This is a genomic window from Saccharopolyspora thermophila (genome assembly GCF_014646075.1).
In the GTDB taxonomy this organism is placed as follows: domain Bacteria; phylum Actinomycetota; class Actinomycetes; order Mycobacteriales; family Pseudonocardiaceae; genus Saccharopolyspora; species Saccharopolyspora thermophila.
In genome coordinates this window covers 1-57671 of sequence record NZ_BMMT01000021.1, presented here as the reverse complement: position 1 = coordinate 57671, position 57671 = coordinate 1, and the positions used below count along the sequence as shown (strand labels likewise).

Sequence of the window (57671 nt, the reverse complement as noted above, 5' to 3'; positions counted from 1 at the left end):
CTGGAGCGAGGTGCCAAAGCGCCAGCCCCGCCCCGCAAACGCCCCGGTCGCTCCCTGGTACCACACTCCGCCACCCAAGGCGATGCCGATCACCGAGCGCCCCGGAGGGATGATCCTCGCAAATGTAGGCAAATCTGGAGACTCGGGCGCCAATGGGGCGGTTGTTGTGGGGCGCGCTATGGGCGGCGTCGGGGTTTTCGGTTGCCGCCCCTGCGGGGCGGGGATAGGCGTCGCCGGGCGGCACGCTCATGTGGGGTCCGGTGCCGGTTGCTGCTGGTCGTCTTGCGGGCGGTTGCCTTGCTGTTGGTTGCCTTGCGGGTGGGGGTTCCGTCGTCGGGGCGTTTGGTTCTTGCCGGGGTGGGTGGGCGGCAGCGGGTGCTGTTGACGGTGCGTCCGCGGACGATTCCGATGAACTGCTCCATCAGATCCGTGGTCTCGTCCTCCAGCCACGACAGCGCGACCCGGGACTGCGGGACGGCCGAGACCGGACGGTAGGTGAGGTCCCGGCGGTGGTGCAGGCGGGCCAGCGACTGCGGGACGATGAGCAGCCCCACCCCGGCCGCCACCAGTTCGATGGCATCGCCGGTGGTGGCCGGGCGCTCGATCGCCGGCTGTCCGGGCGGTCGTTCCCAGTCCAGGGTGTCGTCGAGCGGATGCAGCACGACCTCGTCGGCCAGGTCGTCGGGCGAGACCTCGTCGGCCGCGGTCACCACGTGGTCCTTCGGGACCACGACGACGGTCGTCTCGGTGTAGAGCGGGATCGCGTGCAGGCCCGTGCGGTCGGTCGGCAGCCGGAGGAGCACGGCGTCGGCCGCGCCATCCCGCACCACGTCGGCCGCTCCGGCGGCGGGCACCTGGACCAGGGTGAGCGGGACCTCGGGCACCCGCTCGCCCCACTTCCGCACCCACTTGTCCGGCGTCACTCCCGGCACGTACGCGAGGGTGAACGACGGATGCTCGCCCGAATCTTGCACGGGCGCCAGGCTACCGGGCGTCAGCGTGCGGTCGACGCCCTGGACGTCGCAGCACCCCTGGGGACGTCACAGGCGGGTGTAGGTGTCGATGTCCCGCTCGAAGTCCGAGATCGCCGCGGGGGTCAGGGTGGGCCTGGTCTCCGCGATCGCCTGCAGGTAGTCCTCGGTGGTCGCCGTTCGCCTGTCCGCGTCCAATAGCTCGCGTTCGAAGGCGGCCTGGGCGCCCTTGCGGGCGGCGAACTCGATGTCGGCGGGCGTGAACAGCTCGGTGCGCTCGACCAGGGCGTCGACGTCGACCGAGTCGCACGCCGGCCCGAGGTAGCGGCGCCAGATGGCGCGGCGGGCCGGCGGGTCCGGTGGGCCCACCGGGATCACGTAGTCGAAGCGGCCAGGCCGCAGGAACGCCGGATCCAGCGAGCCGACCGAGTTCGTGGCGCAGACCAGCAGCCGGTTGTCGTGCTCGCGGAAGCCCGGGATGAGCTTGAGCAGCTCGTTGGTGACGCCGTGGGCCGGGCCCGCCGCGGGCGTGGAGCGGGCCCCCGCGATCTCCTCGACCTCGTCGATGAACAGAACCAGATCGTCGAGCTCCTCCAGCTCGGCGAAGGTCGCGCGCAACGAGGCCGCGAGCCCGTCGGGGGAGGCCGCGGCCAGCCGGGACGGAAACAGCTCCACGAACGGCCACATGAGCCGGGACGCGATCGCCTTGGCGAAGCTGGTCTTGCCCGTTCCCGGAGGGCCGAACAGCACCACGGCCTTGGGCGGGCGCACCCCGTGCCGTTCCGCACGTTCCGGATGCGACAGCGGCAGCACGATGCGGCGTTCGATGATGTCCTTCTCCCGTTCCATGCCCGCCAGCACCTCCCACTGCCCGGCGGGCAGCAACCGGCCGCCGAGCTCGTCGAGGACGCTGACCTCGGCCGGGGCGAGGTGCTGCACCTTCTCGAAGTAGGTCAGGCCGGTCCGGGGCCGGTAGCCGGAGTTCTGCATCGCCCGGAAACCGGCGGCCCCTTCGGGCACGAGACTGCAGACGCGGTGGACGCCCGCGGACACCAGCTTCTTCTCCAGCTCCGCGAGCAGGGCGCTGCCGATGCCGCGGTTGCGCCAGCGCGAGTCCAGCGCGAACAGCGCGAGCCACGCGCGCTCGCCCTCCACACGCGCCACCGCCATCCCCACGACGTCGCGACCCACGGCGGCGACCAGGGCGGGGTGCCCGGACCGGGCCATGGCGATCACCTCGGCCGCCGAGAAGACCGGGTCGACGCCCTCGCGGCTCTGATCCCAGATGTGGATGGCCTGGTCAAGGTCGTCGTCGTGGAAGTCGCGAATCCGCCATGCGGGCACCGGAACCCTCCCGAGATCGAAAACTGGTCGCGGCGCACCGGGTTCGAGATGACGCGTGCCGCGGTGGAAGACGTCGAGTCGCTGTGGGCGAAGGGTGCCCGAACCACCGTTGCCCTCGCGTTGCCGCCGAGGAGGCGGTCCTTACGCCTCCTCGGCAAGGACGCGTTGCATCCGGGCCGTCACCAGGTGCCGACGCGGGTCGTGGCGGGCGAGTCGGTGTGCCAGCTGGCCGAGCACCTCGAGGTCGTCCGTGGGCTGATGCTGGAACAACGCCCACAGCGCCTCGGCGTCGCCGCGGTCCAGCGCCGCGTTGCGCAGCGAGGCGAACAGTTCTTCCCGCTCGTCGCGGATCGCGGGTGATTCGGAGGCTTCCAGCAGCGGGCCCCGGTAGGACTCGACCGCCGCCCTGAGGTTACCGGCGCGCAGCGCCTTGCGGACGGTCAGGAAGTCGGCGTCGACCTCGGCGCGGAGCCGGTAGGGTTTGGTGCCGATCACGTGCTCGCCGAGGTGCGTACGCAGCCGGTGAATCTCGGCCCGCGCCGTCACGGGGTTTCCGCGTTCCCCGTAGAGCTGGAAGGCGAGCCGATCGGCGGTCAGCCCGCCCGGGCTCATCGCCAGCAGCGTCAGGATCTCGGCGTGCCGGGTGGTCAGCGGGATCTCCCGGCCGTCCAGCACCGCGCGGGGCCCGGACGAGTTCAGGAACGACAACGACAGCACCGGCCGCGGTTGCGCCGCGGAGTTCTTCGTCGGCAGCCGGAGCAGGAAGCCCTCGGGGAGGGGTTCCAGTAGTGCCTCGCGGCCGTCGTCGAGCACCACGGGGCCGTGCCCGTCGCTCACGTCGATCCGCTCGGGCAGGCGCAGCCCCGGCCCCGGCTCGACCGCGAGCACCCGCCCGGTCGGGGTGAGCAACGCACCGCTCTCGCCGCGCAACCCCCGCAGATGCGGCATGTTCTTGGCCCGCAGCCGTTCGTCGCGGGCCGCCATCTGCGCCCGCAGGTGGCTTTCGGCCAGCTGGGCGGCGGCGCTGACCAACGCGACCATCGCCGGGTGGACGGTGCGCAGGGGGCCGCTGATGTCCACCGAACCGAGGATGTCGCCGGTGTCCGGGTCGTGGATCGGGCTCGCCGCGCACGTCCAGTCGTGGTAGGTGCGGACCAGGTGCTCGGCCGAGTAGATCTGCACCGGTCGGCCCACCGCCAGCGTGGTGCCCATCGCGTTGGTGCCGATGGCGTCCTCCGACCAGCGGGTGCCTTCGGCCAGCCGCACCCGGTCGGCGCGTCGCTCCACGTCGACGCTGCCTTCCCGCCACAGGATCAGGCCGTCCCGGTCGGTCACGATCATGACGTGCATCGCCTCGTCGGCGACGCTGAGCACGGTCTCCCGCAACACCGGGATCGCGGCGGCGAGCGGGTGCGCGGCGCGGCGGTCACGCACCTCGTCGCGCTCCCAGACCACGGGCGCCTCGCGCGCGTCGGGATCGACGTCCGCGGCGAGCGAGCGCTGCCAGGAGTCCGACACCAGCGGGCGGGGCGGCTTCGGCGCGCGGCCACCACGGAGCACCGCGTCCCACACCTGCTCCAGCAGCGACGCGTACTCCAGCGGATCCGCGAGCAACTCCGCGGTCACGCACTCGTCATTGAGGGTCACCGTGCCTCCTGGCGATGCCGTGATCTGTGCCCCGTCCGGGCCGCGGGTGGTGGCCATCATGGCCACTGCGAACAGCTCGGGCAAGACCGCAGGGCGCGCGGCGGCCGGAAACTGACCGTTGGGACAGGTCAGCGCGGATGTTAACGGTGTGCAACGTCGTTGCAACGTCGGGTCGAGCACGCTCCAGCGCCATCTTCCCCGTTTCTGCAGGAGGCAGCACATGACGAAGTACGCAGCACCGGGTGCGCCTGGCAGCGTCGTCGCGTACGAGGGTCGCTACGACCACTTCATCGGCGGTGAGTACGTCGCGCCGGCCAAGGGCGGCTACTTCGAGAACCCCACTCCGGTGACCGGCGAGACCTTCACCGAGGTCGCTCGCGGTACGGCCGAGGACGTTGAGCGCGCCCTCGACGCCGCGCACGGGGCGGCTCCGGCCTGGGGCCGGACCTCGGTCGCCGAGCGCGCGAACCTGCTGAACCGCATCGCCGACCGCATGGAGCAGAACCTCGAGGCGCTGGCGGTGGCCGAGACGTGGGAGAACGGCAAGCCGATCCGGGAGACGCTGGCCGCCGACATCCCGCTCGCCATCGACCACTTCCGCTACTTCGCCGGCGCGATCCGGGCCCAGGAGGGCGGCATCGGCGAGATCGACGACAACACCGTCGCCTACCACTTCCACGAACCGCTGGGCGTGGTCGGCCAGATCATCCCGTGGAACTTCCCGCTGCTGATGGCCGCCTGGAAGCTGGCTCCCGCGCTGGCCGCCGGCAACGCCGTGGTGCTCAAGCCCGCCGAGCAGACCCCGGCGTCCATCCACGTGCTGGTGAGCCTGATCGCCGACCTCCTCCCGCCGGGGGTGCTCAACGTGGTCAACGGCTTCGGTGTGGAGGCGGGCAAGCCCCTGGCGTCCAGCAACCGAATCGCGAAGATCGCGTTCACCGGTGAGACCACCACCGGTCGGCTGATCATGCAGTACGCCAGCGAGAACATCATCCCGGTCACGCTGGAGCTGGGTGGCAAGAGCCCGAACATCTTCTTCGCCGACGTCGCCGCCGCCCGGGACGCCTTCTACGACAAGGCGCTGGAGGGCTTCACGATGTTCGCGCTCAACCAGGGCGAGGTGTGCACCTGCCCGTCCCGCGCGCTGGTCCAGAGCAGCATCTACGACGACTTCGTGGGCGATGCCGTGGAGCGCACGAGAGCGGTCAAGCAGGGCCACCCGCTGGACACCGAGACGATGATCGGCGCGCAGGCCAGCAACGACCAGCTCCAGAAGATCCTGTCCTACATCGACATCGGCAAGGCCGAAGGCGCGAAGGTCCTCACCGGTGGGGAGAAGGCCGACCTCGGCGGGGAGCTCTCCGGCGGGTACTACGTCCAGCCGACGGTCTTCGAGGGGCACAACAAGATGCGGATCTTCCAGGAGGAGATCTTCGGCCCCGTCGTGTCGGTGACCCGCTTCGACGACTACGACGACGCGATCAAGATCGCCAACGACACGCTCTACGGCCTGGGCGCGGGCGTGTGGTCGCGTGACGGCAACGCCGCCTACCGCGCGGGCCGCGACATCCAGGCGGGCCGGGTGTGGGTGAACAACTACCACGCCTACCCCGCGCACGCCGCGTTCGGCGGGTACAAGCAGTCGGGTATCGGGCGTGAGACCCACAAGATGATGCTCGACCACTACCAGCAGACGAAGAACCTGCTGGTCAGCTACTCGCCGAACAAGCTCGGGTTCTTCTGAGGCGAGGCAGCATGAGCTGCTCACGAGTGGCGCTGACCCCGGAGGCGGCGGACCTGCTCCGCCGCCTCCGGGAGCAGCACGGTCCACTGATGTTCCACCAGTCCGGCGGCTGCTGCGACGGCAGCGCCCCGATGTGCTACCCGGCGGGCGAGTTCCGGACCGGGGATTCCGACGTCCACCTCGGCGACCTGGAGGTGGACGGGGAGCCGATCCCGGTCTGGATGTCCGCGGCGCAGTTCGAGTACTGGAAGCACACCCACCTGACCATCGACGTGGTGCGGGGCCGGGGCAGCGGCTTCTCGCTGGAGGCCCCGGAGGGCGTGCGCTTCCTGATCCGCTCGCGACTGCTCACCGACGACGAACTGGCCGCGCTCGGCCTCCTGTGAAACCACGTGCGCGACTGCGCGAAGGAGCAAGATGACCACAGATCGGACCAGGCGGGTGGAGGACCTGCTGGCCGTCCCGTCGTTCGCCCCACCCGCGGATTTCCGCGAGAAGGCCCTCGTCAACGACGAGTCGCTGTACCAGCAGGCCGCGGCGGACCGCCTCGGGTTCTGGGCGGAGCAGGCACGCACCCTGCACTGGGACCAGCCGTTCACCAGGGTGCTCGACGACTCGAACCCGCCGTTCTACCGCTGGTTCGACGACGGGCGGCTCAACGCCTCCTACAACTGCCTGGACCGGCACGTGGCAGCGGGCCTGGGTGACCGGGTCGCCTACTACTGGCACGGAGAAGAGGGCGAGGAGCGCGCCGTGACCTACGGCGGGCTCCTGGCCGACGTGCAGCGCTTCGCCAACGCGCTCAAGGACCTCGGCGTGCGCAAGGGCGACGTCGTGGGCATCTACCTGCCGATGGTTCCCGAGGTCGTGGTCGCCATGCTCGCCTGTGCCCGCATCGGTGCGGTGCACAACGTCGTGTTCGGCGGGTACGCGCCCGAGGCGGTGCGGGACCGGATGCAGGTGTCCGGGGCGAAGGTGCTGGTCACCTCCGACGGTGCGCGCCGCAAGGGACGGGTCAGCACGGTCAAGGACAACCTCGACGGCGTGCTCGGCGAGGTGGAGTCGCTGGAGAAGGTCGTCGTGGTCCGTGTGACGGGCTCGACCGTCGCGATGCGCCCGGACCGCGACGTCTGGTTCCACGAGGTCTGCGCCGCCGCGGACCCGGTGTGCCCCGCCGAGCCGGTGGAAGCCGAGCACCCGCTGTTCATCCTCTACTCGTCGGGATCGACCGGGAAGCCGAAGGGCATCCTGCACACCACGGGCGGTTACCTGACCGGTGTCTCCTACACCCACCGCCTGGTGTTCGACCTGCACCCCGAGACCGACGTGTACTGGTGCACCGCCGACGTCGGGTGGATCACCGGGCACAGCTACGTGGTCTACGGCCCGCTCGCCAACGGGACCACCAGCGTGCTGTTCGAGGGCGCCCCCGACTACCCGCACAAGGGCATCTGGTGGGAGCTCGTCGAGCGGTACCGGGTCACCACGTTCTACACCGCGCCCACCGCGATCCGCGCGTGCATGCGGTGGGGCGCCGAGCTCCCGGCGCGCCACGACCTGAGCTCGCTGCGCCTGCTCGGCAGCGTGGGCGAGCCGATCAACCCGAAGGCGTGGACCTGGTACCACGTGGTGATCGGGGGTGAGCGCTGCCCGATCGTCGACACCTGGTGGCAGACCGAGACCGGGGCGATCATGATCGCGCCGCTGCCGGGCGTCGTGAGCACCAAGCCCGGGTCGGCGACCCGTCCGCTGCCCGGTATCAGCGCCGACCTGGTGCCGGGCGACGAGGGGGACGACAGCGGGCTGCTGGTGCTGACCGAGCCGTGGCCGAGCATGCTGCGCACCCTGTACGGCGATGACGACCGGTACGTCAGGACGTACTTCTCGCGCGGCGCGCGTACCTACCTGGCCGGTGACGCGGCTCGCCGGGACGAGGACGGCTACTACTGGGTGCTGGGCCGGGTCGACGACGTCATCAACGTCTCCGGCCACCGGCTGTCCACCGCCGAGGTGGAGTCCGCTCTCGTGTCCCACCCCGAGGTCGCCGAGGCCGCCGTCGTGGCCCGGCCGGACGAGCTGACCGGGCAGGCCATCGTCGCGTTCGTGACGCTGCGCGGCGGTGCCGAACCCAGCGACGAGCTCCAGACGGACCTCCGTGACCACGTGGCCGCCCGGATCGGCAAGCTGGCCCGTCCCGCGCAGGTCGTGTGGGCCGACGAACTGCCGAAGACACGCAGCGGGAAGATCGTGCGGCGCCTGCTGCGGGACGTGGCGGAGGGCCGTGAGCTGGGCGATGTCACCACCCTCGGCGACGCCGGCGTGCTGGACCGGCTGCGTTCGCAGCTGGCGAACACGGGCGGTGCGTGACACGGTCACCCGCGCACCTGCCCGATCGGACAGGCGGGGTGGCCCGGTCGGACGGTCAAGCCGGAGAGCCGGGGCCGTAGCTTCAGCGGTGTGTTCGGTGTCACGATGAGGTGCAGCCCCCAGCGGGGAACTGGGGTGCACCGAGGTTCAGGTGCGCCCGCACGACGCGGAAATTCCCTGCGATGGTGCTTGGAGGACGCCGCCATGATCGTGCGAAGCAGTGTCCCGGGTCTCCGGGGCCGAACAGCCGAGGCCCCGCCCGGCCCGGAACTGTCGGGCCCGCAGCGGGTCGGTGAGATCGGACGGGTGGACACCACGGAACAGCTGGCCAAGTTCCATGTCCCGGAGATCGTGTTCGGTCCCGGCGCGTTGGCCGAGCTCGGGCACTGCGCCCGGCGCCTCGGTGCGCGGCGACCGTTCGTGGTCACCGACCTCGGCCTCACCGAGGCGGGGTGGGCGGCCGAGGCGACCGCCCACCTCAGGCTGGCGGGCCTGTCCGCGGTCGTGTGGGACGGGGTCACGCCGAACCCGAAGGACCACGAGGTCGAGGCCGCCTTCCAGCGGTACGCCGAGAGCGGCAGCGACGTGATCATCGGGGTCGGCGGCGGATCGGTCATCGACGCGGCCAAGGGAGTGGCGATCCTGTCCGGCAACGGTGGCCGCATCCTCGACTACGAGGGGGTGGACAAGGTCGTCCACCCCATCCCGCCGCTGGTGATGGCCCCGTCCACGTCGGGCACCGGGGCGGACGTCTCGCAGTTCGCGATCATCACCGACACCGCGGCGGCCAGCAAGATCACCATCCTCAGCCGGGCTCTGGTGCCGGACATCTCGCTGATCGACCCACGGCTGCTGATCACGATGCCGGACTGGCTGAACGCGGCAACCGGGCTGGACGCCCTGACGCACGCGATCGAGTCGTTCGTCTCCCGCGCGCACAACACGCTCACCGAGCAGCACTCGCTGCACGCGGCGCACCTGATCACCCGCAACCTCGCGCGCACCATGTTCCGCCCGACCGAGGAGGAACCACGCACCGCGATGGCGCAGGGTGCGCTGGAGGCCGGGATGGCCTTCACCAACGCCATCCTCGGCGCCACCCACGCGATGAGCCACCAGGTGGGCGGTCTGCTGGACGCGCCGCACGGCGTGATCAACGGGGTGCTGCTGCCGCACGTGATCCGGTTCAACGCCGAGGCCGGCGCCGAGCGCTACGTCCCGCTCGCGGCGGCCATCGGCATCGAGACCGCGGGGGTACCCGCGATGGAGGTGGCGCACGAGCTGGCCGACCGGGTCCGCGAGCTGGCCGACGTCGTCGGCGTGCCCAAGGGGCTGAGCTCGCTCGGGGTGACCGAGGCGGACATCCCCCTGCTGGCCCGCAACACCCTCAAGGACGCCTGCCTGACAACCAATCCGCGGGACGCCTCGGTGGAGGACATCGAGCGGCTGTTCCGGGCGGCGTTGTGAGCCTCGGTCAGCACCAACAGGACCGCGGGGGTGCGGTGATGACGGGGGAACCGGGCAACGGCGGGCGGACTGATCTCGACGCGCTCACCGGGCTGCGTTCGGGCAAGCGGTCGTTCTACCCGGAGTACGTCCGCTCCGCGGAGCGGCTGGAGTACACGGTGCAGGCGCTCGACCGGATCTCCCGGGCACTGGTGCGGACGGTGGAAGGCCCCCGGTCCCTGGTCGAGGCGGTGGTCCGGGCCGCCGCGGAACACCTGCAGGCCAGCTGGCTGCTGCTGGCGATCGCCGACGGCGCGCTGCGCGCGGCGCGACCGCGGTTCCTGCTGCTGTGCGACGGGGAGCTGATCGACGACGAGGCGGCGCTGCCCGCCGAGGTCGCCGAGCACCTCGACACGGTGCGGCTGCGCCCGTGGGAGGTCGAGATGGTGTCCGGTGGCCCGGGCTGGGTGCGGGTGCCGATGACGTTGGACGGCGAGCCGGTCGGCGGGATCGTGGGCCGTCCTGGCGGCGAGGTGTCCGTCGCCGACACCGACCTGGCCATCCTGCGCGTCCTGGCCAACCAGGCGGCGGTCGCGCTGCACAACTCCTTCCTCTTCCACGCCGCCATGCAGTTGCGCGGTCGCACCGAGCAGCTGTCCGAGGCCGCCGCCAGGCAGGCGCGCGACCTGGCGGCCCGCAACGCGGAACTGCAGGAAACCCAGCGGCGCCTGGTCGAGGCGATGCAGCGCCAGGCGCTCGACGACGAGCGGCACCGCATCGCCCGGGAACTGCACGACACGGTCACCCAGTACGTGCTCAGCGCCGGGATGACCATTGAGGTGTGCCGGTCCGAGCTGGCGGCCATGGGAGCGGATGCGGCCCGCGTCGCGGAACGGCTGGCACCCGCGAAGGTGCTCACCCAGCAGGCCGTCGAGCGGCTTCGCGCGGCGATCTACGCGCTGCACCACGCCGCCGAGGAACCCCCTGGTTCGCTGCCCGTTTTGTTGAAGCAGCTGTCCACGGTGCACCTGCCCAGCGATCTGAAGGTCGAGGTGCGGGTGGAGGGCACGCCCGCGCCGCTGCCGCCCGAAGCCGAGAACTCGATCCTGCGGCTGACCGGCGAGGCGCTGTTCAACACGGTCGCGCACGCGCGGGCCACCCGGTCCCTGGTGCACCTGGTCTACAAGAGCGACCACCTGCGGCTGACCGTGTCCGACGACGGCATCGGCGATCCCGCGCAACTGCGGCGCTCGCTGCGGCTGTCCTCGGCGGCGGATCTGGCCGGACGGCACCGGGGACTGGCCAACATGGCCGCGCGGGCCGGGGAACTCGGCGGCACGATGACGATCCGGCGGTCGCGGATGGGCGGTATCGCGTTGCAGCTGAAGGTTCCGTTGCCGTCGGCCGAGGCCGCGGAGGTGGCGAGGTGACCTTGAGCGAGAAGGACATCCCGGTGCAGCAGCACGACGACGCGCCCGGCCCGTCCGCGCACGTGCGGATCGTGCTGGTCGACGACCACGCGATCGTCCGGCACGGGCTGCGGTCGGTGCTGGAACGGGAGGACGACCTGGAGGTGGTGGGGGAGGCGGCCACCGCGGCCGAGGCGCTCGCGGTCGTCGAGCGCACCGAGCCGCACATCGTGCTGCTGGACCTCAAGCTCTCGACGGGCGACAACACCGAGGGGCTGCAGCTGTGCGGACAGCTCACCGAGCAGCACCCGGACCTCGGGGTGCTGGTGCTCACCACGTTCCTGGACGGCGGGTTGGTCGTCGACGCGATCCGCCGCGGCGCCCGCGGGTATGTCGTGAAGGACGTGGACACCACGGAGCTGGTCCGCTCGATCCGGGCGGTGGCCCGCCGGGAGAGCTCGTTCGACTCGCGGTCCGCGGCGGCGATGGTGCAGTCCATGAACGCCTCGGCCCAGGAACCGTCGCTGACCGAACGGGAGCTCAACGTGCTCCGGCAGCTCGCGCACGGCCTGAGCAACCGCGACATCGGGGCCAGGCTGTTCATCTCCGAAACCACGGTGAAGTTCCACGTGCGCAACATCATGCGCAAGCTGGGCGCCGCCACCAGGGCGGAGGCGGTGTACGAGGCGAGCAAGAGCGGCCTGATCTAGCGGCTGTCCCCGCGCGAGCACACCCACCCACCGCGGTGGTGGCCGAAAGTCGGAAACCGACGCGCCCGCGTGTGTCGGGGTGGGGCCTGTCGCCGGGGGTTGTTTCATCAGCGGGGGTGCACGACCAGCCAGCCGCCGTGGTGTTCGCTCACCTCGTAGCGGCACTGCGTGGCGCGGCCGAGCTCGTCGAGGTCCGCGCGGGTGAAGGTGCGCACGTGGCCGTAGGCCGCCGTGGGTTCGTCCTCGAAGGGCACGGCGACCACGATGCGCCGGCGCGCCAGCCGCAGTGCCTCGGCCAGCACCGCGTCGCCCTGTTCGGCGTCCATGTGCTCCAGCAGGTGCACCGCGGTGACCGTGTCCACCGAGCGGTCCGGCAACGGCACGCGGGTCGCGTCGCACACCAGGGTGCGCAAGCGCTGGCCCCGCGCTCCGGCGACCGCCTCGAGCAGGCGCATGCTGCCTGGGGCGAGGTCGGATGCGATGACCGTGTTCCGGCCGCGTTCGGCCAGCAGGATCGGCAGGAAACCGAAGCACGAGCCGAGGTCGAGCACCCGGCCCGGTGTGACCAGGCGCAGGGCTCGCCGGTAGACCGGGGCGAAACCGCCGATGGAGGACGGGGAGGACTCCACGGCCGTCCGTGCCCAGCACTTCCTGATGCGGTTCAGGGTGTTGTCGTAGAACGCCATCCACGCCAGGAGGGGATCGTCGGCCATCGAGCGGACCACCTCGGTGAAGACCTGCTCGAAGGTCTCGGCACCGCTGAGCCAGCCCGGGGCGAACAGCTCCTCGGCGAGGATTCCGGCGAGGTCGTTGTCCAGCTGCTCGGGCCGGAGCCAGTGGGTGATCTCCACGCGGTGGTCCCGTCGGTGCAGGCAGAAGTGCCGGGTGCGGGTCACCTGCCCGCAGCCCTCGTCCGGCGGAGCGCTGCGCCGGACGACCTCGACCAGCCGATCGGCGCTCCGGTCGGCGGACACCGGCGCGAGCGGGTCGATGACCTGCACCTCCGTTGCGGGATCGGGCACGCTCACCGTCCGGTCACCTCCGTTGCGATCGCCGCCGCAGCGCGCTCCAGGCCCGACAGGTCGCGGACGACGCGCACCCGGTCGCAGTGCTCGGCGTACTTGGGCAGGTCGCATCCCCCGAGCGACCACGAGTAGCGGGGTTCGGGCGTGAGCCAGATGGTCTCCCTGGCCCGGCGGGCGATCTCGGCGAAGGCATCGAGGTTCGGGTCGTTGCCGTTGCCACGCCCGTCGCCGAGGACCAGCACCGTGGTGCGCCGGTTGAGCGCGGAGCCGTACTCCTCAAGGAAGGTGCCGAAGGTGCTGCCGTAGTTGGAGTTGCCGTCGACGTCGAGGATTCCGCCCTGCGGCAGGCCGTCGAAGACGAGCCCGAGCGCCCGCTCCAGCGGGTGGTCGGCGAACAGCTCGGTGATCTCGATCGGATCGTCGACGAACGCGAACGTGCGGACCTGGCTGAACATCGACTGCAGGCCGTGCACCAGGTGCAGCGTGAACCGGGCCGTCGCCCGGACCGAGAGGGAGACGTCGGCCAGCACGAGGAGTCTCGGCTTGTCCTCGGCGCGGGTGACGGTCACCGGGCGGAACGGAACGCCGTCGTAGCGCATGTTCCGCCGCATGGTCCGGGCGGCGTGCACGCGGCCGCGGGGTGTGGCCCGGCGTTTGCTGGTCAACGCCCCGCGCAGGCTGCGGGCGAGCCGGCGCAGCGACTCCTCGAGCTGCTGCCGTTCCCCCTCGTCCACGTGGTCGAGCCGACCGCTGATGGCCTCGCGGGACTCGTGCGCGAGGTCCTCCAGTTCGGCGAGCTTGGCGAGGTGCCGCTTGAGAAGTTCGGGCAGGTCCTCGAGCACGCCGACCAGCCCGCCCCAGTCCAGGGTGCGCTCGTCCTCGCGTTCGTCCGCCTCCGCCAGCCATTCGTACAGCGCGCGTTCCTCGGCGATGGTCAGCTGGGTGTCCAGCCGGTGGCCCGAGTTCTCCGCCAGCTTCCCGGGAACCCCGGCGTTGTGCAGCCGTTCGGTCTCCACCTGCACCGAAGGTGCCGAACCGGTACCCGCCCCCGCGTCGCTGGACAGGACGATCTCGTCGGTCATCGAGGCGAGGTCGATCTTGTTGCTCTCCTGGTGCAGGTTGTACTGCTGGGCGAGGTCCTCCGGATCGAAGTAGTCGCGGATGTCCGCGGGCTTGGCGTGGGTGTGCCCCTGCTGGGGAGTTTCCGACGGTTCCTCGGACACGGTGAACGACCGGAGGTCGCCGGTGTCGGTGAGGTCGTCGTGCTCGTGTGAGTGCTCGTGGTCGTGCTCGTCGGGAACGACCGCGCGGAGCCTGAAGAAGGCGTCGAAAACCTCATCGAAGACCGCTTCGCCACGCCGGTCCTTCACGAGGGCCACCCTGAGGGCTTCGCGCAGCGTCTCGCGGTCGTTGAGCATGCCCGGCTGGGCGGCACAGCGCATCGCGTCGGCGGCTTCGGACACCGACGCGGGCAGGCCGAACAGGCGGAGCAGGCGGACGAACCGGTGCAGAGCGGACTCCATGGTGAGCCTTTCTGGTCGCACAGCCCGCACGGGCCTGCGCCGACCGGGGTGGCGCGGAGCTAGGGGCGGCGGCGGGTCGCGGCGGCGAAGGCACGGTGGCCCTGGCCGCCGGCCCGCTGCGGCGACGGAGGCCGGGTGCTGGAGCCAGGAGCGCCGTAGTAGTTCTCGTCGAAACGTCCCGGCCGGTCCTTGGCGGCTCGCACCGCGCGCCCGTCGACGTCGTCATCGTCGTGGTGCGCATGGTGCCCGTGGCCATGACCGTGGCCGTGGCCGTGGCCATGACCGTGGCCGTGGGCGGGCAGGTGCTCGGGGACCTCGCGGTTCGGGTCCACCAGCTGGGGCAGGACCTCGAGCGCGTGCCGCATGTCGCGCTCGTACTTCAGCACCACGTTCGCGGTCTCGGACAGCAGTTCGGCGTCGAGTTCCTGGGCACCGAGAACGGCCAACGTGCGGGCCCAGTCGATGGTCTCGGAGATGCTGGGTGCCTTGCGCAGCTTGAGGGAGCGCAACTCGCGGACCACGCCGAGCAGTTGCCGGGCCAGGTTCTCCGGCAGTCCGGTGCGCTTGGACCGCAGGATCTCCAGCTCGCGTTCGTGGTCCGGGTAGTCCAGGAACAGGTGCAGGCAGCGCCGTTTGAGCGCGGCGGACAAATCGCGGGTGTTGTTGGACGTCAGCACGACGTAGGGTGGCACCGCGGCCTGGTAGGTGCCGACCTCCGGCACGGACACCTGGAACTCGGCCAGGCACTCCAGCAACACCGCTTCCAGCGCCTCGTCGGCGCGATCGACCTCGTCGACGAGCAGGACGGCCGGCTGCTCGCCGCGGATGGCGTCCAGCAGCGGTCGCGCGGCGAGGAAGCGGTCGGAGAAGAACACACTGTCCTGGCTGCTGATGCGGTCCACCGCGGTGGCCAGGTCCGGGGCGTCGGCGGTGATCTCGCCGATCTTGTCGCGCAGCATCTGCGTGTAGAGCAGTTGCTTGCCGTAGTCCCACTCGTAGAGCGCCTTGCTCTCGTCCTGCCCCTCGTAGCACTGCAGCCGCAGCAGTCGGCGCCCGGTGACCTCGGCCAGCTTCTTGGCCAGCTCGGTCTTGCCGACCCCGGCCGGCCCCTCCAGCAGCAGTGGCTTGTCCAGGCGGGACTGCAGGAAGACGGTGGTCGCCAGCCGGCGGTCCGCGATGTACCCGCGTTCGGCGAACCGCTCCACCACCTCCGCGACCGAGTCGAAGGGGCGCGTCGCGGGGGAGTGATCCGGGTTGCTGTCGGGCACGGTTACCTCCGGGAGTGGGTGTGCGGGGGATGGTGGGGCCGTGGGGGGGCCGGGTCCGGCGGCCCCACGGCTGGTCCGGCGGGTCAGCTGAGCAGGTCGTCCAGGTCGCCGGTCATGCAGTGTTCGACCACCGGACGCACCGTGTCGAACGTGCACTCCTTGGCGTTGCCCGGCGTGCAGGCGTCACCGAGCACGTGGTTGGTGATGCGGTCGACGTCGGCGGCGTCGCCCTTGATCACATCGGACCGTTCGTAGAACTTGGTCGGGCCCTTGCCCAACCGGTTCTTCGAGTAGGTGTCGGCGTGCACGTCGACGAACCGCTCCGGGATGCCGACGTCGCGCAGCAACCGGATGGCCGCGGCCAGCGCGGCGTCGGCCGCCTGGACGTCGGTCATGCCGTGGGTGTCCACACCCATCGCCTGGGCGATGTCGGCGAACCGCTTGTAGGCCACCGGCATGTTGAACGCCCACACCCGCGGCAGCGCGATCGCGTTGTTCAGCCCGTGGTGGGTGTCGTAGAAGGCACTGACCGCGTGCGAGATCGAGTGGATGATGCCCAACCCACCGGAGTTGAACGCCTGCGCGGCGATGTACTGGGCGTACATCATGCCTTCGCGACCGGGGAGGTCCTGGCCGTTCCACACCGCCTGACGCAGGTTCTCCGCGGTCAGCTTGATCGCGTGCAGCGCGTTACCCAGCGAAGGCTGGAAGTTCAGCCGCGAGACGTACGGCTCGGAGGCGTGGGCGAGCACGTCGAACCCGCACTGCGCGGTGAAGTCGATCGGGCAGTCGTAGTACAGCACCGGGTCGTCGATCGCCAGGGTGGCCACCGAGGCGTCGTCGAAGGCGACGTACTTGTGCGGGTTGTCCGGGTCGGTGGTGGTGTCGGTGATGACGTATGCCCAGGAGGTCTCCGAGCCCGTTCCCGCGGTCGTGGACACCGCGATGTGCGGGGGGTTCTTCGGGTTCTCGGACTTGTTGAAGCCCTCGAACTCGTTGACGTTACGCCCGTCGTGCGCCACCGAGATCCGCGCGCCCTTGCAGGCGTCGTGCGACGATCCGCCACCGATGGAGACGAACGAGTCGCACGAGTTCTCCTGGTAGAGCTTCACGGCGTCCATGACGTTGTAGTCCTTGGGGTTGGACTCAACCTGGTCGTACACGACGACCTCGAGACCGTGGTACTTCATGGACTCCACGATCTTGTGCACGATGTCGGTGCCGCGAAGACCGGAGGTCATCACGAGCGTCCGCCGGAATCCCAGCTTCTTGGCCTCAGGCCCGATCATCTCGTGCGCGCCCGGGCCCATCAGGGCGCGGGGGAACGGGTGGAACTCCTTGATCGGGAATGGCTTCAGCAGTTCGTCGACCTGCATGTCGCAGTCCTCTCCACGCGCGGCGTTGCGCTGCTTCCGGCTCCAGATGCTCCGGGCGGAACCGCTGTCCCGTCCGGATTGAACCGCGAAACTAGTGCGCCGCGTCACCCCGGAGAAGCCTCCGCGGGCCAGAACCCGCCGTCCGGAACCGCCAGTCCGGACGATCGGGGAGGGCGGTGCCCGTTCGATCGGACAGGTGCGCCGTCGGATCCGCACCCGACCGCGCGCGACGACCCGTTCGATCGGACAGGGTCACAACGACCGGTCGCACGGCGAGCCGCGCGGCGGCGTCTCCTTAGCGTTTCCTCACCGCAAGCGTTGGCGATGCGGAATCCGTTTTCCCCTACTCCACAGAGGTGAGAAGCCATGGAGCAGCAGATCTCGACCGAGGCCGCCCAGGCCGCGGAGTTCCCCGCGTCCGGCGCCGCGGCGGGTGACGTCGTCGAGGAGATGCTCGTCGAGGACGTGTCCATCGACGGCATGTGCGGCGTCTACTGAGGACGGTGATGAGCATGGGTAGCTCGGCCTTCCGGCCCGACCTCCCGTACCGCCGCAACCCACAGGTCGCGCTGCGGCCGGAGCCGTTCGGCGCGCTCGCCTACCACTTCGGCACGCGGCGGCTGTCGTTTCTGAAGACCCGCCAGCTCGTCGAGGTCGTCGAGCGACTCGTCGAACACGGTTCGGTGCACGAGGCGCTCGGCGCCTGCCGGGTGGCCGACCGGGAACGGCCGAGCTACCTGCGCGCCCTGGCCTCCCTCGCGGAGGCCGAGATGATCGTTCGTCGGCCACCACACCCCTGACCGCGCAAGGAGTGCCATGACCACCGCCGAGCCACGAGCGCACCGACCGTCGCCGGTGCCGTCCCTGACCGAGCAGTTCAAGCACGGCCTGGCCGCGCCGATCTGCCTGACCTGGGAGTGGACCTACGCCTGCAACCTTGCCTGTGAGCACTGCCTGTCCTCGTCGGGCCGCCGTGACCCCGACGAGCTGACCACCGACGAGATCAAGGCGGTGATCGACGAACTGGAGCGGATGCAGGTCTTCTACGTCAACGTGGGCGGTGGGGAACCCACGGTTCGCCCCGACTTCTGGGAACTGCTCGACTACGCGGTGTCCCACCACGTCGGCGTCAAGTTCTCCACCAACGGCGTCCGGCTCACCGAGCAGCGGGCCCGGCAGCTCGCGGCCACCGACTACGTCGACGTCCAGATCTCGCTGGACGGCGCGACCCGCGAGATCAACGACGCGGTGCGCGGCCCCGGTTCCTACGACATGGCGCGGCGGGCCATGGAGAACCTGGCGGCCGCCGGCATGCGCGGGTTCAAGATCTCGGTGGTGATGACCCGCCAGAACGTCGACCAGCTCGACGAGTTCAAGGCCATCGCGGACTCCTACGACGCGCAGCTGCGGATCACCAGGCTGCGCCCGTCCGGGCGCGGCGCGGACGTGTGGGACGACCTGCACCCGACCGCCGAGCAGCAGATGCAGATCTACCGCTGGTTGCTCGACCACGGCGAGGACGTGCTGACCGGCGACTCCTTCTTCCACCTCAACGCGCTGGGCAGCGCACCCCTGCCGGGGCTCAACCTGTGCGGCGCGGGCCGGGTGGTGTGCCTGATCGATCCGGTGGGTGACGTCTACGCCTGCCCGTTCGCGATCCACGACGCGTTCAAGGCGGGCAACGTGCGCACCGCCGGGTTCGGTGAGGTCTGGCGCAACTCGAACCTGTTCACCCAGCTGCGCACCACGCAGACCGGCGGCACATGCACCTCCTGCCCGGCGTTCGACGCCTGCCAGGGCGGGTGCATGGCGGCGAAGTTCTTCACCGGACTCCCCCTCGACGGGCCGGATCCGGAGTGCGTCAAGGGCCACGGCGCGCGGCTTCTGGACGAGGTGGACCACAGCGCCGTGCCCCGCGCGACACAGGACCACTCCAGGCGGAGCGGGCGACGAGCGGTTGCGCTCGGCATGCCTGGGGTGCGAGCCACCCAGCGGCCGTGCAACGAGAGCCCGCTTGCCGACCTCCCGGCCGCTGCCGCGCCATGGTCCTCGGGAGGCGGGTCATGACCGAACGCCTCGCCGACCGGACGTGGACCGAGCTGGAGTCGCGCAAACCGGTGGTGCTGGTTCCGCTCGGCTCCTGCGAGCAGCACGGCCCGCACCTCCCGCTGGACACCGATGCGGCCGTGGCGACAGCGGTGGCCGAACGAGCGGCTGCCCGGCTGCACGGGGACGTCGACGTGGTGCTCGCCCCCACCCAGCACTACGGGGCCAGCGGCGAGCACGAAGGCTTCCCCGGGACCGTCTCCATCGGCCACGTGGCACTGCACCTGCTGATCGTCGAACTCGGGCGTTCGATGCTGCGGTGGGCAGGTCGGCTCGTCCTGGTCAACGGGCACGGCGGAAACCTGAACAGCCTGGTCGGCGCGGTACGCCGGTTGCGCAGCGAAGGACGGGACGTGGCGTGGTGGCCCTGCGCCAGCGGGGAACCGCACACGCATGCGGCCCGCGCCGAAACGTCGATGATGTCCGCGTTGCGCCCCACCTCGGTCCGGTTCGGACGGCTCGCCCCCGGCCCGCCCGAACCCGCCGGTCGCCTGCTGGACCGGATGGTGTCCGAGGGAGTGCGGGCGGTGAGCCCGAACGGGGTCATCGGGCAACCGTCGGGCGCGAACGCCTCCGAAGGCGACGCGTTGCTGGCGGAGATGGCCACGGGTCTCGTCGACGCCGTGCGCTCCTGGCACGTCGACCGCGTCGGCCGGCTGCGCAACGCGGTCCGGCAGGAGGCGTCGTGACCCGCGTGGCAGTCGTGACCGGCGCCGCCCGCGGCATCGGCGCGGCGGTGGTGCGCCGCCTCGTGGCCGCAGGCTGGTCGGTCGTGGCCGTCGACCGCTGCGCGGACGACCCGGCCGTGGACTACCCGCTGGCGCGACCGGACGAACTGACCGCCCTGGCGCAGGACACCCCGCGCGTGCAGACGCTGGTCGGGGACGTCCGGGAACCGAGCACACTGGTGGCGGCGTGCGATCTGGCGCTGCGCCACTACGGCAGGCTGGACGCCGCTGTCGCGTGCGCGGCGGTGATCGCCGGCGGCGAGCCGGTGTGGGAGATCCCGGAGCGCAGCTGGCAGACCCTGCTCGACGTCGACGTCACCGGTGTGCTCAACCTGGCGCGCGCCGCGGTGCCCCGACTACTGGCGGCCCCCGAACCGCGCAGCGGACGGTTCGTCGCGCTCGCCTCGGCCGCCGCGCACCAGGGGCTGTGGCGGCTGGGCGGTTACTGCGCGGCCAAGCACGCGGTGCTGGGGCTTGTCCGGGGACTGGCGTGCGACCTGCGCGGAACCGGGGTGAGCGCCGTCGCGGTCTCCCCCGGATCGACCCACACCGACATGCTCCGGGCCACGGCGACGATCTACGGGCTCGCCGATCCTGCCGCCCTGGGTGAACACCAACTGGTGCAACGCCTGCTGTCCCCCGACGAGGTCGCCGCGGCCGTGGCCTGGGTGTGCTCCCCGGAGTCGGCCGCGGTGACCGGCTCAGTGGTGCACGCGGACGGGGGGTTCGGCAGTTGACCACGACGCATCCCGCAGTGGGCCGAGTGGCCCTCACCCCGACCAAAACCACGCTGCCCGACGGTTTCGCGGTGGAGCTCGCCGCGGACGTGCACCGGTCCCGCAACGGCAGGCTCCTGTTCGGCGGATCGCCGCCCCGGCTCGTGCGGTTGTCGGAGCGCGCGGCGCGACTGCTGGCCAGCGGCGGGTTCGCGGTGTCCGGGCCGGCGAGCCAGGCGCTGGCCCGCAGGCTCCTCGACGCCGGGATCGTCAACCCGCGCCCACCCGAGGTGCGGGTGGGCGAGGTGAGTGTGGTGATCCCGGTCCGGGATCGCGTCGAGATGCTCGAGCGTCTGCTGACCGCACTGCGGCAGGATCCGCAGACGGCCGACCTGCCGGTCGTGGTGGTCGACGACGGCTCCCGCGACCCCGCACGGCTCGCCGCCGCGGCCCGCAGGCACGGCGCGCGGGTGTTCCGCCACGAGCGCAGCCTTGGGCCCGCGGCGGCCCGCAACACCGGTTTGTCGCGCTCCAGCACCCGTTTCGTGGCGTTCATCGACTCCGACGTCGTCCCGCAGCCGGGGTGGCTCTCCCCGCTGGTGGCGCAGTTCCTCGATCCGGCGGTCGCCCTGGCCGCGCCGCGTGTCGTGCCCCTGCGCTCCGACGACCGGGGCTGTCTGGACGCCTTCGAACGAACCTGCTCCCCGCTGGACATGGGGCCACGGGAGGGGCTCGTCGCACCGCTGACCAGGTTGTCGTACGTGCCGACGACGACGGTCGTGGTGCGCAGGGAGGCCGTTGCGGGATTCGCGGCCGACATGCGCGTCGGCGAGGACGTGGACCTCTGCCTGCGGTTGCACGAGGCGGGGTGGCGACTGCGCTACGTGCCCGCTGCGCGCGTCGCGCACGAGCACCGGACCGATCTGCGGCGGTGGCTCGCCCAGCGCGCCTTCTACGGGACCAGCGCCGCACCGCTGGCGCTCCGGCACCCGCGGCAGATCCCGCCCGTGCAGGCCCCGTGGTGGTCCCTGGTGGCCGCTGGCCTGCTGACCGACCGCCGGCTGGTTCCGCTGGCCGGGGGCCTGGTCGCGGTCATCGCCGCCCGGATGACGCGTCGCCTGCCGGACGCCGACGCGCCCGTGCGTGCCGGCGTCCTGCTGGCGCTCGGCACCCTGTATGCCACTGTGCGCCAGCTCGCCCGTGCCGCGACCCGGCACTACTGGCCGATCAGCGTCGCGGTGGCGCTGGTGAGCCGCCGGGCACGCCGCGGCCTCGTCGCGGCCGCAGTGGTGGACGGCCTGCTGGATCGCAGGAGCAGCGGAAGCACCCTGCGTCCGGTGCCGTACGTGCTCGTGCGGCTGTTGGACGACCTCGCCTACGGGGCCGGTCTGTGGTGGGGAGTGATTCGCGCCCGCACGATCGCCCCCTTGGTGCCCCGCATCAGCCGGGGTTCCCGATCGCGGACATGACGAACAGGAGGATCAGACATGTCCCAGTGGTTCGAGACGGTTGCCGAGGCCCATCGCCGCGCGAAGAAGCGGCTGCCGGTATCCGTCTACAAGGCTCTCGTCGCCGGCAGCGAGAAGGGCCGGACCCTCAACGACAACATCAGCGCCTTCGCCGAACTCGGCTTCGCCCCGCACGTCGCCGACCTGCCGGGGAAGCGGGACCTGTCGACCACCGTGCTCGGCCAGGAGGTCTCCCTGCCGGTGATCGTCTCGCCGACCGGTGTGCAGGCGGTGCACCCGGATGGTGAGGTCGCCATGGCGAAGGGCGCGGCAGCCGCCGGCACCGCCGTGGGCCTCAGCTCCTTCGCCAGCAGGCCGATCGAGGAGGTCGTGGCGGCCAACCCGAAGACCTTCTTCCAGGTGTACTGGTCCGGCGACCGTGACCGCATCCTCGCGCGCCTGGAGCGCGCCCGCAAAGCTGGGGCCAAGGGGCTGATCCTCACCCTGGACTGGTCCTTCTCCAGCGGTCGCGACTGGGGCAGTCCGGTGATTCCGGAACGGATGGACCTGCGGGCCATGCTGCGCTTCGCGCCGCAGGGCCTGTCCCGCCCGCGGTGGCTGCTGAGCTTCCTGCGCCACGGCCTGCCCGACCTGACGACGCCGAACGTCGTCCCGCCAGGCGAGCCCGCACCGACGTTCTTCGGCGCGTACGGCGAGTGGATGCAGACGCCGTTGCCGACGTGGGCGGACGTGGCCTGGCTGCGTGAGCAGTGGGGCGGGCCGTTCGCCATCAAGGGGATCACCCGGCCCGACGACGCCCGGCGGGCGGTCGACGCCGGGGCCACCGCCATTTCGGTGTCGAACCACGGCGGGAACAACCTGGACTCCACACCCGCCGCCATCCGCCTGCTGCCCGCGGTCGCCAACGCGGTCGGAGACCAGATCGAGGTGCTGTTCGACGGTGGGATCCGGCGCGGTAGCGACGTGGTCAAGGCCCTCGCGCTGGGCGCCCGGGCCGTGATGATCGGCCGTGCCTCCCTGTGGGGCCTGGCCGCCGGCGGGCCGACGGGGGTGCAGAACGTCTTCGACATCCTGCGCAGCGGCATCGACTCGGCGCTGCTGGGCCTCGGCCGGTCCTCGGTCCATGAGCTGGTGCCCGAGGACCTCATCATCCCGGAGGGATTCTTCCGCCAGGTCCCCGCCTGACCCGCACCCGCGTGCCTCGACGTGTCGTCGTGCCCGAGATTCCCGGAACGAGGGGCCAAGCGCGACGAAGCCGCCGTTGTGTACCACAGCGGCGGCTTCGTGCTGACCTGGTTCGGAGTCGCTGCTAAATCCTGACCCACAGCTCCCACTGGCCATCCGTGCGGTGCTTGAAATAGCAGTCGGTCATGTCGACCCAGCGCTCGTCCGCAACGCCGTCCCTGCATGCCTGTACGACTGCTTCGTCGTTGGGGTAGACCCCGGCGAACGTGTCGTAGCCGGAGGCCGCCATGGCCGGAGTGCTGAAGGCCAGTGTGCCGGCGAGGAGTGCCACGCCAACCAGCATCGTGCGGATCATGCTGTTTCTCCGTTGGTCTGCTGCGATTGCACAGGTGTTCCTGCGCGAGCAGATCCTATGGTGGCGCCGGGAGAATTCTCGATGTCTCATGATCACACATGCCCGAAAGGGCAAGGCATTATCCTGATGATGCCTTCGTCAGTGTAACTCGGCGGTGTCCGAACGTCCACAATGGCCACGTCTGGCCGGTCCACAGGGTGTTGGCGCGACGTCCTGCGTGCCCGCGCCAGGTGTGCCGTCCGCCGTGGTCCGGTACGCCCTGGTGAGGGGATTCCCGCGAACGTCCGCCGTAACCCGGTTCTTTCGTATTCGAGCCTGGACACTCCAGATGTGTGGTTCGCGGGTTGTCCCGTGCATGACGCGGTGGGGCTCGAGCGGCTCCCGGGCGTCGCGTCAACCAACCTGCTCAGAAGGCATGTCGGAGGAAGAGCGCGATGATGACCAAGGTCGGATCGGCACATTCGGTGGGCGCGGCTGAGCGGCAGCCGGGCGAGCGGATTCGAGTCGCGGTATGGGCGTCGGATCCTATCACCCGGACCGGGTTGACCGAGTTGCTTCTGGGTCGTGCCGAGGTATTCGTCGCGACGGACAGGTTCCCCTCCGATGTCGACGTGCTCGTCTTCGCTGCGGACGGGGTGACCCCGGAGGTCATGGCCAACATGCGCAAGGCAGCCGCGGAGTCGGCCGCACCGGCGGTCCTGGTGGCCAGGCAGCTGGAGCGCTCCGCGCTGATGAGGGCCGTCGAGTGCCGCGTGGTCGCGGTGCTGCACCGCAACACGGCCACGGGGGAGCGGCTGATGGAAGCCATCCGCATCGCGGCTGACGGCGGCGGGGCGCTGCCCACGAACCTGCTGGGTGAGCTGCTGCGGCAGGTGGAGAACCTGCACCGCGAGGTCCTGGAGCCGCGCGGCCTGAACTCGGCCGGTTTCACCGCGCGGGAGATCGACGTCCTCCGGCTGCTGGCGGAAGGGTGGGACACCGAGGAGATCGGCAAGAAGCTCTGCTACTCGGAACGCACCGTGAAGAACATCATCTACGCGATGACGAGCCGCCTGAACCTGCGCAACCGGCCGCAACTGGTCGCCTACGGCCTGCGCGTCGGCGTCATCTGATCACCTCGCCGTAGCGCTCCGATGCGTAACCGCCGATTACTCGACGCTACCTCCGCCGCTGATTCGACAAGCGCGCATGCATTGGTTCGGCGTGCCGCGATGAAATGCTCATTTGAGCAGTTCTGACACGAGAATGAAACAATCCCCAGCCCGGTCCTTCCGGTAGTGGCGCACGTCTTTCGAGGCCCCTGACGAATTCGCTCGTCAAGAGCGGTTCAGTGAAACGCATCCGCTTGCACGTGGCACTGTGATTCCCATTAGTGTGAGAGGAGATCATCGGCGAGAAGCGGGTTCGAAGGATGGCACAGGTTGATCGAGGTGCGGACCGGCGGGCAGCGGGACCGCGGATCCTCGTCGTTGAGGACGATCCGACGGTGGCCCAGGTGGTGTCCGGCTACCTGCAGCGATCCGGCTACACTCCGGTGCTCGCGCCGGACGGTGCGACGGGGCTGGAGCTGGCCCGGCGGATGGCGCCGGACCTCGTCGTGCTCGACGTGATGCTGCCCGGCCTCGACGGCATCCAGATCTGCCGGGAGCTGCGCGCCGCCAGCCAGGTGCCCATCATCATGGTGACCTCCCTGGGCCAGGAGGAGGACCGGGTGCGCGGCCTGGAGGTCGGCGCCGACGACTACCTCACCAAGCCGTTCAGCCCGCGCGAGCTGGTGCTGCGTGTCCGCTCCGTGCTCCGCCGCACCAACGCCATGCCGCCCGTCCGCTCCGATGGCATGCTGCGCGCCGGCGACCTCGTGGTGGACCGGTCGGCGCGGGTGGTCAGCAAGGCCGGGCGGGAGCTGGCCATGACGGTCAAGGAGTTCGAGCTGCTGGTCTACCTGATCCGCAACGCGGGTCGGGTGGTGCGGCGGGACGAGCTGATGCGCGAGGTGTGGTCGCACGACTTCGGCGACGCCTCCACGGTCACCGTGCACGTCCGGCGGGTGCGGGAGAAGATCGAGGACAATCCGTCCCGCCCCATGCTGCTCAAAACCGTATGGGGCGTCGGTTACCGGTTCGACCTGCCTGAGGCAGGAGCCCACGGCTGATGACTCCGCTGCTGGTCGCGTTGATCGCGGTGTGTGAATCGGTGGGAGTGGGGCTCATCGGCGTGGTGGTCCTGCGGCTGCTCCGCCACTACCCGGTGGGGTACTCGCTGGTGGCGGTGGTCGTCATCACCGTGTGCGCGATCAACACGAGTACCATCACCATGGTGCTCGCGGCCGGATCGCGAGAACTGACGGCCGGGGTCACCCTCGGGGTCAACCTCATCGCCGGCGTGGTGGCCACGTGCATCGGGTTACTACTCGGCCGGTCGGTGATGCGGGGCAGTCGGCAGCTTGCCGAGGCCACCCGCCTGTTCGGGCAGCAGCGCCGGTTCCAGCAGCCGGAGGACCCGCCGAGCGCCGAGTTCGCGGAGCTCGCGCAGGAACTACGGATCACCAGCGACAAGCTTGCCGAGTCGCGGCGGCGAGAGCAGGCGCTCGACGCGTCCCGGCGGCGACTGGTCGCCTGGATCTCCCACGACCTGCGCAGCCCGCTGGCGCGGCTGCGGGCCGTGGCGGAGTCCATCGAGGACGGCGTGGTGGACGACCTGAAGGAGTACTGCGAGAAGATCCGCGCCGACACGGACGTGCTGTCGCAGATGGTGGACGACCTCTTCGAGCTCTCCCGGATCCAGTCCGGCTCGCTGCGCCTGAAGAAGACGGAAGTGGCGCTGGACGACCTCGTCAGCGACGAGGTGGCCGGGCTGGGCGTGCTGGCCGACAGCCGCGGGATCAGGCTGCGGGCGCGGACCGTCGAGCCGGTGGCGGTCACCGTGGACCACCGCGCCATCACGAGAGTGGTCAACAACCTGCTGGTGAACGCCATCCGCTACAGCCGCGAAGACTCGGCGGTCACGGTGGATGTCCGCGCGACCGGCGGCTGGGCCCTCGTGTCGGTGAGCGACGAGTGCGGCGGCATCCCCGTGCAGGACCTCGGTTCGGTCTTCGACATGGGATGGCGCGGAAGGAACGAGGACACCGTAGGAGGGGCGCGCAGCGGTGGTCTCGGGCTCGCTATCGTGCAGGGACTCGTGCAGGCACACAACGGAACCGTCTCGGTGCACAACGTTCCGGGAGGATGTTGCTTCGAGGTCCGGCTTCCGCTCCATGCCGCCTGAGGCGCTTCGACGAATGCGAAGGTCGCGGGTGACTCAGCGGACAGACGCGGACCTCCGGGCGATCGGGTACCGGAGGCGTGTCCTGACGCTCGACAGCAACGACATATCATGGCGTGGGGGTGGAAATTGCCTCTGTTCTCGACTGGTGATCGATCGCGCCGCTCCACCGACCAGCATGGGCACACGCAGAATCTCGGCGACGACTACCCGACGATGCCGATGAGCGCAGTCCCCCGACGCCACAACGACCAGAAACTGCTGGTCCTTGTGGGAATCGGCGGCATCCTGCTGACCGTGGTGCCGTTCCTCGTGCTCAGCCGGATACCCGACTCGCGCCCGGCGGGAACGCCGGCGGGAATGCCGACGGGAACAGCCTCGATGGCGCAGCCGGTGCAGATCACGCCGCAGCCCGCGACGTCGGTACGGTTGGCCGGCGACCGCGTGGTCGTGTTCGCCAAGGGCGGGGACGGTGCGGTGCTGCGCAACGTCGACAACCTGACGGCGGAGAAGCCACCGTCCGGGTGGGTCGACCTGGGCGGCCGGGCAGCCGGGCAGCCGGTGGTGGTGAATGATGCCCGAGGCAGGATGGGCGCGTTCATCGTGGGCGTCGACGGTGCCGTGTGGCGCAATCCCGACGTTGACCCGACCACCGCGACATCGACGTGGCGCGACCTGGGCGGACGGCAGTTCGTGGGGACACCCGCAGCGGCCCAGGACGCGCGAGGGCGTCTGGTCGTCGTCGCCCGGAGCTCCGACGGACGACTGTGGGAAAGCCACCAGAAGGAAGTCGCTACTGAGACCTGGACCGACTGGCGGGCCCTGCCGATCGGCGCGGCGAGCGATCCGGCGATCTACCGTGACTCGCACGGGAAGATACGGATTCTGGCGGTCGGCTCGAACGGGCGGATGGCGGTCCTGTCACAGACCGCACCTGCGGCCGAGGACTGGAGCGCACCCGTTGACCTCGGTGGCCAGCTGACGACGGCTCCGGCGGCGGTGTTGGACTCCAAGGGCCGGATGCACGTCTTCGCGCGCGGTGTGGATGGTTCGTGTCAGCACAACGGCGAGACGAACCCCGGCACCGGACAATGGCTCGGTTGGAACAGCTGCGGCGGCCAGCTGGTGGGTTCGCCGCTCGCGGTCCTGGATGGCAAGAACACGGTGGTCGTGTTCGCGATCTCGCCCAGCGGTTCGGTGTCGCACACCTGGCGCAAGAGCGACATCCAGAACACCTGGATGCCGTGGAAGGACATCGGCGGCAACATCGCCGACCTGGTGGGCGTGGCCCTGGACCACCGGGGCAGGCTCATCGTGTACGGCGTGGGCAAGCGGGGCGGTATGGAGCAGACGCACCAGGCGGGCCGCGCCGCGGGGCCGTGGAGCAGCTGGTCGACAGAACTCGGCGGCGTGTTCCCACCGGACTGAGTGGTCCGCGCACCGCAACAAGCGGGAGAGCGGGTTCGCGGTGCCGTGGCGCACTGCGGAGTGCCCGGGGCCCGGCAACCGGGCCACCGCACGCACTGTGCTTTCTTTAGTAGCCGAAGTTCTGCGTCCACCAGGGGCCCGTGGCGTCGACGTACAGTCCCACGCCGATGAACCGGAACTCGGCGTGCAGGATGTTCGCGCGGTGCGGGATGCTCTGCATCCACGCGTGCACCACCGCAGCGGGTGATTCCTGGCCGACCGCGATGTTCTCGCCGCCCGGGTGCTCAAAGCCCGCGGCCAGCATCCGTTCGAACGGAGAGGGACCGCGCGTCGCCTGGTGTGCGAAGAAGCCACGCCGCGCCATGTCGGCGCTGTGTCCGCGTGCCGCGCGGCGCAACCGCTCGTCGATGTGCAACGGGGGGAGCCGGCGCTTGGTCCGCTGTACGTTCACCAGCTGGACCACCTTGTCCTCGGTCCGGGTTCGCACCAATTCGCGGCTGGAACCGTAAACCATCCTTCTCCTGCCTCCTGACCATCGCCAGCCCGCCTCAGCATCGCTGCCGGCGCGCACGCGGACGAGACCACCGACCAGCGAAGTCGGTGAACAGGCAGAGTGACGCGACTTTCGGGCAGTGTCCCGGCCGGATCGTTGCCGGTGGGCACTGCCAGGTAGGGAGACTGACTTGCGCCCGTGGCCACATGCTGCGGGTGGTGCGGGAAATCCGATTCGATGAGGAGCATCTCGATGGCTCAGCAGGTCCAGACTTCCACCCCGGGAATGCAGCACGCGGCGCAAAGGTTCGCCGAGACCGTCTCTGATTTCAACCAGCAGTTGCAGAAGGTCAACACCACGATGTCTTCCTTGCAGGCTTCCTGGACCGGGGATGCATCGCGGGATTTCAACACGGCGATGGACAACTGGGAGCGGTCTTTCCAGGTGATCATCAACAAGCTGATCGAGATCATGGACACGATGGGCGTGAACACCAAGGCTTACGTGAACGCCGAGGAAAACGCCTCGGGCACCGCCAAGTACTTCGCCCAAGCGCTGCCCCCGCTGCCCGGCGTCTGATCATCCAGCAACTGCGCAGAGAAAAGGAACGAGTATGTCCGACTACCGATTCAACTTCCAGATCGCTGACGCGACCCTGTACGACATGGACCACGTGACCAAACACGTCAAGTCGGTCCTGGAAGATCTGGAGCGCGATGCTGAAGCCAGCATCAAGGACTGGACGGGTGACGCGCGAGACGCTTACTGGAAGGCGAAGGCCGAGTGGGACCAGCAGGCTGCGGCGATGCCGGTCTACCTCGAGGCGGGGCGGAAGGCGCTGCTGCAGATCTCTGACAACTACGGCACGACTGAGCAGCGGGCGCAAATGATCTGGAACGACGTCCGAGGCGGCTGACCGTCCGCCGCAGGCGAGCGTGCGGCCGCCGGGAGCACCTAACCGCTCCGGCGGCCACGTGCGCGGATGATCGGGTCCGCGCCGAGAACCGGATTCATGGAGGAACACGATGGGCGAACAGTTGCAGGGGCTCGATTACTGGCTGTCACTCGACTACTGGAAGGATACCGAGGCGTACGACTGGGAAAAGATCGACTATCTGGTCGAGGAGGGCTTGCTCTCTGAGCGAGATCGGGATCTGATCCATGCTGAGGGCAACATTATTGCCGCTGGTCTGTCAGGCAGCGGTTTTCCGGAGATCGATGCGGCTCTCGAGCGTTACCACGAGGCGAGTGACAAGATCGAAGAGTCGGTACCGGAGCCGGAGCACGACGAGTTCGACGAGAACAAGGATTACTACTCGCATCTCCCGAAGTCCGAACACTCCGATGTGAAAGCACCCGCCGTCGATGACAAACCGCCGGCACCTGATTACGGTGGCGAGGGCAGCGAAAAGAACGTGGTGGTCAACCGGGAGGCGATGGAGCGGTTCGTGAAGGTGGTGGACTCGCTCCGGGAAACCATCAATGAGTCCCAGAACTATATCCGGAAGATCGAGATCCTGCCTGGTTGCTTTCCGGAGGCATACCAGTTGCGGGACGTGATCAATCCGCAGGAGGGAGTGGGGCTGAGAAAGAGCGTGCTGGACTTCCTGGAAAACTCGTCGAACGCTTTCTACGACATCACCGTGGGGATGCGTGAAGTAATCAACGAATACACCGGTACTGAAGATGACAACAAGGTCACCGCGGAGAAGGTGGCAGAGATTATGAACGCGCCATACTCGGAAATTGACAGCCTCTCGCCCAAGGGTACCGCCTAGGGGTGGCGACGCGGTGTCGTGCCCGGGGTGCCGGTGATCACCACGCGGTTGGGCGGTCCTTCTCGCTACTGACGAAAGAGGTCCCGAGGGGTTTGGGGCGATGAGTGACGAAGAAGAGTCGAACCAGAACGACAAGTATGGCATAGAGTTCGCTGACTCCGAGGACGGGGTTTTCGGCAAGCCGCACGGGGCCAACGCCAAGGGCGGCGGCGACTACAGCGAGTGGGACTGGAAGCATGTCGAAGCTGCCATCAAGGGTGGGGCGGCAGTAGCGGATGATTCGGCCAACCTGGTCACAATCGTCGATCCGCACACCTTGCGAGTGGCCGCCGCGTATTTCGACCACGCGCAGCAGACAATGGACATGGTCGCCACGAGCCTCCGCGAGCACGCGGAGGCGCTCGCTGGGGAGCACGGCGCTTGGCAGGGCCCAGCCGCGAAAACCTTCTTGGCGAAGATGAAAACGTTCGCCAGGCATCTGGAGGAGAACGCTGAGCGGATCCGCAGTGGTGACGGGCGTGCCGGCGGTGGCGGGGGCCGCAGCGTGCTCCACGACCCGGCATCCGCACCGGGTGCGCTCTACCGCGACGGGGAATGGCTGGCGTGGGCGCAGGAAAGGATTACCTACCTCGACGATTATTACGGTCGGCTCGCCCTCGCCCGCGGTGTCACCAAGATGGACAACGGCCTCATCCCGGTCAGTCAGGACAAGGAGGTCGTGGAAGCGTTCAACGTCGAGGCGCGCAAACTGATCAAGCAGCTGGCGGACACCTACTCGTCCTCCCTCGATCACATCAATGTCGAGCCGGTGAACGTCAAGCCGATCGATCCCCCCGGCCCTCCGGGGCCTCCGGCTCCTCCCAAACCGGATGTTCCCGATGTTCCCAAGCCGGACGTTCCGGATGTTCCGGACCCGAACGTTCCCAAGCCGGATGTTCCGGGACCGGATGTTCCCGGGCCAGAGGTTCCTGGAGGGGATGGTCCCAATACCAGGATTCCCGCACCGGATGTTCCGGGGCCGGATGTGCCAGGGGCGAATGTTCCTCCCCCAGGTGGTCCAGGCGCGGCCGGTCCGGGCGCGGACGTTTTGGGGGCGAATGTTCCCGGGCCAGAGGTTCCTGGACCGGATGGTTCCAATACCAGGATTCCCGTACCGGATGTTCCGGGGCCGGATGTTCCGGGGCCGGATGTTCCTGGTTTGGCTGGTCCGGGCACGGACATTCCGGGAGCGAGTGTTCCTGGTCCACATGTGCCGGAACCGAATCTTTCTGGGACGAATCCGCCGGGGACTGACTCCCCCGGTGTTCCGCCCGTCGCACCGCCCGTTCGGACGCCGCCGCCGCCGTCAGTGCCTCCGCCAACCGCGCCGAGCAGGAAGCCGAGCACGGCCTCTCCGGGTACGGTGCCACCGCCGTCGGTGCCACCGCCGCCAAGAGCTCCGGACGGATCCAAGCTGGGCGGCGGTCCTCCGAGCTTGAACGCTCCGGGTGCTGGCGAGGTCGACTCCCCGGGCGGCATCGGTTCCCCGCCATCCATCGAGCCCCCGCCCGGTCTCCAGGACCCGGCAGACGGGGCGATCGGTGACCCCAACGGCGCGCAGACCGGCGATCGCGACGAGCACGGTGCGGTTCCGCCGATGGCGCCGCCGATGGTGCCTCCGGTGTCGCCGCCTGCGGGTGGTGGTGCTGGTGGTGGTGAGCGCTCGGATGCCTCCGGTCTGCTGGACGCGGGCGAGGAGCCATGGACGGGTATCGGGTCTGGACCGTCGGTGGGTGATCCTGATGCGCCAGGTGGCGCGGTCCCGGGTGGTCGGGGGCTTGACGTGCCGGGTGTCGAGGTGCCCACGGGGGAGGATCAGGTGTTGGAGGGTGGTTCCTCGACGGGTGTTCCGCCGATGGCGCCGCCGATGGTGCCTCCGGTGTCGCCGCCTGCGGGTGGTGGTGCTGGTGGTGGTGAGCGCTCGGATGCCTCCGGTCTGCTGGACGCGGGCGAGGAGCCATGGACGGTCGTCGGGTCTGGACCGTCGGTGGGTGATCCTGATGCGCCAGGTGGGGCGGCTCCGGGTGGTCGGGGGCTTGACGTGCCGGGTGTCGAGGTGCCCACCGGTGTGGATCAGGTGTTGGAGGGTGGTTCCTCGACGGGTGTTCCGCCGATGGCGCCGCCGATGGTGCCTCCGGTGTCGCCGCCTGCGGGTGGTGGTGCTGGTGGTGGTGAGCGCTCGGATGCCTCCGGTCTGCTGGACGCGGACGAGGAGCCATGGACCGGCGCCACCGCGGTGTCCGGGGAGCCGACCGCGCCGGAGGGCACTGCCCCAGGCGGAGCGGCCTTGCAGACGCCGACCGCGGAAAGGTCAACCGAGGCGTCGCAGGACAGCCCCGCGAGCGTGCCGCTGACCCAGGAGTGGCCACCCAGCCCGCAGAACGATGGCGCGCACCCCCCGGTCCCGCCTCCGCTCGTCACTTCCGCTGTGTCGGACGCTGCCGGGCCCGCGGCCGCGGGCACCCGCGGACCTGGCGATCGGTCGCGTCCGGAGGAGGAGTCGACCGGATCGCCACTCGTGAGGGATGTCCCGCTGCGACAGCAGCAGTCTGCCGCCTCCTCGGGGTTGGGTGGCGACACTGGTATCCGGGACGTTCCCCGGCGGCAGGAGGATCACGTTGCGATCGTCCAGCCGGTCGAGGTCAAGGACACCCGTTCCTGGGACGTGCCCGAGGGCGGTGTGCCCTGGCTGGTTCCGTTTGCCGTCCGGACCGATGGGGCGGACGACAAACGGGACCGGGGCAACCCGGACCACACGCTGCGGGACAGCACACCGTGGCAGGACGCCACCCTCGTGACCTGGCGCCGCGCAACGCTCGGCGAAGCCGAGAAGCAACCGGTGGCGGCGGACCGGGGTGGTCTGGTGCGGTGCGGCGGTCCAGACTACACCGACGAGGAGCGGGCTGCGCTGAAGGCCGCCAGGGAAGCCGAGGCGGCTGCAGCGGCGCAGGCCGACGACGAGAAGGACGACGACAACAACGACAACGGCGAGCGGTCCAGCTCCGACCTGCTGGTGCGGGACGACTCGGCGTGGGGCGGTGGGCGTGCGGCGCCGCCGTCCGGGGGCATCGGATAGGGCGTGCGCGCGCCCTGACGGGAGCGAGGCAAATCCATGAGCACCGTGACGGTCAAGCGCCCACCGCGGGTCGCCGGACCGGACATGCCCGAAGGCTCGGTGGAGCTCCAGGAGCCGCCGGTGATGGCGGAACCGGCGGCCCTGGACTTCCGCTCCGCGGCCATGTTCCTGCCCATGGGCATCGGGTCCGCGGCGATGATCACGATGTTCGCCGTGACCACCCGATCGTCCACGATGTACGCGATCAGCGGCGTCATGGGCTTGGGGATGCTCATCATGGCGCTCGCGTCGATCGGGCGGAACGCGGCGGAGCGCAAGCGCAAGATGGCCTCCGAGCGCCGCGATTTCCTGCGCTACATCGCGCAGTTGCGCGAAAAGGCCCGCAAGGACGCCGAGCAGCAGCGGCGCGCCGTCGCCTGGAACAACCCCGCGCCGTCATGGCTGTGGTCGATCGCGTCCGGGCCGCGACTGTGGGAGCGCCGACCCAATCACGACGACTTCGCCCGCGTCAGGATCGGGCTGGGCACCCAGGCGGCGGCCGTGGAGTACGTCGCGCCGTCCACCAAACCGATCGAGGACCTGGAACCGTTGGCCTCCGTCTCGCTGCGGCGGTTCCAGGAGGCGTACCGGACGGTGTCCGGCATCCCGACGGCGGTGAACCTGCGCAGCTTCACCAGCATCGAGTTCGCCGGTGAGCAGGACGCCGCGGTGGGCCTGGTGCGCGCCATGATCGGTCAGCTGGTGACGTTCCACTCGCCGGACGACCTGCGGGTGGCGGTGCTGACCAGCGAGGCCGGTCAGCCGGAGTGGGACTGGGTGAAGTGGTTGCCGCACAACGCCCACCCGAGCGCGCACGACGCGGCCGGCCCACTGCGGCTGCTGGCGTGCGACCACGACGAGCTGATGGACGTGCTCGGCCCCGACGTCACCGACCGCGGCGACCACGACCCGTCGAGCAAACCTGGCACGTCCGAGCCGTTTTTGGTCATCATCGCGCACCAGGTGGAGATCCCGGCGACGTCGCGGCTGCTCGACGCGGGGCTGCGCAACCTCGTGCTGTTCGACCTCACCGGACAGATGCCGGGCGGCCCGAAGGTGCTCCGGCTCACCGTCGAGGGCGAGACGGTGCAGTTCCCGGTGGGGGACGACACCGGCTCCGCGCAGCGTGACGAGCTCAGCCTGGTGCAGAGCGAGGCGCTGGCCCGGCTGCTGGCACCCAAGCGCACCAGCGGGGCGGTCGACGTCGTCGACCAGCCGTTGGAGAACGACTTCGAGCTGACCACCCTGCTCGGCATCCGCGACCCGCGCACCTTCGACGTCGCGGCGCTGTGGCGGACCAGGATGGCTCAGCGCTCCCGGCTGCAGGTACCGATCGGCGTGACCTCGGAGGGCGAGGTCGTCGAGCTCGACCTGAAGGAGTCGGCCCAGGGTGGGATGGGGCCGCACGGCATGCTGATCGGCGCCACCGGCTCCGGCAAGAGCGAACTGCTCCGGACGTTGGTGTGCGGGCTGGCCGCCACGCATTCCTCGGAGATCCTCAACCTGGTGCTGGTGGACTTCAAGGGCGGCGCGACGTTCCTGGGTATGGACCAGCTGCCGCACACCTCGGCAGTCATCACCAACCTGGCCGACGAGCTGCCCCTCGTGGACCGCATGCAGGACGCGCTCAACGGCGAGCTGATGCGGCGTCAGGAGCTGCTGCGCTCCAGCGGGTACGCGTCGGTGTTCGATTACGAGAAAGCCCGGCTTGCCGGTGCCGACCTCGCCCCGTTCCCGGAACTGCTGATCGTGGTCGACGAGTTCAGTGAACTGCTGTCCAGCAAGAGCGAGTTCATGGACCTGTTCGTGTCCATCGGACGACTCGGCCGCAGCCTCGGCGTGCACCTCCTGCTTGCCTCGCAGCGGTTGGAGGAGGCGCGGATTCACCGCGTCGAGGGCCACCTGTCGTACCGGATCGCGCTGCGCACGTTCTCCTCCATGGAGTCCCGCGCCGTCATCGGTGTCGCAAAGGCGTACGAACTGCCGTCCGATCCCGGCAACGGCTACCTGAAGGTCGACACCACGAACCTGGTCCGCTTCAAGGCCGCATACGTCTCCGGCCCCTGCCCGCAGCTCGGTGCGGCCACGGCCACCAAGCAGGACCAGGTGGCAGCCGAGGTGGTCGCGTTTCGCACCCAGCCGTACCCGAGCCTGCACCAGATTCGGACGGTCGAGGAACCGGAAACCCCGGCGGAGCAGGAAAAACCGGAGCAGGACGACGACGGGCCGAGCCTCGCCGAGGTTCTCATCGACCGGGTGAAGGACGCGGGCCCGCCAGCCCGGCAGATCTGGCTGCCGCCGCTGTCGGACGCGCCGAGCCTGGACACGCTGTTGCCGAGTGTGGTGCCCGACCCGGTGCGCGGCATGACCGTCGGCGATGCCTCCCAGCACGGCACGCTGTGCGTGCCTGTCGGCGTCGTTGACCGCCCCTATGACCAGCTGCGGGATTTGTTGGTCGCTGACCTGTCCGGGGCGGACGGGCACGTGGGCATCGTGGGTGCACCGCAGGCCGGGAAGTCGACGCTGCTGCGGACCCTGCTGCTGGGGCTCGCCCTGACCAACACCCCGGAGGAGGTCCAGTTCTACTGCCTGGACTTCGGCGGTGGCGGAATCATGTCGATCTCCGGTCTGCCGCACGTGGGATCGGTCGCGACCAGGATGGAACGCGACCGCGTGGTGCGCACCATCGCCGAAATGCTGCAGCTGCTGGAACGCCGCGAAGCGTTGTTCGCCGAGCATGGGTTCGAGTCGATCTCGGCCTACCTGCGGGCGCGGTCGCGCGGCGAGGTCGAAGATCAGTACGGCCACGTCTTCCTGGTCGTGGACGGCTGGTTCACCGTCAAGCAGGATTTCAGCGACCTGGAGCAGCACTTCAACGAACTGGCCTCCCGCGGGCTGTCGTTCGGCATCCACGTGGTGGTCACGGCGAATCGGTGGTCGGAGATCCGCACCTGGCTGCGTGACCTGCTCGGCACCAAGTTCGAGCTACGGCTCGGTGATGCGATGGAGTCCGAGGTCGGGTCCCGCAAGGCCGCGACCGTGCCCAACCAGCCTGGCCGTGGCATGACCCCGGAGGGCTACCACTTCCTCACCGCGCTGCCTCGCCTGGACGGCAGTTCCGCGGTCGACGACCTGGCGGACGCGACCCGCATGGTCATCGAGGAAGTGCGGGCGTTCTGGACCGGCCGCAGCGCGCCCGCGGTGCGGATGCTGCCGACGCAGTTGCCCGTGGAGACGCTGCCCGCGCCGGAACCGCCGTTCCGGGTGTGCCTGGGGCACGACGAGCAGCGGCTGGAACCGGTGTGGCACGACTTCTTCACCCACCCGCACCTGCTGGTCTTCGGCGACACCGCGACGGGCAAGACGAACCTGCTGCGTCTGGTGCTGCGGGCGATCCGGCAGCGCTACCGGCCGGACGAGGCCAAGATCGTGCTCGGTGACTCGAGCCGCGACCTCGACCGGGAAGTGCCCGCCGAGTACAGCTCGGGCTTCGCGTTCACCTCGGACGCGTTGCAGCAGCTGGCCGGGCAGGCGGTCACCTCGATGAGACGGCGCGTGCCGGGGGCGGACATCTCGTCGGAGCGCCTGCGCGCCCGCGACTGGTGGGAGGGCCCGGAGTTGTTCCTCGTCGTGGACGACTACGAGCTGCTGGCCCAGACCGGTCTGGGGTCCCCGCTGGAGCCGCTGCTGCCGCTGATCCCCCAAGGCGTCCACATCGGACTGCATCTCATCGTCGCGCGGAGCACCTCCAGCGCGATGCGCGGAATGATGGACCCCGTGCTGCGCCGGTTGTGGGAGCTGGCCACCCCTGGTGTGCTCCTGTCCTACCCCAAGGAGGAGGGCACGTTCCTCGGGGAGGCCAAACCCCGCAAACTCCCGCCCGGTCGCGCGCAGCTCGTCACCCGCCGCGGCATCCGGTTGATCCAGACCGGCCTGGTGACCGTCGATTCCCCGGTCTCCACCCCCGGCCGCTGAACCACGACCAAGGAAGGAAAGGTCATGACCACCGCTGGGGCCGCGCAGCTGTGCCGGATCACGGTGTTCGGTCCGGACGGCAAGGCCGACCTTGCGGTCCCGGTCTCGACGACCGTGGCCGACCTGCTCCCGGTACTGCTGAAGCACACCCGTCAGCAGCCGCCTGGCGCCGAGTCTGTTTCCTGGGTGCTCCAGCGCCTCGGTGAGGCGCCGATGGACCCGGACGGCACGCCCGAGACACTGGACTGGCTGGAGGGCGAGCAGCTGCACCTGCGGCCGGCCGACGACCCGCTGCCGGAGCTGGACTTCGACGACCTCGCCGAGGGCATCGCGACGTCCGTGCAGCAGCGCGAGGACCGGTGGCGGCCGGAGTTCGGCCGCCGCCTGTTCCGTGTCCTGTCGTGCGCGGCCGTCGCGGTGATCGGGTTGGTGCTGCTCACCGACGGCCCCACCGCCCTGCACGCCAGCTCCGCGGGGGTGCTGGCGGCGGTGTTCCTCGTCGCCATGACGCCGATCGCGCGGAAGCTGCACGACACCGCGCTCGCCGTGCTGTGCGGTCTCGCCGGATGCGCCATGGCCGGGATCGGGGCGTTGCTCCTCGCCGACGGTGTCCCGGACGCCGCGGCCCCGACACCTCAGGGCCTCTTCGCCGCCGGGGCGAGCACCGCCGCGGCAGCGGCGATCTTGTTGGTGGTGCGGCAGTTCGCGGCCAAGGACGTCTCCTTCGCCCCGTTGCTCACCGTGCTGTCGGTGTCGCTGGCGGTGCTGGCGCTGCTGGGAATCGCCGCCGGCTTCGCCCTGACCCCGGGGCAGGCGGCCGGTGTGTTGTCCACAGTGGCTTTTGGGTTCGTGATCTTCGCGCCGCGGATGTGCCTGCGGGCGGCGTTCCTGCGCGGACCGCAGCTGCCGCGCAACGCCGACGACCTCCAGCAGGACATCGACCCGGTCCCGGCCGACGAGGTGGACGCCAAAAGCGCCACCGCGGACCGCTACCTGAGCGTCGTGATGGTCTCGGCCGCCGTGGTGTTGGCTGGTGCGTACCCGCTCGTCCTCGCCGAACCCGGGTGGGCCTCGTGGGCGATGGTCGGTCTGCTCTCCGGTGCGGTGCTGCTGCGGTCCCGCAACTTCCTCGGCGTCTGGCAGCGGGTGCCGCTGGCCATCTCGGGAACACTGGGCTTCACCCTGGTGACACTGTACTTCGCCGCGCTGTTCGCGCCGGTGTGGTGGTTGGTCCTGCTGCTGGGACTGCTCGTGGTGCTGTTCGCCCTGGTGCGGGCAGCGCTGCGGCCCCCGACGCGGCGCATGCTGCCGATCTGGGGCCATCTGGCGAACATCCTCGACACCGCAACGGCGATCGCGTTGGTGCCCCTGTTGCTCCAGCTGCTCGGCGTCTACGCCTGGGCGCGCGGATTGTTCGGGTGACGGCTGATTATGCAGACCCAACGAGACCACGTCCACGCCTACCAGTTCCTGATGGGGCGGATGAGCTCGGCCCTGGTGCTCAACGACCCGGCCAGCGCCGAGGTGCCCTCCCGGCGGGCGATCACTGGCGCGATCATCGGACTGGTGCTGGCCCTGCTCATCAGTGTCGGTTTCGGCGTCTTCGGGTTCATCTTCCCCGGCGGCAACAAGTCGTGGCAGGCCGAGGGCGCGATCGTGGTGGAAAAGGAGACCGGGACCCGGTACATCAACGTCAACGGAGTGCTGCACCCAACCCTGAACTACGCCTCCGCCGTGCTGCGGCAGGGAGCGGGCGCGAAGGTGTCGCTGGTGTCGCGGGCCTCCCTGCGCGACGCGCCGCGGGGCGCGCCGATGGGCATTCCCGGGGCACCGCAGTCGTTGCCGTCCGCGCAGGACATCGTCGGCGCGCACTGGCTGTTCTGCCTGTCCGGCGGAAACGACTTCACCCTCGACTTCGATCCGGACACGCCCGCCGCGACGCTGCCGACCGACCGCTATGCGCTGGTGGAGTCGCCGACCGCAACGCAGTACGTGGTCTGGGGCGGGGCGAAGCACCGGGTGGCGCATCCCGTCGTCACCGCCGCCCTCGGCATGGCGGGCGAACAGCCCATACGCGCCCCGCAGCAGTGGCTCGACGCCCTGCCCGACGGACCGGAGCTGGCCCCGGCGGTCATCAACGGAGCGGGCAGCAACGGCCCGGTCGTCGGCGGCCAGGCCCGGCAGGTGGGGCAGCTGTTCGAGTACCACGCGGCCAACGGCGACGTCGAGCTGTTCGTGCTGCGCAGGGACGGCCTCGCGCCGGTGAGCCGCACCGAGTTCACACTGCTCGATGCCATGGCGGGCAGTCCCGATCCGGTGCGGATCGACGCCGCCGCGGTTGCCGCCGCACCGCGGTCGGCCGACCGGTCGCTCACCCGCCGGCTGCCGGACCTCAGCCAGGCACGGCGGCTGGACAGGGCCGCGGAGTCGCTGTGCCTGCGCCAGACCCCGGTCGGTGCGCAGGTGCGGAGCGAGGTCGTGCTCGCCCCGCAGTCACCGCAAGGCGGGGTGGTCCGGATGCCCCCGGGCACCGGTGTGGTAGCCGCCGCGGTGCCCGTGCCCGCCGGTCGGCGCACGCCGGACCGGTACCTCATCACCGGCGGGACCAAGTACCTGATTCCGGACGATGACTCCATCCGGGCGCTGGGCTACGGCTCCGTGCCGGTCCGTCCGATCTCGACCGAACTGCTCGCCGCCCTGCCGAGCGGACCGGATCTCAGCCGGGCCGCGATGGGCGTGACTGGGAGGGGATGACGATGTCCGCACTGCCCCAGCTCCGGCGCCTCCGCGGGCCTTCGGTGTCCCCGGCCGTCCCGCTGGCCAAGCACACCGTCGGCAACGCCCTCGTGGTGCATCCGCCGCAGCAGATCAGCGACGAGGCCAGGGCGTTGGCCATGTCGGTCGTCCCGGACACGGTGCACGACCTGGTGGTGGTCGACCTGCCGACCGGGCTGCCGATCTCGGCGTGGGACGCGGTCGCCGACATGCTGCGCCGTAACCGCCGCGGCATCCGGCTGGTGATCGGCGGCCGCTCCCGGGAGGCGACCGCGTTGGTCGGCCAGTGGCTGTCCGAGCGCATCGGGCGGCCCGTGGTCGCCCCGGACGGCGTGGTGTTCCGCGGCACCGGGGGAACCCTGTTCGTCCACTCCGGACGCGGCAGCGGCTGGGTCCGGTTTCGGCCGGGCCGCGCCCCGGAATGGGAGGCCAAGCGCTTCCCACGGCCCTCGTGGGATTCCGGCGCCGTCGACGCGTGGCCGACCAGCTCGGTCGGCATCGCCGAACCCATCCCGGGCGGCGTGTGGATCCACTCGGTGACGCGGCACGCGGAGCTGCGCAAGCACTGGGGGCGGCTCGCCAGCGGGATGCCGTGTCAGCCGGATGTGTTCACTGTGGTGCTCGGTTGCCCCGGTGAGCCCCCGCTGGCGCTCGACGACGTGGCTCGGTTCTGGCACCGGCTCAGCGGGCATGACCGCGAGAGGGTGCGGTTCGTGCAGTACGGGCCGGTGCGGCTGCCGGACGGGGACGTGCTCGGGCAGGCACTCGCGGACCTGCTGGACGAGCGGATCATCACCTACACCGGCATGCCAGTGGGGTCGCCCGAGGCCCCGGACGTCTACACGATGTGCGCCGACGGCGAGCTGGGCTGGCAGTCGTTCGTCCGCGCGGTCGCCTATCTGCCCAAGACCCATCCGGCGCACCGGGAAACCCCCGCGCTGGTCAGCCACCGCGCGCCGGTGGAGGGGGTGGAGCAGATCTCGCCCGCGGTCTACTGGTACACGCCGGACGCGGTCATCGAGGTCGTGCAGGCCGGGCTGTGGCTGCGCCCGCCGCAGGATGCCCAGAACGAGGCGGCGGTGCGCGCGCGGACATGGGACCCCAACACCAGCTTCCTGGTCTTCGACGCCGCGGACGACAAGCGCGCCTCGCGGATGCGCCTGCTGGCCCAGGACGTCCTGGCCCGGCTGGACCCGGCCACGCGGGTGCGCTGCCGACTCGTTCCGGCCGCGGAGTTCGGGCAGGAGGTGGTGCGCGTCGCGGGCCCGGCGCTCGGCGAGCTGACCACCGAACCGGAGCATGTCCACACCGCCGGGATGGCGGCGGAGCCCGCTGCGGCAGAGGCCGTGCCAGGCCCTGCTGCGGTGGCTGCCCCGAACGAGGTGGCTGCCCCGAAAGACGTGAAAACCCCTGTGCTGGAATCTCCTGCACCGGTCGACGAGGTCTCGGACACCGAGCAGACCGTGCGCATCGGCCCGCCGATCGACGTCGAACCGCCAGCGGGAACGGCAGCAGGCGCGCCATCAGTCGCGGCGCCTCCGGAAACCCCGGACGAGACACCGGCCTCGGCGATGTCGATCAGGCTGGAGAGCTCCCCGGTGCCGGTCACCGGCGACGCACCGCAGACCGCGCCGCGGGACGAGGAACCCGCCCCGGAGCCGGACCCGGCAGCGGAGCCGGACCCGGCAGGCGCGGAGTCCCGGACCGCTGCCCCGGCGTCCAGCCGCCGGGACGAGCAGCCCGCGGCCCGGGTGCAGCCCACCCCGGCACCGGAAGCCTCCGCGCTGCTCCCCGTCGAGGGGCTCGCCGAGGAACGCACCTGGCTGCGGCGGACCCTGAACCGCGAGTTCGACGCCATGTCGGTGTCGGTGTCGCGCATCCTGTCCGAGCACCCCGGTTTCCAGTCCCGCGACCGGTCGTCCAGCGACGTGCTCACCGACGCCGTCGCGGTACGCCTCTACCTGCCGTCCCACGGCGTGGAGATCGACCGGGCGCTGCGAACCGGGGCCAACGGTCCGCACGTGCCCATGGCCCGGTGCGTGGTGTCCGGACTGCGCAAGCTGCCCTCGCACCGCGGTGCGACGGTGTTCAGCGCCTCGCCCACGCCCGAGCAGTGGCAGCTGTACCGCGAGCGCCGGTTGGTGACCGAGTGGGGTTTCCTGCACGCCCTGACCGAACCCGGTCCGCAGGAGGACGGCGCGGTCGACGTCCTGGTGTGGTCGATGACCGGGCGTCGGACGAAGCTGCTGGAGCCGGACGGGGCCGATCGCGTCGACAACCGCGTGGTCTTCGTGCCCGGCACCAGCTTCAAGATCCTGGAACTGGCCGAGCCGGGCGAGTCGGAGCGCGGCCGGATCATGCTCCGCGAACTGGCCGAGTCCGAAGTGGACGCCGAGGGGCGGGTCGTGGTGAACCAGGCGCTGGACGACCTGGCACTGACGTCCCTGCGGCGCTGCATGGAGCGGTGGGCCGGAGCCCGGCCGGGAAGTGCCGTCGGTGAGGCGGCGCGGTCCCGGTTCGGTTTCCTGCCCGGACTGGTGTAGGGGGCGTCGAAGTGGTGCGCGGCGAGTGCGGACGGGACGGGAAGAGATGAACCGCGAAGTTGTGGTGGTGGGCGCTGATCGCCCCGGCGCGTTCTCCTCGATCGGCGCCGCGCTGGCCTCGGCGGGCGCCGGGGCGACGATCAGCGTCCGGCCCGGTCGGTACGAGGAGAACCTGGTCGTCCGCCAGACGGTCAGCATCGTGGCCGACGACGGCGACGGCACGGTCGAAGTGCACGCCGTGCAGGGCAGTGCGCTGGTCGTCGACGCCGACGGCGTGCAGCTACGCGGCCTGGTGCTGCACTGCGAGGACGGCGAGGTCGCCGCGGTGGACGTGCGCCGCGGGGAGGTCGCCCTCGACGGCTGCCGGATCACCGGATCCGCGTGGGCGGCGCTGCTGACCAGGGCGAGAGGATCGCTGGCCGCCCGCGGGTGCGAGGTGACGAATGCGGGCGGCGCGGGCATCGTGATCGCGTCCGCGGGGCCCAGCAGGGTCGAGGACACCCGGGTGGTCGACGTGGCGTCGTCAGCGGCGGTCATCGGTGAGGACGGGGCGCTGACGCTGCGCCGGTTCGCCGTGGAACGACCGGGCGGCAACGGAATCTGCGTGAACGGCCGGGGCAGCTGCGTGGTCGAGCAGAGCTCGATCCACGCGGCGGCCAAGCCCGCGATCGTGGTGGAGCAGCAGGGCAGGCTCCAGGTCACCGGCCTCGACGTCCGCGACGGGACGAACGTCGACCTCTACGTCACCGGCGGTCGGTCCGTGGTGATCGCCGACTCCACGTTCTCCGGCTCGTCCGTCCAGGCCGTGCACGTCTCCGGTGCCTCACGGCCGGTGCTGCGCGGCTGCACCTTCACCGCGGCTCGCTGCGCCGTGCAGGTCACCGATCGGGCAGCTCCGGAATTCGTGGACTGCACCATCGCGGATTCCCCGACGGGCGTCCTCGTGGACGTCGAGGCGGCGCCCCGGTTCGACGGCATGACCGTGCGCGGCTCGACGGAGGCCATCGCGCGGGTGTCCGCATCGGCCCGCTTCACCCGGTTCCGGGCGTCAGCGGCGTCGGGTTCGGGTGTGCTCGTCGACGGCGGCGACGTCGTGTTCGACGACGTGTCGATCGAAGCGGGTCCGGCGCCCGCCGTGGAGCTGTCCGGTTCGGCGCAGGCCGCGTTCACCGACGCCCGGCTCAGCACGGAAGGTGATGCGGCGCTCGCGGCGAACGGCGGCCGGGCGCGGCTGACCTCGACCGCGCTGCGCGGCGGACTGCTTGTCGCCTCGGCGGAGGTCTCGGTGCAGGACAGCGAGATCACCGAGGCCAGGGCCGACGGCGTGCAGGTCGGTGACGGCGGTGTCCTCACCGCGACCCGCTGCCGGGTCCGCGCGGCCGGGCGGCACGGCGTCCAGGTCGCGCGCGGGGCCCGCGTGGAACTGGCCGAGTGTGAGGTGCTCGACAGCGTCGAGAACGGCCTGCACCTGGACGTGGTCGATGCGGTGTCCCTCCGGCAGTGCCTGGTGCGGGGCAGCGGCGGCGCACCGGTGTGGAGCCGCGACGGCGGACCACAGGACGCAATGGCGGGGCTGGTGGCCGAAGGGACCGCCGCCGCACCGGCCCGGGCCGAGGTGGTCGAACCCGCCGCGTCGGTGGACAACACCGGCAGCACGAGCCTGCGCGACGCCGGGGGCACGGTCCTGGACGGGCCGCTGGCCGAGCTGGACTCGCTGATCGGCCTGGACGGGGTCAAGCAGGAGGTCCGCGGCCTGATCAACCTGATCCGGATGTCGCAGGCCCGCGAGAAGATGGGCCTGCCGATGCCGCCGATGAGCCGCCACCTGGTCTTCGCCGGGCCGCCCGGCACCGGCAAGACCACCGTCGCCCGGCTCTACGGTGCGGTGCTCGGGGAACTGGGCATCCTGTCCAAGGGCCACATGATCGAGGCCGCCCGCGCGGACCTGGTCGGGCAGTACGTCGGTTCCACCGCGATCAAGACGACCGAGCTGGTGACCAAGGCGCTCGGCGGTGTGCTGTTCATCGACGAGGCGTACACCCTCACCGCCCAGACCGGCGGTGTGGGCCCGGACTTCGGCCAGGAAGCCGTGGACACGCTGATGAAGATGATGGAGGACCACCGCGACGATCTGGTGGTCATCGTCGCGGGTTACTCCGACCTGATGCAGCGGTTCCTGGAGTCCAACCCCGGCATGGCGTCCCGGTTCAGCAGAACCATCGAGTTCCCCAACTATAGCGTCGAGGAACTGGTCACCATCGCCAGCAACCTGTGCCGCAAGCACTACTACGAGCTCACCGACGACGCGATCGAGGCACTGACAACGTATTTCACGCGCGTGCCCAAGGGGGCGACGTTCGGCAACGGCCGGGTGGCACGCAAGCTGTTCGAAGCCATGATCAGCAACCAGGCGTCGCGCCTCGCGCAGCGGCCACCGACCCGCGACGCCGACCTGACCCGGCTGACGGCCGAGGACGTCGCCCCCCAGCTCGCCCTGCTGGAGGAGCTGCCCGCGGAATCGGCGAGCACGCCGGACGCTGCGTCGGATCCCGGCTCGGCCGTGCAGGCCACGCACACCTGGCGACGGCTCTCCGAGCTGGTCGGGGTGCCGGACGTGAGCCGATCGGTGGGCTCGGCGCTGGTGTCGCTGTGCGAGCGCAGGAACCGCCGCGCGGGTCTGGGCAAGCACGGCAACGCGGTGCTGGCCGGCAAGCGAGGCAGCGGACGCTTTGAAATCGCCCGGCTCTACGCGCAGGGCCTGTCCGAGCTCGGGCTCGTCGGCATCGGACACCTGGTGCGCCGATCGCTGTCCGACGATGTGCGTCCACAGTGGCCTGGCCAGGCCGAGAGCCTGATCGGCACGGCCTTCCGCGACGCCCGGGGCGGCGTGCTGGTGCTGGACGTCGATGCGGACGCCGAGACGCACCTGGATGTCGGGGAGGCGCTGCTGGGCGCCCTGCGCGAGAACGTCGGCGATCCGGTGGTGGTGCTCACCGGGGAGCGCACCGCGCTGGACTCGCTGTTCGGGTGCGCCCGGCAACTGCGCGACTGCTTCCCGCAGCAGTGGCAGATCGGCGACTACACGGCATCCGACCTGGCCGCGATCGCCGTCCGGTACCTGCGCGACCGGGGCCACGAGGTGCCCGACGAGGTGCGCGCGGCGATGGCCCAGCACTTCGAGGCGTCGGGTGAGCGGACCGTGTACCAGGCCCACCAGTTCTCCCGGCATCTGGCGCGGACCGCGGCGTCGCGCACGGTCGCACTGGCCGATCTCGCCGGTCTGCGCGGGGCGGCCGAGTCCGTGTCGGGCGGTCTGGCCTGGGTTGGCTGATCGGTTGCCGGTAGGTGCACAGCTGGTGCCCTCCTGTCCTCGGATGTTCGTCGCCCGGCGCGGATACGCGCACCATCGAGATGCGGCGCGTACGAGGCGCGAGGAGTGCGAGCCGCCTGCGACCGGGTAAGAAAGCGTTAAGGAAATCGTCCTGGTTCGGACCGGGATTTGACCGGCCGGAAGCGGTAGAACTGGCCTCGTGCTCCGTTCGGAACCGAAGCCCACAGAACCAGCAGTGGCACCCGCCCTGCCGACGATCCCGGCGCCCCGCGCGAACACCGCGGACGTTCCGGGGGCGCGCAACCAGGTGCACGGGCGGGACGACGTCCTCGCACGGCTGCTCGACGTGTGCCGGCCCTCCTCGGGCGTCCGACTCGCCGTCGTCACCGGACCGGCCGGGATCGGGCGCAGCGCTGTCCTGGCCCGGACCCGGGAGCTGCTCGCGCACTGCGGTGTCGGCACGGTCGACATCCGGCTGGCTCGGGAGGAGTGCCCCGCGGCCTGCCTCACCACCAGGCTCGCCGACGAGCTCGGGGCGCCGGCCACACTGTCCAGCCCGATGTCGTTGAACCGGCTGCTCACCGCGGTGACCGAGCGGCGCGGCCCACTCGCGGTGTTCCTCGACGATGCGCAGCGCATCGGTCCCCGCCGCCTGCCGGAGCTGGTGCGGCTGATCGAGGCGCTGACCTGCGCACAGGTCACCTTCGTCTGCGCTGTCCGCACGCCGTTCGCGGCTTCCCGCACAGCCCTGGATCCGCTGCGCCACGCCGGTCTCGTGCACGAGGAACGCCTGCGCCCGCTGTCTGCACCGGCGGTGCGGCGCATCGTCTCCGACCGCCTGCAGGCCGTCCCCACCCCGGAACTGCTGGCGGCGGTGCGGAACGCGAGCCGCGGCATCCCGGCCTTCGTGCACGGTGCGGTGGACGCCCACGTCCACGGCGACTGCGTGCAGGTGGTCGACCAGCACGCGTGCCTGGGCGCCAACCGGTCGCCGCGCCTGTGGCGGGCACATCCGCTGGCAGCAGGACTGCGCGAGCTCGGGGCGCCGTACTGGCTGGTGCTCAAGGCACTGTCCCTGTTGCACCCGTTGTCGGGCCCGGTCCCCGCGCTGATCGCCGAGGTCGTCGGGCTGAGCGAGCAACGCGTCCGCGAGGTGTTGCGAGCCCTGCGCGAAGCCGGGGTGCTGCGCTGCGGGAAAGGCGGGACCGCGTGGACGTTCCGCGTTCCGCTGCTCGCCACGGTGCTTGATGCGTGCCTGGGCCCGTTCGAGCGGCGACGGATCTCCGCGCGGGCCGTGACCGCGCTGTGGCGCGGCGAAGCCAGCTGTGCGGACCACAACTACCTGCCGAAGCGGCTGGCCGGTGCGGGCCGGCTGATCGACCCGGAACGCGCCGCGTCCACGCTGATCGAGCGCAGTGCAGCGGCCCGGCCCGACGAGGGGGAACTCGCCGACAGCTGGGCCAGCGCGGCCGCCCGGCTCGTCACCGACCCTGCCCGCCACGCCGAGGTTCTGCATCGGCACGCCGTGACGTGCGGACTGCATCTGCGGTTCGACTCGGTCGCACAGTCGGCCAGGACGGTGCTGCTCGCCTACCCAGACCAGCTCACCGACGACAGCCTGCAGGAGGCGCTGATCCTGCACGTTCTCGGACTGGCGGCACGCGACCCGGCGGCGTTGCGTGACCTGGCGGATGACCCGCCGGGGCCGCTGACCGGGCGGGCGGCGCAGCACGTCGTCACCCGCGCAGCCGCGTTCTGCCTGCTCGACCAGTGGGGGCGGGCGTACGACGAGCTGACCCGCAACAGCCAGCTGTGGACCGAGGCCGGTGGCAGCACGGCGCTGTTCGGGACGTTCCTGAGCGCGGTGGTCGGTGCTGTGCTGGGCAGATCGGTGCCGACCGGGTGTCCCGGTGGGCAGGTTGACGCGGTCGGTACGACGGCCGACGTGCTGCTCATCGTGGCGCGCGCGCTCGATTTCTTCGCAGAGCTGTACGAGCCATGGCGACCTGAGTTGCCCCACCGCGACCGGACCAGGGCCGAACTGACGCTGCGGGCCGGTCTGTTCGGCAAGTGGGACGAAGCGCTCGTTCTGGCCCGGTCCAGCATTGCCGGCGCGGCCACGTCCGGCCGGGCCGGCGTGCCCGTGACGGTTCCGCACACCATGGCGGCCATCTACGTTGCCCGGGGGCAGCTGAAGCGGGCCCGCACCGTGATCGAGGCGGCGCGTTCCCAACACCCCCTGCTGTCGCATGTGCTGGCCGCTCCGGAATCGGAGCTGGAAGCGACCCTCGGTGCACATGCGCGGTCACGCGCCTGCATCGAACGGGGACTCGCGCACGCGGCCGAAAGCGGGGCCCTGCTCGGCACCGACATGCTGTTGCTGCGCATGACCATCGCCGAACTGCACCGCGGGAACCTGGCTGCCGCGCAGCGGTGCGCGGCACGGATCGAGCAGATCGCCCAGCGCCTGGGCACCCCTGGCGCCCGGCGGTATCACCTGCTGGCCCGGGTGCTGGTCGAGCACGACGCGGCGGCGGCCGCGGAGCTGGTCGAGCTGGCCGAGGAACTCGGCAGACCGTTCGAGCTCGCCTGCGCCCTCGGCACGATCGCAGCGAGCGGGCTCGGCGACGGCAAGACCGTGCTTCGGGCGTACGAGCTGTTCGGGGACGTCGACGCCCTGATCATGCGCGTGCGGCTGCGCCGGTTGATGCGGGAACGCGGCATCTCCGTGCCCGGTCGCGCCACGACGGTGTCGGAGAACGAACGGCTGCTGGCCACGCTCGTCGCCGACGGACTGACCAACGCCGAGATCGCTACCGTCCTCGGTGCCACCAGCAAGAGCGTGGAGGGGAGGCTGACCCGGCTGTTCCAGCGCACCGGGCTGAAGTCCCGGGCGGAACTCGCGACCGCTGCTCTGGGCGGTCGTTTCCGCCGCGCCTCATGACCTCGCGGCGGCGTCGCCCGACCCACCAGCCGGCTCCATCACGGTTGCGTGGTGTCCGGTGCGTCGAAGCGGTATCCCGCACCCCACACGGTGACCAGCATCGTGGGATGGGCGGGGTCGTCCTCGATCTTCTCCCGCAGCCGGTGGATGTGCGCGGCGATGCTCGACGGGGCCTCGATGCAGTCGTCCCACACCTCGCGAACCAGTTCGTCCCGGCGGAAGACCCGCCCGGGGTGGCGCATCAGGTGTGCCAGGAGGTCGAACTCCCGGTCTGACAGCACCAGAACGCTCCCGCCCCGGTTGACCTGGCGGGACCGCTGGTCCAGCACGAGATCGCCGACGATGAGTTCGGTGGGCTGCGGATGCGGGGACCTGCCGCGCCGAAGCCCGATGATGCCCCGGATGCGTTGCATGAGTTCCCGCGGCCGGACCGGGGTGACGAGGTAGTCCGCCACGCCGAAACCCACCTCGTCGAGACCGGACTCGTCGGCCGTCGGCGTGAGCAGGATGATCGGTGCCTGGACGTGCCGCCGCACCTGCTCGCAGAACGAGAACCTGTCGACACCCAGCGTCGCCACGTCGGCGACGACGAGGTCCGGGGTCAGGCTGCGGACCAGTCGCAGTCCGGTCTCGCCGTCGGCGGCGATGGCTGCCACGATGCCGTCGCGCTGGAGGTAACTCACCACGAGGTCGGCCACGACGGAGTCGTCCTGCACCAGCACGACCTTGTGTGGTCTGGCCGGTGGTCGATCACCTTGTCGCGTCATGCCGCGGGCCCCGTCCCCTTCGGGGATGCGGGCTGTCTCATGCCGCGGGCCCCCACGTGTCGTCCGCAGCAGCCCGCCCGGACAGACCGGCCGCGACCAGCTCCACGCGCGACCGGCAGCCTGTCCGGACATACAGTCGGGTCAGGTACCGCTCCACGGTTTTCTCGCTCAGGCCGATTTCCGAGGCGATTCGCCGGTTGGTGAACCCCAGGCCGATCAGGTCGACGATGCGGGCCTCCACTGCGGACAGCGCGGCGCGGCTGATCCTCGCGGGCAACCCGGGGCGCTGGCGGGTCGATCCGGGCAACGCCACGGGGGCGCCTGCGCGCCGACCGTCGTCCGCCGGTGCCGGAGTCAGCGTGGAAAGCAACCGCCGAACGGTGGCGGCCTCCTCCTGGGCGATGGACGTGGCCAGTGCCGGGCACAGGCAGACCAGGTCACCGCGCACACCCTCCACGAGCGCACCCGCCTCCACCAGTCGGTCCACGCCCCGGCCGCACTCCGCGACGTCGACGCCCAGGACGCCGGCGATCAGCGGGAGCTCGTCGACGTCCAGGCCGTCGAAGGCCGCCGCGGCACCCAGAAGCCGCGGGCCGATCTTGCCGTGCCGGCGGATTCGGCGCAGTATGTCGTGGTCGTGGGGCAGTGCGATGGCCCCCGGATCCTTCACCCGGAGCCGGCCGTCCACGCAGACGAGCCGACCCTGCCGACGTAGCGCGGCGAGCGTGTCCAGCACCGTGCCCGGATTGCCGTACAGCGGCCCGAGCGCTACCCGAAGTGCCTGGTGGGTCCGTTCGTCCAGGTCGACGCCCACAATGCTCGCGATCTCGGCCTCGGACATCGGTGCCAGGGTCACCACGTCGTCGGCCAGGGAGACGAGTTCGGCGGCCACCGGGGACGGCACGGCATCATCCCGCAGGGACGCGACGACCAGGCAGCCGGGGCGGCAGGCGGTGACCAGCAGCAGCGCCGGATCCTCGGCCTCCAGCACGTCGTCGAACAGCACCGCGGTGGGGCCCGCCTGCCCGATCCGGGCGAACACCCTGCCCAGTTCGGCAGCGGTGGTGGCGAACCGGCTCTGCGGATCGGCCTCGTCGGGTGAGAGTTGTTCCTTGGCCCGAGCACGTGCACGGGACCGCGCCACCGCGCTGATGCCGTCGATCAGCTCGGAGCCACCCGAGCGGTCGAACTCGTGGCGAAGCGCGTCCAGGGTCTCGTCGAGCCCGGGCTGGGCGGAGCGTGCGCTGATCCGCGCGTGGACCGTCCGCACCCCGTCGGAGCGCCACCGTTTCGCCGCGGCGTCCAGCAGCCGCGTCTTCCCCATCCCGGCCGAACCTCGGATCAGCACCACCCGGCCGCGCTGGGCGCTGCGCCGCAAGGAGGAGCGCAATGTCGCCAGCACAGTGTCCGTGCTCTCGATGTGCGCCATGTCCCGCTTCATGACCGGCCTTTCTCCGCAACACGCTGCATTCGGTCGGCAATCTAGACCGGGGCGGCCCGGAGTCGCCCGCGTCGCAAGGAAAGCGGTCAGATGATGCAAGGATTTGGTAAGAAATGCGCCGACGGCCCGCGGTGCCGGGGCGGGGCTGACCCGGCTCGGCGTCGACCGTGCGCCCGAGCGCCAGCGTTGGCCGACCAACCGGAGGTACACCCCGGACGGCAGGGCACACCGAGCGCCCGAAAGGGAAAACCGGAACAAGTTTGACCCGGAATATGGTGTTATCCAACACGAATCGAACTTCGATTCTGCTGATGCTGTGAGGGGCCCTACATGAGGCGTGCGATGGCGCGTCTGATTGGCGCCACGGCCCTGAGCGCCGGTGCCGTCACGGGCGGTGCCGTGGCGGCGAATGCCGCGGTCGAAGGCAGGTCAGCGGCTCCCGCCGCGGAGCTTGTCGATCATGCGGCGATCCCGCTTCGTGGGCCGTCCGGCACCGCGCTCGCGGCGGGCCACCGGCACCGCGACATCCGGTGGCGGGGCCGGTGTCCGGTCGATGTAGCAGGTGGCGGCGTCGGCCGCGCCGACCCGTCGCTGGATCACCCGGACCACCTCGACGATCCGCGTCCGGCCACCGACGCGTACCCGAACCTCGTCACCGGGGGAGACGGTGGTCGCGGGTTTGGCGGGGCGGTCGTTGACGCGCACGTGCCCGCCGCGGCAGGCCGCGGCGGCGTCCGGCCGGGTCTTGGTCAGCCGGACGGCCCACAACCAGCGGTCGACACGGGTCTGCTCCACAGCTCTGCATGATGGCACGGCACCCCGAGGTGGTCCGGCCCATCCCCGCGCGCCAACCCCGAGCTGGCTACTCGGCGGCCGCCGCCTACCCGACGCCGGCGGTCTCCAGGATCGGGCCGCCGGTCTTCGCCCGGACCTCGTCCTCGGTCACGCCGGGTGCGAGGGACACCAGCCGGAGGCCGTCGGGGGTGACGTCGAGGACCGCCAGGTTGGTGATGATCCGGTCCACCACCCCGGCGCCGGTCAGCGGCAGGGTGCACCGCTCCACGATCTTCGGCGTGCCGTCCTTGGCCACGTGGTCGGTGAGCACCACGATGCGGCTGGCGCCGACCACCAGGTCCATCGCACCGCCCATGCCCTTGACCAGGGCGCCGGGGATGGTCCAGTTCGCCAGGTCGCCGTGCACACTGACCTGCAGCGCGCCGAGGACGGCGAGGTCGATGTGCCCACCGCGGATCATCGCGAAGGACGTCGCCGAGTCGAAGAAGCTCGCACCCGGGGTGACCGTCACGGTCTGCTTGCCCGCGTTGATCAGGTCGGGGTCCTCCTCGCCCTCGTACGGGAACGGGCCGAGGCCGAGGATGCCGTTCTCGCTCTGCAGGGTCACCTCGACGCCGTCGGGCACGTGGTTGGCGACCAGCGTCGGGATGCCGATCCCGAGATTGACGTAGTCGCCGTCGTGGAGTTCGGCGGCCGCGATCGCCGCCATCTCGTCGCGAGTCCAGGCCACGGGGCTGCTCCTGGGTTTCAGACGGTGGCGCGGGGGCGCACCGTGCGCTTCTCGATGTCCTTGGTCCGCTGGGTGGCGACAACCAGCCGGTCGACGTAGATGCCGGGGGTCACGATCCGCTCCGGATCGAGGTGGTCGTCGGCCAGGTGCTCGACCTCGACCGCGGTGACCCGACCGCAGGTCGCGACGATCGGGTTGAAGTTCCGCGCGCTGGCCCGGTAGGTGAGGTTCCCGGCCCGGTCCGCGGTGTGCGCGTGCACCAGCGCCACGTCGGCGACGATGCCCCGCTCCTGCACGTAGGTCCGCCCGTCGAACTCGGCGTGCGGCTTGCCCTCGGCCACCGGCGTACCGACCCCGGTGCGGGTGTAGAACGCGGCGATGCCCGCGCCTCCGGCCCGCAGCCGCTCCGCGAGCGTGCCCTGCGGGACGAACTCCACGTCCAGGGTTTTGTCGAGGTACTGCTGGGCGAACAGGGAGTTCCCCCCGACGTAGGAGGCGATCACCTTCTCGACCTGCTTGCTCTCCAGCAGCAGCCCGAGGCCCTTGCCGTCCACGCCCATGTTGTTCGAGACCACGGTCAGGCCGGTGACGCCGCTGTCACGGACCACCTCGATCAGGTCGCTTGGGATACCGCACAGGCCGAACCCGCCGACGGCGATGGTGATGCCGTCCCGCAGCACGTCGGCCAGGGCTTCTCGCGCACTCGCGCGCAGCTTCGACAACTCCGCACCTCTCGTTTCGATCGTCCGCTGAACGAGCAGCAGCAGTGAAGACCGGGTGGGCCGCGCAGGGCAACGGTTACAGCGGAAATCGCCCGCGATCTGCTCGCGCTGCGGTCACCTCGCCGTCGAGGCGTTCACTGAGCGGACGTAGGGTGGTGTCATGACCGATCGTCTGGGCGGGCACCTGGTGGGCCGGGTCGGCGCCGTGCTGCGGGCGCTGTCGACGAGGAACGAGGCGGGCGCGGCGACCAGCGACCTGGCGCGCGCCACCGACCTGCCCCGCCCGACGGTGCACCGCCTGCTCACCGCGCTCGCCGAGGAGGGCTTCGTCGACCGGGACCAGCGGACCGGCCGGTGGTTCCTGGGGCCGGAGCTGTACCTGCTCGGCGAAGCGGCCAGCATCCGCTACGACGTCACCCACCACGCACGCGCGAGCGTGCACCGGCTGGCCGCCGCGACCGGCGAGAGCGCGTTCTTCTCGGCCCGCCGCGGCGACGAGACGGTCTGCCTGCTCCGCGAGGACGGCGACTTCCCGATCCGGTCGTTCGTCCTCTACGAAGGCGCCCGGTTCCCGCTCGGCGTCGTCTCCGCCGGGCTGGTCATCCTGTCGTTCCTCGACGACGCGGAGATCGACACCTACCTCGACCAGGCTGACCTGGAGACGAGGTGGGGCCCGGCGCACGCGCCGGCGGAGATCCGCGCCCGCATCGCGCAGACGCGGCTGCACGGCTACGCGGTCAACCCGGGCTTGGTGGTCGAGGGCAGCTGGGGCATGGCGGCGGCGGTGTTCGACCGCGCCGGACGACCGGAGTGGGCGCTGACCCTGACCGGCATCGAGCCGCGGTTCCGGCCGGAGCGGCAGCGGGAACTCGGCTCCCTCCTGCTGCGCGAGGCCCACGGCCTCAGCCGCACGCTGAGCACCCGGAAGGACGCGAGCCCCCGCTGAGGGACCGCTTCCACTCCGTGGAACCGGCTGGCTTCCGGCATGCCGCATCCCGGAGGCGATGTGCTCGCGACCCAGATCGCCGCTCCCAGGCCGCCCAGCAGCTCACGGGGAGCGGGCCGGGAGACCGGCTTGGGCGGCTGCTTCGGCGGTGGCGGCGTAGGTGAACCGGTCGGCCACGTCGAGCAGGTGCAGCAACCGGTCCACCGCCCGGTTCCCGCTGACCAGCACGAGCGACACGCGTCGCATCAGTGCTCGGTGGCCCGCTTCCAGCAGGACGACGACGCCATCGGTGGCCACAAAGGACAGACGGGAGAGATCCAGCACCACGGTGCGGGCGGTGGAGGCGAACGCCGCGCGCACCGCCTCGGCGAACCGGGTCGCGGTGTTCATGTCAAGAACGCCACCGGTCTCCAGTACCACCACGCCGTTCGACGGCCAGTAGGTGCGCATCCGCAGCAGATCGGTCGCGGAGTCCGCCTCCCGGGGGCGGGGGATCGAACGGTAACCGATTTCGAGGTCAGACATGCACAGCCTCCACAGTGATCAGCCGACGCGTCGCGACTGGACGCCCTCGCGGAGAGGACCGGCAACAACGCCCCCCACGCTAGGCCAAGAAACCCGCTGACCAGCAGAAACGATATTTATCATCCATCACACCACGAAGCGTGTGCACACCCGGACGACTTTCACTAGGACGAGTGACGAATGCTCCGGTCAACCCGTGTGCGCCAGTGGCAGCGTCGCGGCCGTCGGAGTCACTGCTTCGATGCCGGTACGATGGGGGTGCCACGAGCGTCGCGGCAGCCTCACACCAGGCTCTGCAGGCGCGTGCGCAACGCGGCGGCGCGGGGATCGTCGAAGTCGGCCAGAGCCACCAGTGCTTCGCGGACGAGCGGCCGGAGAGCGTCGGCGCCGGAACCGGACGCGGCGAGGGCGTTCGCCAGGTTGCCCAGCGACCCCGCCAGCCGCCAGCGGTCGCCGACTGCCCGGTGCAGCGCCACGGCTCTCCGGTGGAAGTTCACCGCCTCCTCGGGCTGCCCCAGCGCCTGGTACGTCTCGCCGGTCTCGTCGAGTGCCTGCGCCTCCCTGCTGCGGTCGCCGAGGCGCTGCTGGATGGTCGTCGCCCGCTGGCACGGCACGAGGGCTTCGCCAGGGGAGCCCGCAGCCCGGAGGACCCGGCAGCGTTCCAGCAGCCAGTGCGCCTCGTGCGCCTCGTTGCCGCGCGCACGCGCGAGGTCGAGAGCGTGGTCGATGTGCGCTGCTGCCCGATCGACCCGTCCCAGTTCGCGTTCCACCCGGCTGGTCAGGTACAACGCATTGCCCTCGGCGGCGTAGTCGTCCTCCCCGCTGAAGATGGCCCGTGCCTCGTGCAGCAGCTCCGCCGCCTCGTCGTACCGGGTCAGTTCGATGTGGACTTCAGCGAGGTTGGCCAGGACGAGCGCTTTCCAGTAAGCGTCCTCCTGCCCTCGCAGCAACGCGGTTGCTTCCTGGAACGCGCGCTGCGCGGCGGCCAGTTCGCGGCGGCGCAGGTGGAGCAATCCGAGACCGTTGAGGGCGATCGCCTCGCCGAGGTTGTCGCCGAGTTCACGCCGGAGCGAGAGAGCAGCCAAGTGGTACTCCTCGGCCTCGTCGAGCTGCCCGGACTGCGTGTACGCCATCGCGAGGCTGTCGAGCAACTCCGCTTCGCCCATCTGGTCGCCCAGAACTCGCGCCGATTCCAGACCCACATGCCCGGTGGAGATCCAGTCGCCGAACGGGTTGAAGGTCATGTAGACGCCTCGCAACGTCGCGGGCAACTGCCATGCGATCTGGTGAAGTCCGGCTTCTGCGGCGGCTCGAGTCGCCGCGACCAGGAAAGGGCGCTCGGATTCGTACCAGCTCAACGCCTCGTCCTCGTCTTCGAACGACGGGGCGTCGATCGCGGGTGCGGAGTCCAACGGCATCCGGGCTTCCCGAGGGCTCAGCAGCTCCCGCACGCGGTCGGCCGCGTGGAGATACCAGGTCAGCACCCGCCGCAGTGCTGCTACCCGGGACTCGGGCGTCTCCTCCTCGCGGGCCTGCTCCGTGGCATAGCTTCGCAGCAGGTCGTGGAGTTGGTAGCGGCCGCGGGAGACCTGCTCCACCAGGTGGGCGTCGGCGAGCGCCTCCAGCCGCTGCCGAGCCTGCCCGTACGACGTGCCGGCGAGGGCCGCCACGGACGACACGCTGAATTCGGGTGCCGGATGCACCCCCAGCAACCTGAAGAGAGCGGCGGCGTCCTCGGGCAACGCCCGGTAGGACCACGCGAACACACTGCGGACAGCGTCGGCCTCGTCGTCGTCGTCGGTGGACAGGGCGTCCCAGAGCCCCGATTCGTCGCGGAGGTCCTCGATCAGTTCGTGGAGTGCCGTGTGCGGTCGGCGTGCCGCTCGTTCCGCGGCGATGCGCAGGGCGAGCGGGAGGTGCGCGCAGAGCCTGGCCAACTCGGCGAGTTCGTCGGGCGAGGCTTCGGGGCGGTAGTCCGCCGTGACGTTGCGCAACAGCGATACTGCCTCGCGTTCGGTCAGGACGCCGAGCGTGACGCGGTGGGCGCCCTCACGGAACACCAGCCCGGACAGATGGCTGCGGCTGGTCACGACCACGAGGCAGCCCGCCGTACCCGGAAGCAACGGGCGCACCTGGCCGGTCGTGGCGGCGTTGTCCAAGATGATCAGCATGCGCCGCCCTGCCAGCAGGGACCGGTACAGCGCGGCCCGGTCGTCGAGATCCGCGGGCACCTCGTCGGCGGGAACGCCGAGCGCCCGCAGGAAGCGGTCGAGCACCTGTTCGGGCGTAGCCCGCGGGCCGGGGTCGTAACCGTGGAGGTTCGCGTACAGATGCCCGTCCGGGAACTGGCTGCTGACCTGGTGCGCCCAGTGCACGGCGAGCGAGGTTTTGCCGACACCGGCCGTACCGGCGATCACGCACACCGCGACCACCATGGGTTCGGCGGAGTGCCCGGTGAGTACCTTGTTCAGCCGGCGCAGCTCCTCCTCGCGGTTGACGAACGACCGAACGCCAGCCGGAAGCTGGCGGGGTGGCACCCGGTCTCGTCGGGTGCCACCGCCGTGGAAGTGGACCCCGCCGTGCACGTCCCTGGCCTGGAGGACATCTGCCGCGGAGCCGGACAGCTCCGAGTGCGTAGCCCCGGTCTGCTCCTCCTCGTCGTCAGGATTCC

44 protein-coding genes are annotated in these 57671 nt (G+C 70.5%); 28 read left to right on the top strand and 16 right to left on the bottom strand.

The annotated features are described in order from the left end of the window. Window positions 1-176: 176 nt before the first annotated feature. From IEY17_RS22640 to IEY17_RS22630, 3 genes are all read right to left on the bottom strand, one after another. Complete coding sequence (locus IEY17_RS22640; RefSeq protein ID WP_188991042.1) at window positions 177-974, bottom strand: LysR family transcriptional regulator substrate-binding protein; 798 nt, start codon at window positions 972-974, stop codon at window positions 177-179. A 66-nt stretch (window positions 975-1040) separates the two neighbouring features. Then, window positions 1041-2315, bottom strand: coding sequence for an ATP-binding protein (locus tag IEY17_RS22635; RefSeq protein ID WP_188991040.1), 1275 nt, complete (start codon window positions 2313-2315; stop codon window positions 1041-1043). Window positions 2316-2456: 141 nt separating this feature from the next. Continuing rightward, window positions 2457-3962, bottom strand: a complete 1506-nt coding sequence (locus IEY17_RS22630; RefSeq protein ID WP_229680495.1) for a helix-turn-helix domain-containing protein — start codon at window positions 3960-3962, stop codon at window positions 2457-2459. A gap of 220 nt (window positions 3963-4182) precedes the next feature. Here IEY17_RS22630 and adh point away from each other — a divergent pair, with 220 nt between their 5' ends. From adh to IEY17_RS22600, 6 genes are all read left to right on the top strand, one after another. Next, window positions 4183-5706, top strand: a complete 1524-nt coding sequence (gene adh, locus IEY17_RS22625) for an aldehyde dehydrogenase (RefSeq protein ID WP_188991038.1) — start codon at window positions 4183-4185, stop codon at window positions 5704-5706. An 11-nt stretch (window positions 5707-5717) separates the two neighbouring features. Next, entirely contained in the window at window positions 5718-6092 is a 375-nt protein-coding gene (locus IEY17_RS22620) for a DUF779 domain-containing protein (protein WP_188991036.1), read from the top strand. Window positions 6093-6123: 31 nt separating this feature from the next. Then, complete coding sequence (acs, locus tag IEY17_RS22615; protein WP_188991034.1) at window positions 6124-8073, top strand: acetate--CoA ligase; 1950 nt, start codon at window positions 6124-6126, stop codon at window positions 8071-8073. A 204-nt stretch (window positions 8074-8277) separates the two neighbouring features. After that, window positions 8278-9540 (top strand): iron-containing alcohol dehydrogenase, encoded by a 1263-nt coding sequence (locus tag IEY17_RS22610; RefSeq protein WP_188991033.1) that lies wholly within the window; start codon window positions 8278-8280, stop codon window positions 9538-9540. Between the two features lie 38 nt (window positions 9541-9578). Next, window positions 9579-10949 carry a MadS family sensor histidine kinase gene (locus tag IEY17_RS22605; protein ID WP_188991031.1) on the top strand — a complete coding sequence of 457 codons (1371 nt, stop codon included), beginning with the start codon at window positions 9579-9581 and terminating at the stop codon, window positions 10947-10949. Between the two features lie 2 nt (window positions 10950-10951). Continuing rightward, window positions 10952-11638 (top strand): MadR family response regulator transcription factor, encoded by a 687-nt coding sequence (locus tag IEY17_RS22600; RefSeq protein WP_308424019.1) that lies wholly within the window; start codon window positions 10952-10954, stop codon window positions 11636-11638. 107 nt (window positions 11639-11745) lie between these two features. On the opposite strand, the gene mftM is transcribed toward IEY17_RS22600, so the two are convergent. From mftM to mdo, 4 genes are all read right to left on the bottom strand, one after another. Continuing rightward, a complete protein-coding gene (mftM, locus tag IEY17_RS22595) occupies window positions 11746-12666 on the bottom strand; it encodes a mycofactocin oligosaccharide methyltransferase MftM (RefSeq protein ID WP_229680493.1) in 921 nt (306 codons plus the stop codon). Then, window positions 12663-14186 carry a VWA domain-containing protein gene (locus IEY17_RS22590; protein ID WP_188991027.1) on the bottom strand — a complete coding sequence of 508 codons (1524 nt, stop codon included), beginning with the start codon at window positions 14184-14186 and terminating at the stop codon, window positions 12663-12665. The genes mftM and IEY17_RS22590 overlap by 4 nt, the downstream gene beginning before the upstream one ends. Before the next feature lie 59 nt (window positions 14187-14245). Next, complete coding sequence (locus tag IEY17_RS22585; RefSeq protein ID WP_188991025.1) at window positions 14246-15454, bottom strand: AAA family ATPase; 1209 nt, start codon at window positions 15452-15454, stop codon at window positions 14246-14248. A gap of 83 nt (window positions 15455-15537) precedes the next feature. Continuing rightward, window positions 15538-16830, bottom strand: a complete 1293-nt coding sequence (gene mdo, locus IEY17_RS22580) for an NDMA-dependent methanol dehydrogenase (protein ID WP_188991023.1) — start codon at window positions 16828-16830, stop codon at window positions 15538-15540. A 366-nt stretch (window positions 16831-17196) separates the two neighbouring features. Here mdo and mftA point away from each other — a divergent pair, with 366 nt between their 5' ends. The 7 genes from mftA to mftD are packed head-to-tail and all read left to right on the top strand — an operon-like array spanning window position 17197 to window position 23034. Beyond that, window positions 17197-17328 (top strand): mycofactocin precursor MftA, encoded by a 132-nt coding sequence (gene mftA / locus IEY17_RS22575; protein ID WP_229680491.1) that lies wholly within the window; start codon window positions 17197-17199, stop codon window positions 17326-17328. A gap of 8 nt (window positions 17329-17336) precedes the next feature. Continuing rightward, the gene (mftB, locus tag IEY17_RS22570) at window positions 17337-17630 is read left to right on the top strand and encodes a mycofactocin biosynthesis chaperone MftB (RefSeq protein ID WP_229680489.1); all 294 of its coding nucleotides are present in this window, start codon (window positions 17337-17339) and stop codon (window positions 17628-17630) included. Between the two features lie 16 nt (window positions 17631-17646). Beyond that, a complete protein-coding gene (gene mftC / locus IEY17_RS22565) occupies window positions 17647-18897 on the top strand; it encodes a mycofactocin radical SAM maturase (protein ID WP_188991021.1) in 1251 nt (416 codons plus the stop codon). Continuing rightward, complete coding sequence (mftE, locus tag IEY17_RS22560) at window positions 18894-19625, top strand: mycofactocin biosynthesis peptidyl-dipeptidase MftE (protein ID WP_188991020.1); 732 nt, start codon at window positions 18894-18896, stop codon at window positions 19623-19625. Before mftC ends, mftE begins: the two co-directional genes overlap by 4 nt. Next, entirely contained in the window at window positions 19622-20401 is a 780-nt protein-coding gene (locus IEY17_RS22555; protein ID WP_188991018.1) for a mycofactocin-coupled SDR family oxidoreductase, read from the top strand. Before mftE ends, IEY17_RS22555 begins: the two co-directional genes overlap by 4 nt. Continuing rightward, complete coding sequence (mftF, locus tag IEY17_RS22550; protein ID WP_229680487.1) at window positions 20398-21849, top strand: mycofactocin biosynthesis glycosyltransferase MftF; 1452 nt, start codon at window positions 20398-20400, stop codon at window positions 21847-21849. Before IEY17_RS22555 ends, mftF begins: the two co-directional genes overlap by 4 nt. Before the next feature lie 18 nt (window positions 21850-21867). Continuing rightward, window positions 21868-23034: a pre-mycofactocin synthase MftD gene (gene mftD / locus IEY17_RS22545; RefSeq protein ID WP_188991016.1), complete on the top strand. Its 1167-nt coding sequence runs from the start codon at window positions 21868-21870 to the stop codon at window positions 23032-23034. A gap of 124 nt (window positions 23035-23158) precedes the next feature. On the opposite strand, the gene IEY17_RS22540 is transcribed toward mftD, so the two are convergent. Then, window positions 23159-23389 (bottom strand): hypothetical protein, encoded by a 231-nt coding sequence (locus IEY17_RS22540; RefSeq protein ID WP_188991014.1) that lies wholly within the window; start codon window positions 23387-23389, stop codon window positions 23159-23161. A gap of 437 nt (window positions 23390-23826) precedes the next feature. On the opposite strand from IEY17_RS22540, the gene IEY17_RS22535 reads away from it, so the two are divergent. The 4 genes from IEY17_RS22535 to IEY17_RS22520 all read left to right on the top strand — a co-directional run bounded on the left by IEY17_RS22535 (window position 23827) and on the right by IEY17_RS22520 (window position 28081). Further along, window positions 23827-24501 carry a helix-turn-helix transcriptional regulator gene (locus IEY17_RS22535; RefSeq protein WP_188991012.1) on the top strand — a complete coding sequence of 225 codons (675 nt, stop codon included), beginning with the start codon at window positions 23827-23829 and terminating at the stop codon, window positions 24499-24501. A gap of 299 nt (window positions 24502-24800) precedes the next feature. Further along, window positions 24801-25541 (top strand): response regulator transcription factor, encoded by a 741-nt coding sequence (locus IEY17_RS22530; protein ID WP_188991010.1) that lies wholly within the window; start codon window positions 24801-24803, stop codon window positions 25539-25541. After that, window positions 25541-26656, top strand: a complete 1116-nt coding sequence (locus IEY17_RS22525) for a sensor histidine kinase (RefSeq protein WP_188991008.1) — start codon at window positions 25541-25543, stop codon at window positions 26654-26656. Before IEY17_RS22530 ends, IEY17_RS22525 begins: the two co-directional genes overlap by 1 nt. Window positions 26657-26875: 219 nt before the next feature. Beyond that, the gene (locus tag IEY17_RS22520) at window positions 26876-28081 is read left to right on the top strand and encodes a PLL family lectin (RefSeq protein ID WP_188991006.1); all 1206 of its coding nucleotides are present in this window, start codon (window positions 26876-26878) and stop codon (window positions 28079-28081) included. 106 nt (window positions 28082-28187) lie between these two features. Here the strand turns inward: IEY17_RS22520 and IEY17_RS22515 are convergent, their stop codons facing one another. Further along, the gene (locus tag IEY17_RS22515) at window positions 28188-28532 is read right to left on the bottom strand and encodes a CAP domain-containing protein (RefSeq protein WP_229680485.1); all 345 of its coding nucleotides are present in this window, start codon (window positions 28530-28532) and stop codon (window positions 28188-28190) included. A 294-nt stretch (window positions 28533-28826) separates the two neighbouring features. Between IEY17_RS22515 and IEY17_RS22510 the strand changes: the two genes are divergently transcribed. From IEY17_RS22510 to IEY17_RS22465, 10 genes are all read left to right on the top strand, one after another. Continuing rightward, entirely contained in the window at window positions 28827-29153 is a 327-nt protein-coding gene (locus tag IEY17_RS22510) for a WXG100 family type VII secretion target (protein WP_188991002.1), read from the top strand. Between the two features lie 34 nt (window positions 29154-29187). After that, window positions 29188-29490, top strand: a complete 303-nt coding sequence (locus IEY17_RS22505) for a WXG100 family type VII secretion target (RefSeq protein ID WP_188991000.1) — start codon at window positions 29188-29190, stop codon at window positions 29488-29490. Window positions 29491-29599: 109 nt separating this feature from the next. Further along, window positions 29600-30352 carry a hypothetical protein gene (locus tag IEY17_RS22500; RefSeq protein WP_188990998.1) on the top strand — a complete coding sequence of 251 codons (753 nt, stop codon included), beginning with the start codon at window positions 29600-29602 and terminating at the stop codon, window positions 30350-30352. 100 nt (window positions 30353-30452) lie between these two features. Next, window positions 30453-33467 carry a WXG100 family type VII secretion target gene (locus IEY17_RS22495; RefSeq protein ID WP_188990996.1) on the top strand — a complete coding sequence of 1005 codons (3015 nt, stop codon included), beginning with the start codon at window positions 30453-30455 and terminating at the stop codon, window positions 33465-33467. Between the two features lie 36 nt (window positions 33468-33503). Then, window positions 33504-37481: a type VII secretion protein EccCa gene (eccCa, locus tag IEY17_RS22490; protein WP_188990994.1), complete on the top strand. Its 3978-nt coding sequence runs from the start codon at window positions 33504-33506 to the stop codon at window positions 37479-37481. Window positions 37482-37505: 24 nt separating this feature from the next. Beyond that, window positions 37506-38903: a type VII secretion integral membrane protein EccD gene (gene eccD / locus IEY17_RS22485; RefSeq protein ID WP_188990991.1), complete on the top strand. Its 1398-nt coding sequence runs from the start codon at window positions 37506-37508 to the stop codon at window positions 38901-38903. Window positions 38904-38912: 9 nt separating this feature from the next. Beyond that, window positions 38913-40235: a type VII secretion protein EccB gene (eccB, locus tag IEY17_RS22480; protein ID WP_188990989.1), complete on the top strand. Its 1323-nt coding sequence runs from the start codon at window positions 38913-38915 to the stop codon at window positions 40233-40235. 2 nt (window positions 40236-40237) lie between these two features. Further along, entirely contained in the window at window positions 40238-42799 is a 2562-nt protein-coding gene (locus IEY17_RS22475) for a hypothetical protein (protein ID WP_188990987.1), read from the top strand. Window positions 42800-42845: 46 nt separating this feature from the next. Beyond that, window positions 42846-46130, top strand: a complete 3285-nt coding sequence (locus IEY17_RS22470) for a right-handed parallel beta-helix repeat-containing protein (protein ID WP_188990985.1) — start codon at window positions 42846-42848, stop codon at window positions 46128-46130. A 235-nt stretch (window positions 46131-46365) separates the two neighbouring features. Beyond that, window positions 46366-49074, top strand: coding sequence for a helix-turn-helix transcriptional regulator (locus tag IEY17_RS22465; RefSeq protein WP_188990983.1), 2709 nt, complete (start codon window positions 46366-46368; stop codon window positions 49072-49074). Window positions 49075-49112: 38 nt separating this feature from the next. Here IEY17_RS22465 and IEY17_RS22460 read toward each other — a convergent pair whose 3' ends face one another. The 5 genes from IEY17_RS22460 to IEY17_RS22440 form a co-directional block, all read right to left on the bottom strand. After that, entirely contained in the window at window positions 49113-49790 is a 678-nt protein-coding gene (locus tag IEY17_RS22460; protein ID WP_188990981.1) for a response regulator transcription factor, read from the bottom strand. 88 nt (window positions 49791-49878) lie between these two features. Next, the gene (locus tag IEY17_RS22455) at window positions 49879-51282 is read right to left on the bottom strand and encodes a LuxR family transcriptional regulator (protein WP_188990979.1); all 1404 of its coding nucleotides are present in this window, start codon (window positions 51280-51282) and stop codon (window positions 49879-49881) included. Between the two features lie 429 nt (window positions 51283-51711). After that, entirely contained in the window at window positions 51712-52077 is a 366-nt protein-coding gene (locus IEY17_RS22450) for an RNA-binding S4 domain-containing protein (protein ID WP_188990977.1), read from the bottom strand. Between the two features lie 85 nt (window positions 52078-52162). Further along, window positions 52163-52807 (bottom strand): CoA transferase subunit B, encoded by a 645-nt coding sequence (locus IEY17_RS22445; RefSeq protein ID WP_268240386.1) that lies wholly within the window; start codon window positions 52805-52807, stop codon window positions 52163-52165. Between the two features lie 17 nt (window positions 52808-52824). Beyond that, complete coding sequence (locus tag IEY17_RS22440) at window positions 52825-53529, bottom strand: CoA transferase subunit A (protein ID WP_188990975.1); 705 nt, start codon at window positions 53527-53529, stop codon at window positions 52825-52827. 160 nt (window positions 53530-53689) lie between these two features. Between IEY17_RS22440 and IEY17_RS22435 the strand changes: the two genes are divergently transcribed. Continuing rightward, entirely contained in the window at window positions 53690-54475 is a 786-nt protein-coding gene (locus IEY17_RS22435; protein WP_188990973.1) for an IclR family transcriptional regulator, read from the top strand. Between the two features lie 102 nt (window positions 54476-54577). Here IEY17_RS22435 and IEY17_RS22430 read toward each other — a convergent pair whose 3' ends face one another. After that, the gene (locus IEY17_RS22430) at window positions 54578-55000 is read right to left on the bottom strand and encodes an STAS domain-containing protein (protein ID WP_229680483.1); all 423 of its coding nucleotides are present in this window, start codon (window positions 54998-55000) and stop codon (window positions 54578-54580) included. A 281-nt stretch (window positions 55001-55281) separates the two neighbouring features. Then, on the bottom strand, window positions 55282-57671 hold a 2390-nt coding region (locus IEY17_RS22425), incomplete at its 5' end, for an ATP-binding protein (RefSeq protein ID WP_308424018.1).

Coding starts and splice junctions, on each gene's coding strand:
- IEY17_RS22610 (WP_188991033.1), top strand. CDS start 8,278: ATGATCGTGCGAAGCAGTGTCCCGGGTCTCCGGGGCCGAACAGCCGAG.
- mftA (WP_229680491.1), top strand. CDS start 17,197: ATGGAGCAGCAGATCTCGACCGAGGCCGCCCAGGCCGCGGAGTTCCCC.
- IEY17_RS22535 (WP_188991012.1), top strand. CDS start 23,827: ATGACCAAGGTCGGATCGGCACATTCGGTGGGCGCGGCTGAGCGGCAG.
- mftB (WP_229680489.1), top strand. CDS start 17,337: ATGAGCATGGGTAGCTCGGCCTTCCGGCCCGACCTCCCGTACCGCCGC.
- mftD (WP_188991016.1), top strand. CDS start 21,868: ATGTCCCAGTGGTTCGAGACGGTTGCCGAGGCCCATCGCCGCGCGAAG.
- IEY17_RS22435 (WP_188990973.1), top strand. CDS start 53,690: ATGACCGATCGTCTGGGCGGGCACCTGGTGGGCCGGGTCGGCGCCGTG.
- eccCa (WP_188990994.1), top strand. CDS start 33,504: ATGAGCACCGTGACGGTCAAGCGCCCACCGCGGGTCGCCGGACCGGAC.
- IEY17_RS22510 (WP_188991002.1), top strand. CDS start 28,827: ATGGCTCAGCAGGTCCAGACTTCCACCCCGGGAATGCAGCACGCGGCG.
- IEY17_RS22500 (WP_188990998.1), top strand. CDS start 29,600: ATGGGCGAACAGTTGCAGGGGCTCGATTACTGGCTGTCACTCGACTAC.
- IEY17_RS22455 (WP_188990979.1), bottom strand. CDS start 51,282: ATGAAGCGGGACATGGCGCACATCGAGAGCACGGACACTGTGCTGGCG.
- IEY17_RS22590 (WP_188991027.1), bottom strand. CDS start 14,186: ATGGAGTCCGCTCTGCACCGGTTCGTCCGCCTGCTCCGCCTGTTCGGC.
- IEY17_RS22525 (WP_188991008.1), top strand. CDS start 25,541: ATGACTCCGCTGCTGGTCGCGTTGATCGCGGTGTGTGAATCGGTGGGA.
- IEY17_RS22520 (WP_188991006.1), top strand. CDS start 26,876: ATGAGCGCAGTCCCCCGACGCCACAACGACCAGAAACTGCTGGTCCTT.
- IEY17_RS22495 (WP_188990996.1), top strand. CDS start 30,453: ATGAGTGACGAAGAAGAGTCGAACCAGAACGACAAGTATGGCATAGAG.
- IEY17_RS22505 (WP_188991000.1), top strand. CDS start 29,188: ATGTCCGACTACCGATTCAACTTCCAGATCGCTGACGCGACCCTGTAC.
- IEY17_RS22540 (WP_188991014.1), bottom strand. CDS start 23,389: ATGATCCGCACGATGCTGGTTGGCGTGGCACTCCTCGCCGGCACACTG.
- IEY17_RS22620 (WP_188991036.1), top strand. CDS start 5,718: ATGAGCTGCTCACGAGTGGCGCTGACCCCGGAGGCGGCGGACCTGCTC.
- IEY17_RS22430 (WP_229680483.1), bottom strand. CDS start 55,000: ATGTCTGACCTCGAAATCGGTTACCGTTCGATCCCCCGCCCCCGGGAG.
- mftC (WP_188991021.1), top strand. CDS start 17,647: ATGACCACCGCCGAGCCACGAGCGCACCGACCGTCGCCGGTGCCGTCC.
- IEY17_RS22530 (WP_188991010.1), top strand. CDS start 24,801: ATGGCACAGGTTGATCGAGGTGCGGACCGGCGGGCAGCGGGACCGCGG.
- mdo (WP_188991023.1), bottom strand. CDS start 16,830: ATGCAGGTCGACGAACTGCTGAAGCCATTCCCGATCAAGGAGTTCCAC.
- IEY17_RS22475 (WP_188990987.1), top strand. CDS start 40,238: ATGTCCGCACTGCCCCAGCTCCGGCGCCTCCGCGGGCCTTCGGTGTCC.
- adh (WP_188991038.1), top strand. CDS start 4,183: ATGACGAAGTACGCAGCACCGGGTGCGCCTGGCAGCGTCGTCGCGTAC.
- IEY17_RS22470 (WP_188990985.1), top strand. CDS start 42,846: ATGAACCGCGAAGTTGTGGTGGTGGGCGCTGATCGCCCCGGCGCGTTC.
- eccB (WP_188990989.1), top strand. CDS start 38,913: ATGCAGACCCAACGAGACCACGTCCACGCCTACCAGTTCCTGATGGGG.
- mftE (WP_188991020.1), top strand. CDS start 18,894: ATGACCGAACGCCTCGCCGACCGGACGTGGACCGAGCTGGAGTCGCGC.
- eccD (WP_188990991.1), top strand. CDS start 37,506: ATGACCACCGCTGGGGCCGCGCAGCTGTGCCGGATCACGGTGTTCGGT.
- acs (WP_188991034.1), top strand. CDS start 6,124: ATGACCACAGATCGGACCAGGCGGGTGGAGGACCTGCTGGCCGTCCCG.
- IEY17_RS22605 (WP_188991031.1), top strand. CDS start 9,579: ATGACGGGGGAACCGGGCAACGGCGGGCGGACTGATCTCGACGCGCTC.